We start from the raw sequence: 57,173 nt of genomic DNA, 5'->3' as shown, positions 1-57,173 counted from the left end.
CTTTGGATGCCATTCCCGATCTGTCGGATGTGCAGGTGATTATTAAAACCTCTTACCCAGGACAAGCGCCCCAAGTGGTAGAGGATCAGGTCACCTATCCCATCGCCTCTTTAATGATGTCTGTACCCAGCTCAAAAGCGGTACGCGGCTACTCTTTTTTGGGAGATTCTTATGTCTATGTCATTTTTAAAGAGGGGACGGATCCTTACTGGGCGCGCTCTCGCGTATTGGAGTATCTCAACCAGGTTAAAGGACAGTTGCCAGCCGGAGTCCAGCCAACTTTAGGTCCAGATGCGACCGGCGTGGGTTGGGTGTTTGAGTATGCATTAGTTGATCCGAGCCACCAGAACAGTTTGGCAGATTTACGCAGCTTGCAAGATTGGTTTTTAAAATATGAATTGCAAGCCATTCCCGGAGTATCAGAAGTTGCGACAGTAGGCGGTATGGTAAAGCAGTACCAAGTGGTAGTGCGTCCCAATGCATTGCGTGTCTATGGATTGACGCTGCAACAGGTGGAAAAAGCGATTCAACAAAGCAGTGCAGAAACTGGGGCTTCGGTGATAGAGCAAGCAGAAGCCGAATATATGGTGCAGGTTAAGGGTTATGTGACCCAGCTGAAAGACTTGCGCAATGTGCCAGTGAGTGTAGATCCGAAAACACAAACCCCGATTTTATTACGCCAGATTGCCGATATTCGCCTTGGACCTCAGATGCGTCGCGGCATTGCGGAGTTGAATGGTATGGGGGAAGTCGTCGGTGGTATTGTCGTTATGCGCAGTGGTGAGAATGCCTTGCATGTAATACAGGCGGTCAAACAAAAACTCGAGAGTCTTAAGGGAAGTTTGCCCAAGGGGGTCAACATCGTCGAGACCTATGATCGTTCTGGGTTGATTCAGCGCGCAGTGGACAATTTAAATCATAAGTTGATTGAAGAGATGGTGGTGGTGGCTTTGGTTACCTTGCTGTTTTTGCTGCATTTCCGTTCATCACTGGTGGCTATTATTTCCTTGCCCTTAGGCGTTTTAGGTGCCTTTATTGTGATGCAGCAGATGGGGGTTACCGCCAATATTATGAGTTTAGGGGGGATTGCCATTGCCATTGGTGCGATGGTCGATGCCACTATTGTGATGATTGAAAATGCGCATAAACACCTAGAACACTACCGTGCCGAGCACGGCCATCCACCGCAAGGACGTGCGCACTGGAAGGTGATTGAAGCGGCTTCCATTCAAGTCGCGCCTTCGTTGTTTCTATCACTGTTAATCATTGCCTTGAGCTTTGTGCCTATTTTTGCACTAGAAGGTCAAGCAGGAAAACTGTTTGCTCCTTTGGCATTAACCAAAACCTTAGCAATGGCAATTGCAGCCGGCTTATCGATTACGTTGGTACCGGTGTTAATGGGGTATTTTATTCGTGGACGATTGCCAGATGAGCATAAAAATCCGCTCAATGGCGCCTTAGTCTGGCTCTATCAACGTTTGATGCAGTGGGCATTAAAGTGGCGATGGGGCGTCATGATGCTCAGTGTATTGCTGGTAGTGTCTATGATCTACCCTTGGCAGAAGATGGGCTCCGAATTTATGCCGGAACTACAAGAAGGCGATCTGCTCTATATGCCGACAACTTTGCCGGGCTTATCAATTGGAGAAGCGCAAGCGCTTTTGCAGCAGAGTGATCGGCTCATCAAAACCTTTCCTGAAGTGAAAACGGTATTTGGCAAGATTGGACGTGCGGAAACCGCGACAGATCCAGCACCTTTGACGATGATTGAGACCACCATTCAATTGAAACCACAATCGGAATGGCGGCCAGGGATGACGCTGAATAAATTGATTGCGGAACTCAATCAAAAGGTGCGTTTCCCAGGTGTAACCAATGCTTGGGTACAGCCGATTAAGACCCGTATCGATATGCTCTCAACCGGGATTAAAACGCCAATAGGCATTAAGGTGGCGGGGGATGACCTTGAGACGATTGAAATGATTGGTCAAAAAATCGAACGAGTGGTTTCTCAAATACCAGGTACCCTGTCGGCATTTTCAGACCGTGTCACCGGTGGACGCTATATCACCATTATTCCTGATCGAGCATCAGCTGCGCGTTATGGGCTAAGCATTCAAGCGCTTAACAATCTGATCAGCGTGGCAGTTGGGGGTAAAAACTTATTACAAACGGTGGAAGGTCGTGAGCGTTACCCCATTAATTTGCGTTATCCGCAAAGTTGGCGCAATTCGGTGGCGGCGTTAAAAGCGTTGCCCATTGTCACCGATAGCGGAGCGCACATTCAATTGTCTCAAGTGGCCCAGATAAAGGTGCATTTAGGGCCCCCTATGCTCAAGTCAGAAAATGCACGGCTGAATGGTTGGGTGTTTGTCGATTTAGATCGAGACACGGACATAGCCGATTATGTCAAACGGGCGAAAGCGATTGTGGCGCAAAAGGTGTCCTTGCCAGCGGGTTACAGCGTGACTTGGAGCGGGCAATATGAAGCCTTGCTCAAGGCGCAAAAGAAAATGACGCAGATTGTGCCTTTAACCTTGCTTATTATTTTTGTATTGCTCTTTCTCATTTTCAAAAGGATGGGCGATGCCCTATTGGTCATGGCGATGTTGCCGTTTGCAGTGATTGGCAGTATTTGGCTGCTCTGGGCTTTGGATTATCGTTTTTCTGTGGCGGTGGCAGTGGGAGTTGTGGCTCTAGCAGGCGTGGCGGCAGAATTTGGTGTGATTATGTTGCTCTATTTAAAACAAGCATTGGCTGAAGCCGCCAATCAAAATCGGCTGAATACGCCACAAGAGGTAAAGGCCGCCATTATGAATGGGGCGGTCAAGCGGGTGCGTCCCATTGCAATGACTGTTGCTGTGATTTTGGTAGGGTTGTTGCCCATTATGCTGGGAAGCGGCACAGGATCAGAAGTCATGAAACGCATTGCAGCGCCGATGGTCGGTGGCATGATTACGGCCCCGATTGTTTCCATGATTTTAATACCGGTGATTGTCTATTGGCGGACTGTCAGAGCAGTTAACAAAGGAGAAAAGGTATGAAAATTCAAGGAATGATTGGTCTGCTCGCCTGGACTTTGACAGGATGGACACAGGCAGCAGAGAACACGCTGCCACAAGTACTGCTTCATTTACAACAACAGGCCATTCAGCATGCACCGAGTATGCAAGCACAGTGGCTTCAGGTGGTGCAGGCGAAACAAAAAGTGGCGTTGGTAAAAAGTTTGCGTAAGCCTAAGGTGCGTTTTAAAAGTGAACTGAGCTACGCATGGATGGAGCAAGATTTTGCGCGTACAGCCAATCAACTAGAGGTTAGCTATCCGCTCTATGCCCCCGATTTAAAATTGGGGGAGCAGGAGGCGCAAACAGCGCAACAACTCGAGCGCTGGCAAGCTTTAGCGTCGCAGCGACAGCTTAAAAAGCAAGTTGGATTGGCGCTGATTCAACTGTTGAAGCAGCAGGAGCAGGTGCGTTATGCGCAGCGGCAACTGCAAGCGATGAATCAAATCCTTAAGCAGCTACAAGGTCGCTATCAGCTGGGGATGATTCAGTTAAATGATATTGCCGATGTACAAAGCCGGATTGCCTTAATGCAAGCCAAAAAATTATTGGCACAGCAGCAGGTTCAGGAGCTGTGGCAAAAACTCTCATCCTTGAGTGGATTGTCAGTTAAGCAGTTGTTAAAAATGCCATTGCCCTTAGCGGACCAAAAGCGGATTGAGCAAACGGTGCAAACACTCAAGCGGTGGCAAAAAAGATGCCAAAATCCCCAGTCCTGCGTGCCGGAAAGCGCCATATTACAGCATCCTTTATTGCAGGCTTTACAGCAGAAACAGCAGCAATTCCGCCAGCAGGCGCAAAAAGTCAAAGCGCGTTATGGAATGAAGCTACAGGCAGTAGGCAGTTATATCTATAATGACAGTGGCCAGCATTTTTATGACGATATGCAGGGCGCGAAAGCCGCTTTGCAGCTCACGGTTCCACTTTATCTTTCTGGAGAAGAAGATTCAGCAGTCTCCGAGGTGAGAGCAAAGCAGCTGCAGAGCCAATGGCAATGGCAACAGCAAAGACGCAATTTGCAAAGCCAAGCACAAATCGCGGCTCAAGGGTTGCAGTTTTTAGCCAAACAGTTGCCCGTCTTTCAATCAGCGCTACAAGCTTCAGAGCAAGCGCTGAAGGCAACGCAAGCGGGTTTAAAAACGGGTGAGCGCAATATTTTAGATGTACTAAATGCCCAGCGTGATGTGGATTTGATGCGTAAGACGCGCAATACAGCCCTATATGAAGTGTGGCGTTATCAAGTGTTATGGCAGTTTGTCCTGTCAAATGATAAAAATGAAAGCTTTTAGGAATTTTGCGGTCTATAGGGGTGGAGGGGAAAGACTTCTCACTGAAGGATCGTAATTTTTAAGTATCGACACATAAGGAGACTCAAGTTATGAGTAAGCAAGATATCAAATCGCGTCGTCAATTTTTAATGATGACCGGTGCCGCCATGTTAGGTGCAACCGGTGCCGCGAAAGCAGCAGAAGAAGCCTTTGGCTTTAAGGAAATGGAAGGGGGCTATCAGCAGGTGGCGTCGATGGAAGGCAAATGCGGTGCTGGGAAGTGTGGCGCGAATATGAAAAAGCAAGCACCTATGGAAGGCAAGTACGGTGCTGGGAAGTGTGGCGCGAATATGAAGAAAAAAGAGATGGAAGGCAAATGCGGTTCAGGTAAATGCGGTGCCAATATGAAGAAAAAAGAGATGGAAGGTAAATGCGGCGGTAATCAATAATTTTCACCTGTAGATTAACTTTTGAGAAGGGCGGGTTCAGCGATGTAACTTGCCTTTTTTATTTTAAGAGACCTTACGGAGGCGATTAATGAGAATGCCTTGCCAAGTAGAGGGGGTGGGTCTTGGACTGCGTCGCACTTTTATTGACGAAGTGATCAACACGCCAGATCTTCCCATCGACTTTTTGGAAATAGCTCCAGAGAATTGGGTCAAAATGGGGGGCGCCAATGGCAAAAAGCTTAGGCAACTGACTGAACGCTTTCCGTTTGTTTGTCACGGATTGTCTTTAGACTTAGGGGGGATTCGCCCTTTAGATTTCGACTATTTAGCGCAACTGAAAACATTTTTTAAACAACATCAAATTCGCTGCTACACCGAGCATTTGAGTTATTGTGGGGACAGTGGTCACCTTTATGACTTACTGCCGATCCCTTTTACCGAAGAAGCGGTAAGCTATGTGGCAGATCGTATTCATCAAGTGCAAGATTTTCTAGAACAGCCAATTGGCATTGAAAATGTCTCTTTTTATGCCATGCCTAGCGATGAGATGAGTGAAATCGAATTTGTGAAAGTGATATTAGCGGAAGCCAATTGTGGTTATCTGCTTGATGTGAACAATGTTTATGTTAACGCCATCAATCATGACCAATATTCCCCTGAAGAATTTATTGCACAAATGCCGACCGAGCGCATCATGTATCTGCATATGGCAGGGCATTTCGATGAAGCAGAGGATCTTAAAATTGATACCCATGGCGAACCGGTTAAAGAAGCGGTGTGGCAATTATTGGATTTCACCTACCAACAACATGGCATGCAACCCACGCTTCTGGAAAGAGACTTTAATATTCCGCCCTTGAGTGAATTAATGGCCGAAATGGCGCGCATTCGCCAAATTCAAACACCTTATGTGGAGAATAAAGATGACTGAAATACGGCCCTTGCCTAAATTTCAGCAGTTGCAACTGCAGATGACGCAAATGATTCGTTCACCAGAAACTTCACCTTATCGTGGTGAGCGCTTAGACGGTTTACCGATAGAACCACGCCGTCAAGCGGTTTATCAGAGGCTGTTTTTGAATAATATGACTGATTTTATTGACCGTGTCTTTCCCGTTTTAGCAGAGCTTGTGGGGGAAGATCACGTCGAGCAATTAGGCCGCCGTTTTTTACAGCAGCATCGTGCCCAAACGCCCCTGTTTCATGAGTTAGGAGAAGCATTTTTACAGTTTTTAAATCAAGAAATCAGCGGGGAAAACCCTTTGGATCTGCCCGCCTGGCTCTTTGAATTGGCGCACTATGAATGGGTGGAGGTCGCCTTATATGTCGCGGACGAAGACAATACAGAATGTTTTCTGGCGGAACAAATTTCTCAAATGCCCACAGTGACCCCTCAGACGCCTTTGCAGCTCTGTCCCACGGCTTGGCCACTGGCTTATCAATGGCCAGTGGATACAATTTGCGCCGAGCATTTTGAGCAGATTCAGCCTAAAGCCACCTTTTTACTCGTTTATAGAAATGCAGAAGATGAGGTCGTATTTATTAAACTCACTCGGGCACTGTTTCAACTCTTATGGACAGTGTGGCAGGCAGAAACCCCATTATCGTTTGAGCAAATATGGCTGCAATTGATACAAGAGACAGACGCACAGGCGCATGCACAGAGCAAAGTGCAAGCGTGGCAAAGTTTGCAGGCACTGAGTGTGCATGCGGGGATTTTAAACGTATCAGGTGTTCAGGTATGATGACCCTCCAAATAGCGCTTACATAATGACGTTTTTGCTATTGGATTGAATATACTGTTTGAAAAAGGCTTCTTCCGATAAGGGGCGACTAAAGTAGAACCCTTGCCCTTCGTCACAGCCCAGTTCTTTAAGCAACTCATAGTGCTCAAAAGTTTCAATGCCTTCAGCTAAGACTTTGAGCCCTAAACTATGTGCCATTTCAATAATAGCCTTAACAATATTATAGGAAGCATTGTGTTTTTGCATATGAAGGACAAAGCTACGATCAATCTTAATACGGTCGGCATTGAGGTTTTGAATATAAGCCAAAGAAGAATAACCCGTACCAAAATCGTCAATGGAGATCTCACTGCCAAGCTGCTCGATATACTTCAGACAATTATTTTCTAGGTTTTTATAATCCATAAGGACGCTTTCTGTAATTTCAAAGTCAAGCTGCTTCGGGTGAATGGGGTAGGTTTTTAAAGCTGATTGGAGTGCCGGTCCTAAAGTTTGAGAAGAGATTTGCTTAGCGCTAACATTTATGGAAATACGAGGTAAGACTTCACAATGCGACTGCCATTTGCAGAAAATAGCAATGGATTCTTTTAAGACAAAACTGCCGAGTTTATCGATCAGGTCAAATTTTTCGGCGAGGGGGATAAACTCTGCGGGTGAAATCATGCCCTGATCAGTCGGCCAGCGTAATAGAGCTTCCGCGCCACACAGTTCAAGATTATGCAGTTTAACCTGAGGCTGGAAATAGACTTTAAAGGCTTTATTTTTGATGGCTTTTTCCATCTGTTGGCGCATTTTTGCAATGTAATCAATATTTTGGCGTAAGGTTTCATTGAAAATTTGAAAGTCATTACGCCCTTTTTTCTTGGCTTCATACATGGCAAAATCGGCAAAACGCAAGAGCTCTTCTGCATGTCGCGCATCGTCGGGATAACGTACAACACCAATGGAGCATCCAAAGCCCAGTTTATTCCAATTTTTTGAGAAATGATTGGCCTTTCCTAATATGTGATTGCAAAACGCTGAGATCTCTGTATCACTGATCTTTTGTTGTAGGCACACCACAAACTCATCGCCGCCAATTCGGTAGTGATCTGCCTTCAGGCCTTGTTGATGTGCAGTTTGCTGTAAAATCTCCCCCATTAATTTCAGAAGTCGGTCGCCTTCTTCATGGCCAAAATGGTCATTAATCGCCTTAAAGTGGTCTAAATCCAGCATCATTAAACATAAAGGAGTGTTAGGATATTTTAAGAGCTGCTGATGAAGGTCCTCATTAAAGGCGAAGCGGTTTTTAAGTTGGGTGACAGTATCGGTTTTGGCAATATTTTCCAGTTTTTGTTGAGTGGCTTTAAGTTGACTCACATCACTCAAGACGACCGAGAGAATTTCACTGTTATCGGCAAGTGAACGCAGCCGACTGAGGGTTAATTGGTAATAATGCGGATGCGCTTTTAATTTGACTTCTTGAGTCCATTCACTGGTTTGTTCAATGTCCGTCTGAATTTGACCTATATGAATATCTTCGAAAAGCTTGCTAAGCAATTGCCAAAGAGAAGGTTGATGAGCATTGGTTTGTCCCTGCTGATGTAATAGAAAAAGTTTTAGAAAAGGAGGGTTGCTTTTAATAATGGTGCCATCTAATTTTGTCAGCGCAATGGCTTCATGGATATGCTCAAAAATTGCCGCATCCAGCTGTAACTCTTTAGTTCTTTTTTGCACCATCTTTTCCAGTTCTTTTTGAAAACGGCGCTGTTTTTGCTCATGAAATTGAATTTTTCGGACGGTGAAATAGGCAATAATGAATAAGATTGCAATTGGCACCAGTCCAGCCAGTAGCGCCAATTTATCCATTAAAGCGATCAGTCGATCGGTTTCTTCTTTGAGCTGATTATAGTTTTTTAATAGATCATTTTTTAGGTGTGTTAAGGCTTGAATGACTTTGGCTTGGGTTTCAAAGGTTTGATTGATTAAAACTTTAATGGCGGCTTGAGGATGTTCATCCATTAACAGACGGTATACTTGATATTGTTGCTGTTTATTTTGTTGTAAAAGTTTGGGTGTTTGGTTAAAGAACTGCAATCTTTTGGGATCTTTTAAAAGGCGTTTAATTTGCCTACGAACCGTGCCAATTTCATGCTCTAATTGAGTCATTTTTTGTTGAAGCTGATCAATCTCAAAAGGGTCATCGGTTTCAAACATCTTGGTCAGTGTGATGGAGCGTTCGCGCGCTAAAGAGATGTGTTTGTCCACCAAAAGCACACTCTGATACAGCGTTTCTGATTGTTGGAGTGTTTGCTGTAAGCGTTCACTGTATTTCAAAAAAACAATGATAGAAAGAGAGATAATGAAAAATAGGGTGAGATACCCTAAAATCAAACTACGAGAGAAATGATCCGGAAATAAGGCTCGATGTTTGAATTTATTGAGAAGTTGAATCATAAAATCATTTAACCATGATTGTATAACCAGCTCTAATTAAAATAACTTATAGAAACCCTAGTATAAATGATGTATTGTGCTATTTAAGACAAAGATCTTTTTATAAATGAAATAATAGAGACCTTATACAGGTAAAGGCCTTAGAATGTTCTGTTTGAATGCATTACGAAAGCGCACCTTTTGGCTCGAGGTGGTAAAGGATTTTTGGGCAAAACGCGGTATGGATTCGGCGGCGATTTTGGCTTATACCAGTTTGATTGCACTGGTGCCGGCGGTGGCATTGGCGTTAAGTCTATTGTCCGTTTCGCCCTGGTTTGATCAGGTGCGCCAGCTCATTATGAAAGCGCTGGTGCATCATCTTTTGCCCAGTTCAAAACCCATTATTGAGCAATATTTTGTGCAGTTTGCACAGCAAGCTGCACATTTAAATGGCTTGGGTTCTGTGAGTTTGCTGGTGATGACGCTTATTTTATTGTGGACCATTGATGAACGTATTAACTTGATTTGGGGCTCCACCCAGCATCGTAAATGGGGAAAGGCATTGGTGCACTATGTGAGTGTTGCGATTATCGGTCCCCTTTTGTTGGGGATCAGTTGGGCATTAAGCAGCTATCTTTCTGCGTTGCCATTGATTGAACAGGGGTTGGGCTTCGTCCCGATTCAGCATTTTGGCAGCTTCTTTACCACCCAACTTTTACCGCTCATATTCAGTTTAGTTGGCTTTGCCTTTCTGTACCGCTATGTGCCTATTCAGACAGTGCACTGGTCTGCCGCTTGGGTGGGCGCCATTTTAGCAACAGTTGAAATTGAAGGGGTTAAATATGGATTCAAAGCCTATCTGCACTGGTTTCCCACTTATGATTTAATTTATGGGGCTTTTGCTGCCATTCCCATTTTTCTCCTCTGGCTCTATTTGATTTGGTGGATTGTGATTTTTAATGGGCATGTGGTTTACCAACTGATGCAAAGACTCCATGGAGAACGAGCTTCGTAATGCGCTTACTCATCTTAGGGTTGCTCATGATTGGCGTGATGTTGGCTTCGCTTTTGGCACCGCCTCTTTTACTCTCTGAGTGGTTAACCGGGTTGTCGACCGTACATGCGTGGATTTTATGGGAGTTGCGATTACCTCGCCTGTTGGCTGCACTCAGTTTGGGCGCTGGATTGGCAGTCAGTGGTGTGGCTTTACAGGCACTTTTTCGCAATCCTTTAGCCGAGCCTGGTTTAATCGGCGTTTCCAGTGGCGCCGCTTTAGGCGCGGTGATTGCGTTGCTCTGGCTGCCGGTCTCACTTGCCATGAGTGTGGGCGGGCTCATTTGGCAAGGTATGTGGGCCTTTGGTTTTGGACTGTTGACTACTTGGTTGCTCTACCGTTTGGCCACGCAACAAGGGCGCACCGATGCCGCTTTAATGCTGTTGGCAGGGGTCGCATTTAATGCAATCAATGGGGCAGGGGTCAGTCTCTTGATTACACTCTCGAATGATAGTGAATTGCGCACCATAGTGTTTTGGATGATGGGTTCTTTGTCTGGGATCAACTGGGGGCAGGCGATGCTGTTAACGGGGGTGTTTATATTCAGCTTTGCGGGCTTATGGCGCTTAAGACACGGACTGGATCTCTATTTACTGGGGGAGCGGGTCTGCCGGCAGATGGGCCATGATCCTCAGCGGATCAAATTGTGGGTGATTACTTTAACTACGCTGTTTATTGGGGTGGCTGTCTCGATGGTGGGCGTGATTGCGTTTGTTGGCTTGGTGGTGCCGCATATGATGCGCTTGTGGGTTGGCGCTCGTCATCAAGTCTTGCTGCCCGCTTCTGCTTTAGGGGGTGCGGTATTAATGGCATTCGCAGACTTTATCGCGCACCATGTAATGACGCCCTCAGAGGTGCCCATCGGCTTGTTTATGGCGCTATTGGGCGGTCCATTCTTTCTGTATCTGTTGCTGAGAGAACGCAAAAAACTGGGGATATAATTGGGGGATCTAATTGGCGGTTTGCAGCGCCAGGAGTTTTGCTTCGAGCGCTTCCCACTGTTCAAAAGCCGCTTCCAGTTCAGCTTCTTTGGCTTGTAAAGTCGCCAGCACCTGCTGTACGGTTTCTTGAGGCTGTTGATAAAATTCTGCGGCTTGGGTTTCCTCTGCGAGCTGTTCGAGTTCGGCTTCCAACTGTTCGATCTTTTCTGGCAAACTTTCGTAAGCTTTTTGCTCTTTATAGCTCAACTTTTTCGGTTTTGACTTAGGTTTGGCTTCTTTTTTAGGGGCAGGACTGGGGTTTTTAGCATTGTTTTTGCTTTTTGTGTCTTGTTTACTGCCTAACGCTTGGAAAAAACCGCTCTGCGCGTATTTTTCCGGTCTTTGCCGTAGCCAATCATCATAACCGCCCACATATTCATTGACCACACCAGGTGCATCAAACACCAAGCTACTGGTCACCACATGGTTAATAAAGGCGCGGTCATGGCTGACCAGAACGACCGTGCCGCTGTAGTCTGCGACCAGCTCTTCTAATAGCTCTAAAGTTTCCAGGTCCAAGTCGTTAGTGGGTTCATCTAATACGAGGAGATTGGAGGGTTGGGCAAAGGTGCGCGCCAAAAGCAGACGGTTTTTTTCACCGCCGGAAAGCGCTTTTACCGGCTGACGTGCGCGATCAGGCGAGAATAGAAAGTCGCTTAAATAGCCCATCACATGTTTACGCTGACCATTGATTTCGACGGTATCGGTGCCATCGATTACACTTTCAGCCACCCTTTTTTCAGGATCTAGTTGTGCTCGGTGTTGGTCAAAATAAGCGATTTGCAGGTTGGTGCCCAATTCAATTTTCCCTTTAGTGGGTGGGATTTGACCGAGTAACAGCTGTAAAAGTGTCGATTTTCCGCAGCCATTCGGCCCAATAAGGGCGACCTTATCGCCTCGCATGATGGTGGTAGAAAAGTCTTGAACAATGGGGTCACCATTGGGCCAGGCAAAACTGACCTCTTTGGCTTCAATCACCTTTTTGCCCGATAACTCCGCACTGTTTTGCTGCATTTTGGCTTTGCCTTGCTGGCTACGGCGTGCTTTGCGTTCTTCACGCAGCTTTTCTAGGGCGCGGACTCTACCCTCATTGCGGGTACGTCGCGCCTTAATGCCTTGTCGAATCCACGCCTCTTCTTGTGCCAATTTTTTATCAAAGTTGGCATTCTGTTTCGCTTCTGCTTCTAAGGCTTCTGCTTTGCGTTTGAGATAGGTGGCATAATCGCACTGCCAATTGTGCAGGTGACCTCGATCCAGCTCAACAATGCGTGTGGCTAATGCTTGTAGGAAAGCTCGGTCGTGGGTAATGAAGACTAAAGTGCAAGAGAGGGTTTTTAAAAATTGTTCCAGCCATTGAATCGAAGGGATATCGAGGTGGTTAGTGGGTTCATCGAGCAGCAGAATATCTGGCGATTGAATCAACGCTTTTGCCAGTAAAACGCGGCGTTTCATTCCGCCAGAAAGGTTGGCAAATTCCGCTTCCTGAGGGAGACCCAGTTGACTGGTCAGCGTCGTCACTCGGGTTTCCAATTGCCAGCCATCTGCCGCATCAATCTGCTGCTGCAACTGCATCAATTTGTCGAGTTGTTCTGGGGTTTCAGCATGCTGGCTCAGGGTGTGGTAATGGTCTAAGGTTTCACCTAAATTCCCCAGTCCTGAGGCAATCACATGATAGACTGAGCCCTGCAGATCTTGTGGCACCTCTTGTTGCAGCTTAGCAATTTTGACCCCTTCTTGCACAATGCGCTGTCCGCTATCCGGTTGAAGTTCGCCTTCAATCACTTTAAGCAGGGTGGATTTGCCTTCGCCATTACGTCCCAAAATACAGAGCCGCTCATGTGACTCAATCTGCAAAGAGACTTGGTCTAACAGCGGAGCCGCACCAAAACTTAAAGAGACATCCCGTAAAAACAGCAGCGCCATAATGCATTCCTAAATTGAGAAAGCGCTATTTTAACAGAATTTGTAGGATCAAATTTTGGCTTGAAGCAATGGGAAAAGTGCGCATCTGCAGTTCGGGTCTTTGACGGCTTTGTTGCTGCCAAAAGTGGAGAATGGGTTGGGTTAAGTGAGGCGTGGTTTGCCAAAGATTCATTAGCAATAGACCCGGAGAGGAGAGGTTTTGCAGAAGTAGCTGTTGAAAATGTTCATCAGTCAGCGCTTCCGGCATTCCAGTTTCATTATATAGATCTACCACAATCACTTGGTAAGGCGTTCTGTTTTCAGCTAAAAACTGACAAGCGTCTTTGGCAATACAGTGCAGATTATCCGCTTGGGGGAGATGAAAATAGGTGTGTGCAACCTCAATCACCAAAGGTCGCAATTCAATTGCGGTAAAGCGTGTTCCTGGCAGGCAGGGATGGAGTTGGGTGATCAAGCTGCCGCCGCCTAGTCCGAGCAGCAGTAAGTTTTGGATCGGTTGCTGGTCTGCATATTGCAGGACGCAGTCCAAAAGGGTTTCTTGATATTCATGCGCGAGGGTAAAAGGTGCGTGAAAATAGAGACAGCTCTGTTCCACTGGGCTGCCAAAGTGTAAGCTGTGGGTGCTGGCCGTTTCAATGACTTCGACCAATCCCCATTCATCGCGTTGGCAAAAAATCAATTTGCCGCCATAGCGTTTTAAGCTACGTTTAGCCAAAGTGTTCTAGCCACCACAGCCGAATCCAAAAACCAAAATAACTGGTAAAGCCCACTTCCACAAACTTTATACGCCCATCAGGCATGACATAAAGATCGGTTGGCACAGCGCTTACTTTAAACCGTGTCATTAAATCTCCATCTAAGTCATTCACAATAATATTTTTGGGAATAAAGTTTTCATCGGAGAATTTGCGTAATTCGTCCTCTGAAGTGGATTTGACAGCGATGGCAATGACGGTATATTTTTCAGAGAGTCTTCGAATGGCATCGTGTTGATAGTTACAAATCGGACACCAAGTGCCCCAAAAGTGAATTAAATAGGGCTTAGGTTGCGGTTTGGAAAGGTCTATGACCTCACCAGTTAAGGTCTGCAGCTGAACTGGTGGGACCTGTGTTTTAATCACATCCCCTTGTTGGAAATGGCGTAAGCTTAAATAGAGCACCACAATCACCATCGCCCAAAGCGTATTTTTAACCCACCGGCGTTTAAAAAATGGCAGCTCATCGGGTAAAGGCGTCTCTCTCTCAAGATCTTCGTATTCTTTCGTCTTTAGAGGATAACGTTTAATGGTTTTTTTGGAGCTGTCCATCCTAAGTCCCTTTGATTGAATCGTTTAGATCTTATCAAGATTTTTCAAATAGAGACCTTTGCATGAGTGGGATGCGAGCTAAAAATGAGAAAAAATTTTTCCATATCTAGGCGGAAAACGCAGGGCATAGCCAGCTCTATTGCCAAGTTTTCCAACAACGATAGGGGAAATTTTAGCCATTTTTAGCCGTAAAACCATCTCGTGCAAAGGTCTCATTTATAATAACACGCTTTATAAGAAATGGGCGTCGGGAATGGAGGCAGATTTTTGGCATAAACGCTGGCAGCAGCAGCAGATAGGTTTTCATCAACAGACAGTGAATCCTTTTTTACAGAAATACTTTGATCAGTTGTTTCTTCAGGCGAATGATCAGGTTCTGGTGCCTTTGTGTGGTAAAAGTTTGGACATGATTTGGCTTCTTGAGCAGGGGATGCAAGTGTTAGGTGTGGAGTTAAGCCCCTTAGCCATTGAACAGTTTTTGGCCGAACAGCAGTTATCGGCAGCGGAAAAAATAGTAACTGAGCACGCATGCCATTATCGCATTGAAGGCTTGGAACTGATTTGTGGGGATTTTTTTCAGTTGGCGGCAGAGCAATGTCAAACCGTGAAAGCGGTTTATGACCGAGCGGCATTGATCGCACTGCCACAGGAGATGCGTGCAGAGTATGCGAATCATCTTAAGCGGATTGTGCCTAAGGGCAGTCGAATGTTACTGATTACAATGAATTATGATCCCTCTTTATTGCCAGGCCCACCCTTTGCGGTTCCTGAGTCAGAGGTAGAGCAGCTGTTTGCACAGGTATCGTCATTACAGAAATTGGAAACCGTTGAGGCAACGCGCAAAGGCGTGTCGATTGAGGAAAGCATTTATTTAATTCAGTTTTGAAGTCTGTTAGCCTAATCGGTTAAAACCGGCTAACAGACGCCGTCAAACTATTGCGCTTCGCGAGCAATGGCTCGGTGACCGATGTCGGTACGGTAGTAAACACCTGGCCAAGAGATTTTATGAACCCCTTCATAGACGCGTTTCTGAGCATCGGAAACGGTATCGCCTAAAGCAGTCACACAGAGCACGCGTCCCCCGGCGGTAATCACTTCACCCTTCTCATTCAAAGCGGTGCCTGCATGGAAGACTTTGATATCCTCACCATGCACTTGATCCAGCCCTTGAATGACATCCCCTTTACGGTAATCGGCTGGATACCCCTCAGCGGCCATCACCACGCCTAGCGCAGCGCGTGGATCCCATTGTGCTTCAACGCTGTCGAGTTTCCCCTCAAGGGCTGCTAAACAGAGTTGAGCCAAATCTGATTGCAGACGCATCATAATCGGTTGTGTTTCGGGATCTCCAAATCGACAGTTAAATTCCAATACTTTCGGGGTGCCATCTTCTGCCACCATAATCCCCGCATACAAAAAGCCGGTATAAGGCATCCCCTCTTTTTCCATGCCTTCAATGGTGGGACGAATCACCTCATTCATAATGCGCTCATGAATTTCAGGGGTGACCACAGGCGCTGGGGTATAAGCGCCCATACCGCCGGTATTGGGTCCGGTATCACCATTATTGCGTGCTTTATGATCTTGAGAAGAGGCCATGGGTAGAATATTTTTGCCATCTGCCATCACAATAAAGCTGGCCTCTTCGCCGGTTAAAAACTCTTCAATGACCACGCGTGCGCCAGCATCTCCAAACTTATTGCCTGCCAGCATATCGTCCACAGCCGCTTTTGCTTCTTCTACCGTCTCAGCTAAGATCACCCCTTTACCAGCCGCTAAACCATCGGCCTTAATGACAATAGGGGCGCCAACTTTATCTAGGTAAGCATGCGCTTTTGCAATCTCTGTAAAGACTTCATAATCGGCGGTGGGGATATGGTGTTTGGCCAAAAAGTCTTTGGAGAAGGCTTTTGAGCCTTCCAGTTGAGCAGCGGCTGCGGTCGGCCCAAAACATTTCAGACCGGCTTGTTGAAAAGCATCCACTACACCCATGACCAAAGGCACTTCAGGACCCACAATCGTCAGCTCAATGCCTTCGTCTTTGGCAAACTTTACCAAACCTTCTAAGTCGGTGACCGCAATATCGACATTGGTTAATTTAGGTTCTTGAGCAGTGCCGGCATTGCCTGGGGCGACAAATACTTCGCTGACGGAAGCGCCCTGTGCGGCTTTCCATGCCAAAGCATGTTCACGCCCGCCACTGCCAATAATCATAACTTTCATAGGGTTTTCTCCAAAAATTTCAGCCACTTTAGGCGTGAAGTTAATTCATCTTAATGTCTAAAATGACGCATACCGGTAAAGACCATGGCAATGCCATGTTCATTGGCAGCATCAATCACTTCCTGATCTCGTACAGAACCGCCTGGATGAATCACCGCAGTAATCCCCGCTTCGGCGGCAGCGTCAATACCATCGCGGAAAGGGAAGAAGGCATCAGAAGCCATCACTGAGCCTTGTACCTCTAAGCCTTCATCAGCCGCTTTAATTCCGGCAATTTTCGCACTGTATACCCGACTCATCTGGCCGGCACCGACACCAATGGTCATCTGGTTTTTGGCATAAACAATGGCGTTGGATTTTACATATTTCGCTACTTTCCAAGCAAACATCAGATCTTTCAGTTCTGCTTCAGTCGGCGCGCGTTCGCTGACCACTTTGAGATCGTCTTCAGTCACCATCCCTAAGTCACGATCTTGCACCAGCAAGCCGCCGGTCACTTTTTTATAGTCATAAGCGGGTAATTGTTCATCCCACTGGCCAGAGACCAATAGACGCACATTTTTCTTAGCGCCGACAATGTCAGTGACGCCGTCTTCAACGCTCGGTGCAATAATGACCTCTACAAATTGACGGTCAATAATCGCTTGCGCAGTTTCTGCATCCAAGGGGCGGTTAAAGGCGATAATGCCGCCAAAGGCAGAGGTGGGATCGGTGGTGTAAGCTCGATCATAGGCTTCTAGCAGGCTGTTGCCCAGAGCAACGCCACAAGGGTTGGCGTGCTTAACAATGACGCAGGCGGTCTCATCAAAGGTTTTCACCAATTCCAAGGCTGCATCGGTATCGGCAATATTATTAAAGCTCAATGCTTTACCTTGCAGCTGAGTGGCAGTGGAGATGGAGGCTTCTTTGGGCTCACGCTCAGTATAGAAGGCCGCTTTTTGATGCGGGTTTTCACCATAACGCAACGCCTGTTTTTTCACAAACTGGGTGTTGTAAGTGCGGGGGAAAGTGTCTTCGGGGGTGTCGGCAAACATTTTGCCAAAGTAGTTGGCAATGGCACCATCATAACGCGCAGTTTGCTCAAAAGTTTTAATCGCTAAATCAAAACGCGTAGCGTGGGTAAGCTGACCTTGGTGAGCTTTCAGTTCCTCTAGAATACGATCGTAGTCTTTTGGATCAGTGACCACAGCGACATCTTTATGGTTTTTAGCGGCAGAACGCAACATGGTGGGGCCACCAATATCAATATTCTCAATCGCATCTTCTAAACTGCAGTTGGGGTTGGCCACAGTGGCTTCAAAAGGGTAGAGGTTCACCACCACCATATCAATCGGGTCAATACCATGTTCGGCCATGACCGCATCATCCTGTCCGCGACGCCCTAAAAGTCCCCCATGAATTTTAGGGTGTAGGGTTTTGACACGACCATCCATCATTTCTGGAAAACCGGTATATTCGGCCACTTCAGTGACGGGCAGTCCGGCTTCAGACAGCACTTTATAGGTGCCACCGGTGGAGAGAAGGGCAATGCCCATTTTTGAGAGTTCACTGGCAAAATCAACAATGCCGGTTTTATCTGAAACACTGAGCAGTGCTCGACGAACAGGTTTCATAGGGGAGGTTCTCCTTAAAGTAATTGATAGAGTTTCATTTTTTTGCGTAAGGTGTTGCGGTTAATGCCCAAAATTTGTGCTGCTTGGGTCTGATTATAGTCCGTGCGTTCCAGTACACAGCGAATGAGCGGGGCTTCTACTTGGGTCATCACCATCTGATAAAGATTGCTGGCCTCTTCTTCGCCTAAGGTTTCAAAATAGGTTTCAAGCGTTTGAACCACCTGTTGGCTTAATTGTGAGTTTCGGTTTATAGGCATAATGTTTGTCTTATGAATTCAAGTTGTTGCTGCGGCGTTATCAGTCGATTAAAACTTTGTCGTAGGGTAGATAGGTCGTATTGTGGTAACGACTCCGGCACATCCAAGTGCCCCGCTTGAGAGAGTGTCCACAGCTTTTCGACATACCAACCGAAATGTTTGCGTGCATGACGAACAGCGGTGATTTCACTGCCCGCTTCGGTATAGAGTTGGTGCAAGGCTTGAAAATGTTGCAAAAGGGTTTGGGTAAATTCCCGCCTATCCGGGAACTGAATCGTTTTCCCAGCGGCATGCTGTTGGCACTGTTGAAAAATCCATGGAAACCCTAAACTGCCTCGACCAATCATCACGCCATCACAATCCGTATATTTTAATACAAAATCGGCCTGTTGGGGCGTGGTAATGTCGCCATTGGCAATGACAGGAATGGTTAATGCCTGTTTGACCGCTGCGAGGGTATCATATTCCGCCGGCCCCGAAAATTTCTCTGCACGCGTCCGGCCATGGATGGTGACCGCTTGCAAACCACAGGCTTCAGCGATTTGCGCGATCTGCAGGGCATTTTTATTTTCAGCATCGGTTCCGGTGCGCATTTTTACGGTGACTGGTACCGAGACCGCCTTGACTACGGCTTCAAAAATTTGGGCAACCTTTTGCGGCTCTGCCATCAGCGCCGAGCCGGCTGCGACGCGACACACTTTTTTCGCGGGACAGCCTAAATTGAGATCAATGATTTGCGCACCGCGCGCTGCTTGCCAGGCGGCGGCTTCTGCCAAGACTTCGGGTTCTGTGCCCAGCAGCTGCACCACGCGCGGTTCTGCTTCTGCAATATCGGCCTGACGCGTGCTGGATTTGGCCGATTGCCACAACTGTTTTTGCGATGCCACCATCTCACCTACCGCGAAAGCTGCGCCTTTTTGGCGGCAAATCGTGCGAAAAGCGCGATCGGTAATGCCAGCCATCGGCGCTAAGATAAACGGGTGCGCAAATTGAAATTTTCCAATTTGAAAACCCTGTGGTGAAGGCAGGACTGGGGATTCTGGCATTTTTTGCAACCGTTCTTTGGTGTTAGCGTTGTTTTTGTCCAGCCAGCAATCCCCACTCTTCTTGACTTTCAAATGTGGTCAAAGGGATGCCGAGTGCAGCATAATGTGTTTGCAGTTCGGCGGCCTGAGTGGTGAGTAATCCTGATAGCACCAGTGTACCGCCGGGTTTCAATAAGCGATCAAATTCAGGAGCCAATTCCTTGAGGGGGCCGGCTAAAATATTGGCGATCACCAAATCCACCGGTTCAGATTCAAAATCTTTAACCAAATAAAACGCAATATCCGCCGCATTGCGTTCAGCATTTTGTTTGGAAGCGATCACCGCTTGGGGATCAATATCTACCCCCACCACGCTTTGAGCCCCCAGTTTTGAAGCCGCCAAGGCCAAAATACCGGAACCACAGCCGTAATCAATCACTGTTTTGCCCGCAGGTGGGTGTTGATCCAACCAAGTGAGACAGAGTGCAGTGGTCGGGTGGGTGCCAGTGCCAAAGGCCATGCCTGGATCAAGCATCAGATTGATGGCTTCTGGGTCCGGTGGCTGATGCCAGCTGGGGACAATCCACAGATGATCTCCAAATTGCATCGGTTCAAACTGATCCATCCACGCCCGCACCCAATCTTTGTCTTCCAGTTGCTCGACTTTAAAAGTGTGTGCGGCTAATTCAGGCAACTGCTGCTGTAAAGTTTGAATCACACCCTGCGCATCGGTTTCCGCATCAAACAATCCAATGACTTTGGTATTCGGCCAAATCGGCGTGGTGCCCATAGGGGGCTCAAAAATGGGGACATCTTTGGCGTCTTCAAAAGTCACCGAAGCGGCGCCTAATGCCATTAAGGCTTCCGACAACAGTTCAGCAAGGTTTTCACTGACAACGGTGTTTATTTGTATCCAAGCCATTTTATTAATTCCTAAAGTATCCTAAAGTAAAAACCCGCCAATGGCGGGTTTGCAGCCTGTGTATGTAGACACTTACACTAAATGTTCGAGTCGCTCTTCCAGATAATGGATATTGGCACCGCCTTGCACAAACCCTTGATCATTCATGATCTCTCGTTGCAAGGCAATATTGGTGTCGATGCCTTTAATCACCAGCTCTTTTAAAGCGCCATTCATACGCGCAATGGCTGTATCACGGCTGTCTCCGTAACAGATCAGTTTGCCAATCATTGAGTCATAGGTGGGGGGGACGGTATAGCCCGTATAAATATGCGAATCCCAGCGCACACCAATGCCACCTGGTAGGTGCAACCGCTCAATAGTGCCCGGAGAAGGCATAAAGTTGCGCGCAGGGTTTTCAGCATTAATCCGACACTCAATCGCATGACCTCGAAGCTCAATGTCTTCTTGTTTCAGCTTTAAGGGCTCGCCGCGCGCAATTTCGATTTGAGCGCGCACCAAGTCCACACCCGTTACCTGCTCGGTGACAGGATGCTCCACCTGCAAGCGGGTATTCATCTCAATAAAATAGAATTCCCCGTTTTCATAGAGAAACTCAAAAGTTCCCGCGCCGCGATAGCCAATTTCAATACAGGCTTGTACGCAAGCGGCGCCAATGCGTTGCCGCTGTTCTTCAGTTACGCCAGGTGCAGGCGCTTCTTCCACCACCTTCTGGTGACGGCGCTGCATGGAACAGTCGCGTTCCCCTAAGTGAATCGCATTGCCCTGCCCATCTGACAACACCTGAATCTCAATATGGCGTGGATTTTCTAAAAACTTCTCCATATAGACTTCAGGATTGCCAAAAAAACTGCCCGCTTCTGATTTGGTCAGTTGGATAGATTTTAGTAGGTTTGACTCGGTGTGCACCACGCGCATGCCGCGTCCGCCGCCGCCACCTGAAGCTTTGATAATGACTGGATAACCGATTTCACGCGCAATGCGTAGATTTTCTTCGTCATTATCTCCTAAAGGGCCACCAGAACCTGGAACGGTTGGCACGCCCGCGGCTTTCATCGCTTTAATGGCACAGACCTTATCACCCATCATACGAATGGTTTCAGCTTTTGGGCCAATAAAGATAAAACCGCTCTCTTCAACGCGTTCCGCAAAATCTGCGTTTTCAGATAGAAAGCCATAGCCAGGATGAATGGCTTCCGCATCGGTGACCTCTGCAGCCGCAATAATCGCGGGGATATTTAAATAGCTTTCAGAAGAAGGAGCGGGGCCTATACAGACCGATTCATCTGCCAGCAGCACATGTTTTAAGTCGGCATCGGCTTCAGAGTGTACTGCTACGGTTTTAATGCCCATCTCTTTACAAGCGCGCAAAACGCGCAGGGCAATTTCCCCACGGTTGGCAATGAGAATTTTATCGATCATCATCACCCCCAATTAGTCGGTTTCAATAATGAAAAGGGTTTGTCCGTATTCCACAGGTTCCCCGGCATTGACCAAAATTTTCTTAATGGTTCCGGAGACGTCGGACTCAATGGGATTCATAATTTTCATTGCTTCAATAATACATAAGGTATCGCCGACGTTGACATGATCCCCGACGCTGACAAAAGGCTCTGCATCTGGCGAAGGGGTGATATAGAAGGTGCCGACCATGGGAGATTTAATCTCATGACCTGAAACTGTTTCTGTAGAGGCTGCAGGCGTCGATTCTGTGGCAGATGCCTGAGCTGGCGCCGCAGTCGGCGCTGGCGCAGCGTTGGCCTGTACCACTTGCTGAGCAGGGGCTTGCATAATTACCGGCTCTTTTGAGCGCGTAATGCGAATGTTATGTTCACCTTCTTTAATCTCAATTTCGGCAATGTCTGACTGTTCAACAATTTCAATCAGTTTGCGGATGGAGCGAATATCCATAGTCTGTTCCTTCTATGATGGGTTACAGTTTTTCTAATTTTTCAATAGCGGCAAAGAGCGCCAGTTGATAACCAACAGGTCCTAAGCCAGCAATGACACCTTCGGCAATATCTGAAAAATAGGAGTGCCGACGGAAGGGTTCTCGTTTGTGAATATTGGAAAGATGTACTTCGATAAAGGGGATCTCAACTGCGGCTAAAGCATCACGAATCGCCACACTGGTGTGGGTAAAGGCGGCTGGGTTGATAATAATAAAATCGGTGCCATCCTCTATCGTTTGATGAATGCGGTTGACGATTTCATGTTCAGCATTACTTTGAAAATGCTTTAAGGTGTAACGGGACTCATCGGCATAAATTTCCAAAGCTTCAATGATGTCCGCCAAGGTTTGACGACCATAGTGTTTGGGCTCTCGTTTTCCCAGCAAATTCAGGTTGGGGCCATTAATTACAAGAATGGTTGCCATCGGTCTTATCACAGGTTTAAGAATAAAGGTTTATTATACCTGAGAAAATAGAAAAGTAAGGAAAGAAATAGCATGAATTGATGTGAAATTTCACGAACATGCATGAAATTTCACAATCCGTTTAAGTTTAGACTTAGTTTGAGTGGAAAGCCTGATTCACCACTTGCAGAAAGGCATCCGGGGATTTAAAGCCCACCACTCTTAATGATTTGATTTCTTGGCCATCTGGCGTGAAAAAGAGGATGGCAGGTGGGCCAATGATACCAAACTTTTTCATTAGCGCCTTCGCATCGGCATCATTGGCGGTGACGTCCGCTTGTAACAGGGTCACCTCAGAGAGAGCTTGCACAACCCGAGGGTCGCGAAAAGTTTGGTGTTCCATCTCTTTACAAGAGACGCACCAATCTGCATAGAAATCCAGCATCACCGGTTTACCTTGACCGAGATAAGCGCTAAGTGCGTCCACGTTTTTAATCGGTTTGAATTTGAGCCCTTGTTGAGAGGTTTGTCCTCCTGAAGCGTGTCCCATGCTCATCCCTGTAAGGGGCTGCAGCAAACTAGGTTTGCCGAGGGCCAAACTGGCTAAAGTGAAGATCCCCCAAATAAAGAGGGCAAGACCTAAACCCTTAAACAGTTTTTGCCAGCCGGATGTGGGCTGTGCAAAAGCGCCCATATAGACTGCAGAGACAATAAACAGCAGTGACCAAGCTAAAATCGTGAGCCATTCAGGTAAGATGCGGTCTGCCATCCAAATCGCCACGCCGAGCATCAATACCCCGAATACCGCTTTAATGGCATCCATCCAACTGCCCGCACGAGGCAGGAGTTTCCCAGCAGAGGTGCCGAGCAGAAGCAATGGTAAGCCCATCCCCAAGCTCATGGCAAACAGGGCAGCGCCACCTAATACCGCATCACCGGTTTGGCCAATATAGATTAAAGCGCCGGCGAGCGGAGGGGCGACACAAGGCCCAACGATTAAGGCAGAAAGGAAGCCCATCACCGCAACACCGGTGAGGGTGCCCCCTTTTTGTTCATTGGCAATGTTGTTAATTTTACTTTGGAATCGGCTGGGGAGCTGAAGTTCATAAAAGCCAAACATGGATAAGGCGAGTAAGACAAAAATCAGACTAAAGGCGCCCAATACCCACGGATTTTGGAAAGCCGCTTGAAGATTTTCGCCAAACAGCCCAGCTAAAATCCCGGCGACGGTATAAGTAATGGACATTGCCAGCACATACACTAAAGAGAGGATAAAGGCGCGCCGGGTGGTGATATGCTCCCCTTGCCCTACAATAATGCTCGACAAAATCGGAATCATAGGGAAGACACAAGGGGTAAAGGCCAGCAGCAGGCCGAATAGGAAGAAACTCCCCAGAATTAACCACAAAGAACCGTGTTTTAGCGTATCCGCAATCTGATCCGTTTCAGAAAGCGGGGCAGGTTGAGCCGTGGAAGTGTTATTCGAGCGCTCTGCGTTAGTTTGTGAGGGGGCTTTAGCCGCTAATTGGAAGTCGGCCGGATTTAAAGTAATCACTTGATGCTCGGGTGGATAACAGACACCGGAAACGTCAGAGCAGCCTTGGTAAGTGATTTCAATTTTACTTGGCGTGTTTAAGGTTAGGATGGGGAGTTCGGCTTGAAAAGGCTTTTTATAAACGGGGGTTTTGCCAAATAGGGGGTCGTCACTGATTTCAGCAGGCGGCAGATTGAGTTCACCCAGTTTAACCGAACCGCTTAAGGGTTTGACTTTAATTTTATTCTGATAAAGATGGTAACCAGGGGCGACTTGCCAGCTTAAAATAAGCTTGTTTTTTTCCGGCAGCGCTTTAAAGGCAAAGGCTTCGTCAGCCGGCAGCAGTTCATTGCCGCTGTCAGCCACAAGATATTGATTCAGCTGAGAGAGGTTTTGATTTTGTGTCGGCGCTTGCGGCATTTGCAGCTGAAAGGTTTTTTGTTGGGGAGGATAGCAAACGCCTTGGGGCCCATTACACCCCTGATAACTTACAGTGATCGAAAAGGTGTTAGGGGCGGAGAGGATGGGGACTTGCATGCTGGCTTCATGCTCGAAAATGGTGGTACGACCGAAAATGGGGTCATCCACGGTTTTCCCTTGACCAAAAGTGGCTTTTCCTAGCTTCGCCTCTTTAGAGGAAATCTGCATGCGTTCTTGATAGAGGTGATAGTCCGGCGCGATTTTCCAATGAAGTTGAATTTGATTATGCTCGATCGTTGGTGGCTCAAGCTGAAACGCCTGATCGACTTTAAGTAATGCTGAGTGGGCGGGCAGTGAGATGACCCATAGCAAGAGGATGATCCAACCAAAGGTGAGGTGATAAGTGTTCTGACCCGTTTTCATAATGCCCCCGTAGACTTATTCATATGTTTTGTTATTATATGTAAAAGACCCTAGAGAGAGAAAAATGTTTCGTATTCTATTTTTATTATTGTTATTGGTCCCTGCGATCGAGCTCTATTTTTTAATTAAAGTAGGTGGTATGATCGGCGCGCTTCCCACTATCTTATTGACCATTTTTACTGCGGTCGTGGGGGCAACTTTAATGCGATCTCAAGGGTTGATGACTCTGCAGCGGGCACAGCAAGCGATGATGATGGGGCAATTGCCACAAACAGCAGTGATTGAAGGGGGGCTTATTTTTCTCGGCGGTCTACTTTTATTGATTCCGGGGTTGATCACCGATTTTATCGGGTTTTTACTGTTAATCCCACCCCTTCGCCAAGCGATCGCTGCACGCGTATTAAATAATGGTTTGAATAATGGTAGACAGCCCCAAACGTATGATGGCACGTTTGAATCGAATTCAACACAATCGTCACAACCGCCGGGAAAAATTGAAATCATTGAGGCCGAGTGGACTGAGATTAAATCTGATAAAAAAGAGCCGTAAAAAAAGGGGCGCACCCCTTAATCGACCTTAATCAGTGTGAGCTATTGGATTAGCGTTGACTTTGAGGTTTTACATCCTCAGCCAAGCCTCGAGTCTGAACGCCTAATAGGGTGTAAAGTGGACACCAGCCTATCAAACCTGTAAACAGAGGGATTAGACCGATATATGCCCATGAGCCTAAGATGCCCGCATAGGCGAGATAAGTTAAAACTGCTCCGATAATGACTCGAATGATTCTATCCAGATTGCCAATATTCATCAATTTTCTCCAAATTAAACGTTAAAATTCTTGGTAAACGTGCCTATCTAATAATATATAGAAACCCTGTCAAATAAGTCAAATCCATAAGGAGTTTTTAATAACCATGCGTAAATTGCCGGGTGAACACTATTCAGAGCAAATTAATGCGCGATTTTGGCTACTTGGTAAACCAGGTGAAGCGCAAACCTATGTCGGGATTGGCCGGATTGAGCTTTTAGAAAAGATTGGGCAATATGGTTCAATGAATCGGGCGGCAAAAGAGATGGGGATGTCCTATAAAAAAGCCTGGAAGTTAATTGAAGAGCTGAATACCTTTAGCGACCAGCCGCTTGTGATTAAGACGCATGGCGGGGTTTCAGGGGGCGGCACCCAACTGACTCAACAGGGGCAAAAAGTCATTGCGCAATTTAGAGCCTTTGAGAAAAGGTTTCAAACTTTTTTGCAGCAAGAGAGTCAACAGATGCAAAGTATTTTAAATGCGTCAGAGTCTCCTTCTGATGATGCGTAAAAAATCATGAAGCGCTTTTACTTGCACCTGGGATGTGGTTTCTCTATAATACGCGTTTTTAATCCTTCCCCTTATTGCCCGTTAAACAGTAAGTGATGATTTGAAGGCGCATTAGCCTCAAACATTGGAAGTTGATTATTATAGATAGGATAGAATTATGAGCACATTTGTTGCAAAGCCAGCTGAAGTTAAGCGTGATTGGTATATCATTGATGCTGAAGGCAAAACTTTAGGTCGCATGGCCTCTGAGATTGCCGCTCGCTTACGCGGAAAGCATAAGCCAGAATACACCCCTCATGTGGATTGCGGGGACTATATTGTCGTCATTAATGCCGACAAAATTAAAGTGACTGGGAACAAGATGAGAAACAAAAAGTATCATCATGTGACTGGTTATGTCGGTAATTTAAAAACGACAGACTTGCAAACCTTATTGCGTGAAAAGCCCACGCGTCCTGTTGAGTTTGCTGTAAAAGGTATGTTGCCTCGAGGTCCTTTAGGCCGTGCAATGTTTAAAAAACTAAAAGTGTATGCTGGTGCTGAGCACCCACATGCAGCACAACAACCTAAAGCACTAGAGATTTAAGAGGAATTAGAAAATGGCAACAGAACAGTATTATGGAACAGGTCGTCGTAAAAGCTCAGTGGCTCGCGTCTTTTTGAAAGCGGGTACGGGTAAAATGACGGTGAATGGTCGTGACATTAAAGAGTTTTTTGCGCGTGAAACGGATTTAATGGTGATTAACCAACCCTTAGAAGCGACTGAAAGTGTCGGTAAATTTGATGCTTACATCACCGTGTCTGGGGGTGGAACCACAGGTCAAGCTGGCGCGGTGCGTCACGGTTTGGCGCGTGCCTTGGTCGCTTATGATGAAGGGAATCGCCCAGCGCTTCGTCAACGCGGTCTACTGACGCGTGATGCACGTGAAGTCGAGCGTAAAAAGGTCGGTCTGCGCAAAGCGCGTCGTCGTCCACAGTTCTCCAAGCGTTAATCGTTATTTTTCGCAAGTTTCAAAAAAACCCGCTTCGGCGGGTTTTTTGTTTTTATCGCGTTTTAAGATTTTTAATTTAATGGGCGCCAACCACGACTCCGACTTTATTGCCAAATTTTTGCACCGCCGAGGAAGCGGCCTTAATGGCGCGGTCTCTGGGGAGATCCAGCACTTCTAAAGCGCGGTCACGAAACTGTTTAGATTCTTGGGTAATATACTGCTCACCGGTGGTGGCACTGACCACATAGTTGGCTAAAATAACCAAAGAGACTAAATTTTTAACCTTTGCATGGCCAGCTGTTTCGTTTGCAAAGTCAATATCATGGTGCAGTAAAATAGCCTTATAGATATCACTCTCTAGATGCCAGCGTTTGGCGACAATGATGCCGACAAAGGTGTGGGCGGTTTCAAAATGTTCCAGCTCTTTTTGATAGGCCGTAAGCGGTGCGGCCAGTTGTTGGTTAAACAGGTGTGCATAATATTCAGGCTCTAAACGCGACAGATAAACGGCACCGATATTTTGCATTAGCCCAGCCATATAGGCTTCACTGCGACTGACATTCTGTACCCAATAACTCAGTTCTGCAGCCGCAATCCCCGCTTTGGCGCCATGATTAAGAATCATTCTCTCTACATCTGATTCGCTGATAATATTGGTGAGCACACTGGACAAAAAAAGGTTATAAAGGTCTTCTAATCCCAATATATTCACCGCTGCGCGCGCATCCTTAATCTCTTGTTTTTCATCGGTTAGATTGGTTTTGACCAAGTCTAAAAAATTTGCCAGCAGTTCTGGATGATGGCTAATTAAATTGGCAATCGTGACCGTGTTGGGATATTTTTTATTGATTTCCTCTTTTAAGCGAATCACCTCTTCAGGAATGATGGGTAGATTTACTTTTTGCAGAATTTGATTCGCATTTTGAATAGATTGCTGCATGGGTCACTCTTTTTAAATGGCCGGGTTTAAGAAGGACAGAATGTTTGTTGCATTGCATTCATTAAATTGAGTAGATCGGGATTTTTTATTTTACATAAAATTCGACTGCCTTCTCGGCGCGAAGAGATAATGCCTTTCTCTCTTAAAATGTCAAGATGTTGAGAGACATTACTTTGGGAGGTGCCAACTTGCTCAACAATATCCATTACCGGAAGTTCTCGATCGCCAATAACGCAGAGAATTTTGAGTCTTAAAGGGTGGCCCATCGCTTTTAACGCTTTAGAAGCGCGCTCAATATTCTCTTCTCGCATGGAAAAAAATTCGCTCTCTGGCATAAGTGATTCCTATTTCCTTAAAAAATATAAGATTTGCAATTTTAAACAAAAGCGTGTCCGCTGTCACTTAAAGATAATTTATAATGTCAAAATTAGAGCTTTATCAGTTTGGAGAATATAGATGAAAACCAATGGCATGAAAAAAGGATTGTGGTTATTGACGGGTGCCGTTTTAGGTGGTGCCTTAGCGGTGGGGACAACAGTTTTTGCGGATAGAGATGCGCCCTCTACAGCACAATCAGAATCTCACCAAGTGACTTTACCGCTGGAACAATTGCGTTCATTTGCCCAAGTGTTTGAATTAATTAAACGTGACTATGTTGAGCCTGTTTCTGACGACAAAATCTTAGAGGGTGCCATTAGTGGCATGTTGTCTCATCTAGATCCACATTCTGCCTATTTGCCTCCTAAGAGCTTTAAAGAGATGGAAGAGCACACCATGGGAGAATTTGGTGGTTTAGGGATGGAAGTCGGCATGGAAGATGGTTTTGTCAAAGTCATCGCACCGATAGATGATACACCGGCACAGCGGGCAGGTGTGCAGGCAGGCGATTTAATTATTAAAATCGACGATAAACCTGTTAAAGGGATGACACTGACTGATGCGGTCAAGCTGATGCGCGGCAAGCCAGGCACTCAAGTCACGCTGACCATTGTACGCAAAGGTGAAGATAAGCCGCTGGTACTCACGCTGACGCGCGCCGTGATTAAGGTGAAAAGTGTTAAGCAGCATTTGTTACCAGATGGTATAGGCTATGTTCGCATCAGCCAGTTCCAAATCCGCACGGGTAAAGACCTCGTCAACGCCATTGAGAAACTAAAAGCAGAGAATGGTGGCAAGCTTAAGGGACTGATTTTAGATTTAAGAAATAACCCCGGTGGTGTGCTACAGGCTGCGGTACAAGTCTCTGATGCTTTCTTAGATAAGGGGTTGATTGTTTATACGAAAGGACGCATCAAAAAATCGAAAATGCGTTTTGAAGCACAACCGGGGGATGTTTTAGAAGGTAAACCCATTGTTGTATTGATTAATGAAGGTTCTGCATCCGCTTCAGAGATCGTCTCTGGCGCCTTGCAAGATCAGCATCGTGCTTTAATCGCCGGTCGTACCAGTTTTGGTAAAGGGTCTGTGCAAACGCTGATGCCACTGAACAATGGGGGGGCGATAAAACTCACCACAGCGCGTTATTACACGCCTTCAGGACGCTCCATTCAAAATGAAGGGATTGTGCCAGATATTCAAATTGAGCGTGTGAAACTGGAAAAGTTGAAAAAGCCGATTTTTGATGTCAAAGAGAAAGACTTGAGTGGTCATCTTGCGCATAAAGATGATAAGAAAGTCAAGCCGCAAACTGCGAAGCAGAAAGCGGACCAAAAAGCCAAACAGATGTTAAGTAAAGATTTTGAATTGCATGAAGCTTATAGCTTGGTTAAAGGTATGGCATTTGTGCAACAAAAAGCTAAATATTACCAGTAGGAGGACATTATGAAGACGGCATTAGTGCCCTTAGCGCAAGGGTGTGAAGAGTTGGAAGCAGTGACTATTATGGATGTTTTAACGCGCGGCGGTGTTAAGGTGGTGCGTGCTTCACTGGGAGACGAATTACAGATTCAAGCCAGCCGAGGCACCCAATTGTTGGCGGAGACCTCTTTGCAAGCGGTGGAAGAAGAAAATTTTGATCTTATCGCCCTCCCCGGCGGGCTGCCAGGTGCGGATTATCTCAATCAAGACCTGAGATTGCGTAAAATGCTGCAAAAGCAAGCGCAAGCAGGACGCCTGGTCGCCGCCATCTGTGCCGCGCCAATGGTGTTGGTTTCTGCGGGTTTGCTCGACGGCAAGCGCGCCACTTCATATCCAGGGGTGATCGACCAGCACCCTGCGCCCGGCATGCAATACCTAAATCAACCTGTGGTGCAGGATGGAAATATCATCACCTCCCAAGGTCCAGCAACCGCCATGGCGTTCGCCTTAACCTTGGTAGAAGCGCTGCAAGGTAAAGCGATGCGAGAGGAAGTGGCTCAAGGGTTGTTGTTTGCCTAAATGTTGCAAAAAAACAACAGGTGAAAAAAATGTGGTAAAACAGCAAAAAAAAGTTGCAACCCATTTAAAATTTGAATATAGTCATCAACATGTTCACAGAGGTGGACGGATTTTAAACATTTCGTTTAAATAACTAAAAGGAAGAAACCAATGAAAAAGAATATTATTGCATTAGCAATCGCTTCATCAGTTGTTGCTGCACCATCTGCAATGGCTGCGCCAACTGTTTATGGTAGTGTACATATGGCTGTTGAAAGCATCAGTGTTAAAGATGTAAACGGTGATAAAGATAAGCAAGATTCAGGTATTCAGGTGAATAACCATGACTCTCGCTTTGGTTTGAAAGGGGATTCAGATCTAGGTAATGGTCTAAAAGCGATCTATAAATTAGAATTTGGTGTTCAAATCGATAATGCTTCTAAAACAAAAACCTATACAGATAGCAATGGCGATACTGTGGAAGTAAAAAGTCTTGAGAAACAGGTAATTACAAACCGTAATCAGTATGTTGGTTTGGCCGGCGGCTTTGGTGCTGTGCTTTTAGGTCGTCATGACACACCTTTTAAAATGGCGCAAGCTAAGGATTTCTTTGGTGATACTGCCGGGGACATTAAATATTTAGCAGGTGGTTTAGGCGCCTTCGGGAAAGGTGGTGAAAATCGTGTGTCTAACGTTTTAGCTTATGTCTCTCCTTCTTTTAATGGCGTAAAAGTGGTTGCAGCATTTGTACCTAAAGAAACAGGTGGAGATACAACCAAAGAATCTTCTTTGACAGATTTAATGTCTGCTGCAGTCATGTATGGTTCTAAGAAAAAAGGCCTTTATTTAGCCGCTGCAATGGACAGTGCTTCTAAAGAAGTTCTTGGTGGTACAGATTCAGCTTCTCATCTGCGTTTAGTGGCTCAATATACTGTTTCAGGTTTGACTGCGAACGTTATGTATCAAGACTTCTCTGGAAAAGCACTTGATAATACAAACCAAAAAGGGACAACTCTTTCTGCTGGTGTAGGCTACAAAATCGGTAAATTTATGCCTAAGGCACAAATCATGTCAGTTGATCGTGATAAAAATGCTAGTGGCGATAAGTATAATGACTCCACTAACTATGGCTTAGGTCTAGACTATGCGCTAGGTAAAAAGACTACAGCATATGTAAACTATGTTGCTGTTGAAAATACCGCAGGTGTTACAACAACTGATAAGTCTGAAAAAACTACCTTTGCAATTGGTGTAAACCACAAGTTCTAATTTGATTGCTTGCATTCGCAAGTCGTTAAGTTAAACGAAAGCCCCGCATTTGCGGGGTTTTTTGTTTTTAAAACTAACAAAATTTAAAATAAAAATAGACACCTGTCTTTGATTTGAGGGTAAACGAGGTATGTAAGGCACGGCTATGGCGAAACGGATTTTCACTTAAAAATTTAGAATATTTTTTCATAAATTTTATATTTAATGTTACATTTTTAATCAATTATGTTTCATAATGGTGCACAAGGGAAGGTGGTGGCGTTAATGGTTTTGTATAAATCCAAAGTAACTATTTGATATATATAGTTATTTAAAAGTTGGCAATATATTCGCTTTAATATTAGTGATTTTTGTCAACTTAATAATTGGAGCTTTATATGAAAAAGACAACGCAACTTACCTCTCTTATGTCCGCTATGTTGGTGGCTGGATCCATTTCAATGGCGCCTACTGTTGCTCAGGCTGGGATTTCTGCAAATATTGGGGCCGTGACCCAATATATTTTCCGAGGTGCTTCTCAAGGTGATGGTGCCGCTGCACAAGGTGGCGTTGATTATGAACACGACTCCGGTCTTTACGCCGGGGTTTGGGGTTCGAGTATGAATAGTGATACAACGCCAGGATTTGAATACGATTTATATGCTGGCTGGTCAGGATCCTTTAGTCAAGTAGATTTAGGGATTGGCTATACCTCTTATAACTATGGTGGGAAAGCGGGTGGTTTCGCTGATTATAAAGAAGTGAACCTTTCAGCAGGCTATAAGTTTCTTTCTATCAACTATGATATAGGAACGGATTCTACTGGAACCCGTGATGAAGATTATAAACATTATGCGATTTCCGCTGAGTACAATAACTTTTCTGCGACTTATGGTGCTACAAAATATGACGCTTCAGGCTCAGATACGCTAGATTACATGAGTCTAGGTTATTCACATGAGTTGGCAAAAGGACTGGATGGTAATATTGAGTTGATTAACAGTGGTAAAGATAATGATGATACGGTCTATATGGTTTTAGGTCTGACAAAATCCTTCTAAGAAACCGATGCCTAAGTGAGATGCGAGCGATAAAATGGGATAAGATTTTCCTAGTCTAGGCGGGAAATACAAGTCTTAACTCGTTTCCGTTATCGCAAAGGCGCTATCTTTCTAACTTGAATCAATCATTAAAAAGCGAGGCTAAGGCCTCGCTTTTTGTTTTTATGAGTTTCATTATCTCTTCAAAGTTTGAGCGGTATAATAACGCTTTAAACATTTTGGGAGCGCGTTATGTCGGAAACATCTTCTTTTAAACCTACCATGCAGCCGGAAGAGAAGCGGGCAGCTATTGCTGTCGCGGGGGTTTTCTCTACGCGGATGTTGGGTCTGTTTATGATTTTCCCGGTATTTGCGTTGTTTGCTCAAAATGAATTTAAAGGGGTGACCGCGACGCAAATTGGGATTGCAATGGGGATTTATGGGTTGACGCAAGCCTTTTTGCAGATTCCTTATGGCATGCTGTCCGATAAATATGGTCGTAAGCCTTTAATTGTGGCAGGGATGTTGATTTTTGCCATAGGTTCTATGATCTGTGCTACAGCGGACTCAATCGAGATGATGATTGTGGGGCGCGCCATTCAAGGGATGGGTGCTGTTGCGGCGGTGCTGATGGCGACGGTGGCTGACTTGGTCTCTGAGCAATTTCGTTTGCGCGCCATGTCCATTGTCGGCATGACCATTGGTTTATCATTTACAGTCTCTCTTGTGGCTGGCCCAGTTTTGGCTGAATGGGTCGGTGTACGAGGCATTTTCTGGGTGATTGCACTGCTTGCGCTTATTGGAATTCTGCTCACGATTTTTGCCATTCCAGAAATTAAGCATCAGCATTTTCAACGTGAAGCAGAAGCAGATCCTAAACAGTTTAAGGATGTATTAAAAGATCGAGAGTTGTTGCGTTTGGATTATGGGGTGTTTACTTTGCACGCCACCTTAACGGCAATGTTTGTGGCCTTGCCAATTATGATTCGGGATCATGCGCATTTAGATTCTCTACATCACTGGGAGTTATATTTGCCAGTGATGTTGCTCTCTTTCGCATTAATGGTGCCTTTTATTATTCAGGCAGAAAGTAAAGGGCGGATGAAGCAAATTTATTTAGGCGCCATTGCGACCATTGTCGTGACCCAGTTGCTGTTTATGGGTTTCCATAATGGATTTTGGTCTTTCTTTATAGTGCTGTTAATTTTCTTTACCGCTTTTAATTTGTTAGAAGCCACCCTGCCAAGTTTGGTGGTTAAGGTCGCACCAGCAGACAAAAAGGGCACTGCCAGTGGGGTTTATTCGACCAGTCAATTTTTGGGGGCTGCGATAGGTGGTGCATTGGGTGGTTATTTCTATCAACATTATGGGTATAATGGACTCTTCATGATGACCGCCGTGATGGGGTTGCTCTGGTTACTGTTTGCTAAGGGCATGCAGAATCCGCTGCCTTTAAGTATTGCCTCTGTGCCTTTGCATTATGCAAAGCATATTCAGGATCAGGCGCGACTGGAGCAGGCGTTGTTACAGATTGAAGGTGTCCATCAGGTGGTGATTGTGCCAGAAGATGAACGAATCTATTTGAAGATTGACCGCAAAAAAATTGATGAAGCGGGTTTAATTGAATTTTTAGAAAAAATGGCTTAATAAGAAGTGAGAAAAGAATGCGCGGAGTAAATAAGGTTATTTTGGTGGGAACATTGGGACGCGATCCAGATACAAAGTACACGGCCAATGGGAGTGCGGTTGTGAACTTAAGTGTCGCGACCTCAGAACAGTGGACAGATAAAAATAGTGGTCAAAAACAAGAGAAGACCGAATGGCACCGTGTGGTCATTTTTGGCAAATTAGCGGAAATAGCAGGCCAGTATTTGCGTAAGGGTTCGCAGGTTTATTTGGAAGGCAAGTTACAAACGCGGAAATGGCAAGATCAAAACACGGGTCAAGATCGTTATTCGACAGAAATTGTGATTGACAGCTTTAATGGTCAGATGCAGATGCTAGGGGGCAACCGTCAAGGGGGCGATGTGGCTTTTGATGAGGGCGTTAATAATGCACCCGCCATGGGCATGAATGGTGGGCAAAATATGGGACAGGCTCCCGCTCAAAATGCGGCAGGCGGTTTGGGTGGACAAGCGTCTATGCCTAACCAAACGAATCCGCAGTCCCAGCAATTTGCTTCGCCACAGCCTTCATCACAAAATTCACCACAACCGGCTCCGGCTTTTGTGGCCAACGATTTTGATGATGACGATGTCCCCTTCTAGGGCTCTTTGGCTTGGCTGAAATTAATCTAACCCCCCACGCAATGGGGGGTTTGTTTTTAAAGGATTAAAAATGAATACAGCAAATTATGTTCAGCAAAAATTGTTGCGAATTGGTGTGTTTTATGATGGCAATTATTTTTCACATGTAAGCAATTATTATCTCTATCAGCACGAACGTCATGCGCGTATTAGCCTTTCTGGGTTGCATCAATTTATTATCAATCAAGTTGCCCTTAAGGAATCCCGTCAAGTCGAGCACTGTCGAGTTGTGGATGCGCATTATTTTCGTGGACGTTTGAGTGCTAAAGAAGCCAGCAATCGTAATTCACTCTATCGCGAGCGGCAGTTTGATGAAGTTTTGATGCGAGAAGGGGTGGTCTCTCATTTTTTACCGGTAGGTGCACAAGGTGAAAAAGGGATTGATGTTTGGTTAGCGCTGGAAGCTTTTGAACTGGCATTTCATAAAAACTTTGATGTGATTGTATTGGTGGCAGGGGATGGGGATTATCTTCCATTAATTCGTAAGATCAATACCATTGGTACACGCGTCATGGTGCTCGGCTGGGATTTTTCTTTTACGGATGAGGACGGTCATTTGCGCACAACACGCACAGCGCAGTCAATTATGAGAGAAGCCACTTACCCTATGCAGATGGATCAATTGATTGGAAATAATCAAGCAAATGTGGATGAGATTTTCTTACAAAGCCGAGAAGATGTCGTACAAGAAAAAATGGAAGAGGCCGTTGAAAATAGAGAGTATGGCTCTATCGTGACTTTAAAGAAAGATGAAGGTTATGGCTTTATTAAACCTGAATCTGGTCAGGAAAACCTATTTTTCCATTATTCGGATGTAAAGGATGAGTTTTTAGACTTGAATCAAGGTGATACAGTCCAGTACCAAGCAGGACATAATCCCAAAGGGCCTTGTGCTAAGCAGGTTGAACTTAAATCAAAAATCCTTTAAGCAACAGCGGCCGCTGGGGTTGCGGCTTTCGCAAGCGCATAGATGGGATTTGGTTTGTTGGACGACATATTCTTTCACTTCGGGTTGGCTGCGGGCTGTTTTTCTGTCCACGCCAAAGCAGTAGCAAATTAAGGCGTCGTCTGCAATCGATTTATGCCCAACAGGCGTACGAATGTCTTGTTGGGTGAAGATTTGGCCTTTAGCATTAAAGTAGATCACTTCACATTCGGGGTTTTCACAAAAGGCAAAAGGTTCATCCAGTAATTCTGGTGTCAGGCGCCATGGGGCTTTTAGGTGGTGAAGTAGAGTCTGCTTGGGCACGGTGCGATAGGCTTTACCATTGAGTGGGCAAGTGAGTTTGCTGGGGGCTGTTTGCGAACGGGTACAGCCATTTGATGAGCAGCAGGACATTATTTCTCCTTAATTTGAGGTCTCTTATAAAAGGTTGTGCTCTATGACAGCCTGTTCTCTGTTGATACTCGGTTTATTTATCATCAAAATGCAATTCAAATCCAGCAGATTGCAAGCGTTTGGCTTCAATATTGAGATCCATGGCGGTCAGTGGATGCTGCTGGAGCCAATTATCTTCAAAAGTCAGGTGTAGCTTATGGTCTTCGATATCTAATATGGGTTCGGGTTGCTCATAGTCTCTACCACGGTGAATGCGCACGGCAAGGCGAAGTAAGACGGTGAGCAGCAGCATTTTTTCATTATGCGGCTCGGTTAAGTTGTCATAAACAGCTTTATTGAGCTTACCGCGATGATTGAGCAACATGGCTGCCAGCATTTGCGTCTCTTGTTGAGAAAATCCAGGCATATCCGCATTGCCGACAATATAGGCAGAGTGATGTCGATAGCGTTTATAGCTAATGGCGATTCCCACTTCATGCAGGTCGGCTGCCCATTGCAGCAGTTTGCTGTAGTCATAATCTTCATCGCGCAGTTTCCAGATATTACGCGCCTGCTTGTAGAGTTTACGCGCGGTTTGTGCGACATGTGTGGCTTGGACCTTATCAACTTTCATCCACTCTTGCATGCTATTGACACTGCTTTCGCGCACATCTTCGGCAAACAGTCGACCGATGGTGTCAAAAACCAGGCCTTCTCGTAGCGCATTGGGGGAAACCTGCATCTGTTTAATTTTCAGCGTTTGAAAGGTGGCGATTAAGATGGCCAAGCCTCCGGCCAACACGGGTCGCCGCTCTTCTTTAAATCCGGCAAGCGCGACTTGGTCCATATTGCCCGCTTCAATCAAAGCAGATTTTAGTTTGAGTAGACCCTCTAGGGTGAGGGTTTCTCCCCAGCCGTTCTCTTGTAAAATGGTGCCCACGGATTTAATGGTGCCTGAAGCGCCATAGGCAACATCCCAGCCCAACTGCTGGAGGATATTTTTGTGGGGGCGTAAAATTTGACGACAAGCCTCAATGGCTCGGTTGAAGTGTTTTTCACTGGTGCAGCCATTTTGAAAGAATTTTTGGCTGATGCTGACACATCCCATCTCAGTAGAGGTGAGGTGCTGATATTGAAAATGCTTGCCAATAATGTATTCGGTACTGCCGCCGCCAATGTCCATGACGAGGCGTTGATCATCACTTTGAGGTAGGCCGTGGGCAACGCCTAAATAGATTAATCGCGCCTCTTCTTGACCGGTAATGATCTGGATCTCATGTCCAAGTGCTTGACGGGCTGCTTTTAAAAATTCACGACTATTTTTAGCATTACGCAGGGTATTGGTGCCAACAGCGCGCACATTTTGCGAAGGAATATTGGCGATCAGTTGTCCAAAACGGGTTAAGCACTCAATGGCCGATTGAAAAGCGGATTCCGTTAAATAGCCGTTTTCATCTAATCCTGCTCGTAAGCGCACCATCTCTTTATGCTTATCGATCACTTGCATTTGCCCATGCACTTCTCGAGCAATAATCATATGAAAACTGTTGGAGCCCAGATCAATGGCGGCATAGAGGTCTGCAGTTTGGCTATCTGTGGTCATAGGGAGATTAATCCTGGCACTGGCTATGGTATTTATCAATGAGTGTCTGTTGTGCACTGAAAGGCGGTTCATCGCCTTGTGGCATGCGGCGAATATAGTGACCATCGGGCTGTAAAATCCAGGCACCTTGGTTATCTTCTAAATAGAGCGCTAAGCCTTCAGTATAGGCTTTTTGGAAAATATCTGGATCGAGCAGGGGGAAGCAAGTCTCCACTCGACTCAATAAATTACGTCGCATCCAGTCGGCACTGGAAGCAAACAGCTCGGGTTTGGCGCCATGATTTTCAAAATAGAAGACGCGATGGTGCTCTAAGAAGCGGCCGACAATACTGGTGACGGTAATATTTTCTGAGAGACCTTCAATGCCGGGTCTTAGGCAGCAAATACCGCGTACGATCAGATCGATTTTGACCCCAGCTTGAGACGCTTCATACAGGGCATCAATAATGCCTTGCTCTTGTAAACCATTCATTTTAGCAATAATGCGTGCGGGTTTGCCTTGCTTGGCATTTTCGGCTTCACGTTGAATGCGTGCAATCATACCGGGCTGTAAGGTGAAAGGGGATTGTAAAATAAGCTCAAGGTTTTTGGTATCACCCAAGCTGGTCAGCTGTTGGAAAACTTTAAATACATCTTGTCCCAGCGTTTGATTATAGGTGAGTAGTCCAAAATCGGTGTAGAAACGGGTGGTAATATGATGATAATTACCGGTACCGAGATGCGTGTAAAAACGCAGTTGGTTGTTTTCTCGGCGAATAATAGAGATCATTTTGGCATGGGTTTTATAGCCGACCACGCCGTACACCACATTCACCCCAGCTTCTTGCAGGCGATTCGCTTGTAAGATATTGTTGTCTTCATCGAATCGCGCTCTGAGCTCAACCACAGCGGTGACCTCTTTACCATTGTGAGCGGCTAATTCTAAGGCATCAATAATGGGGGAGTTCTCACCGGTGCGGTAAAGGGTCATGCGAATGGCCAGCACATCTGGGTCTTTAGCCGCTTCTTGCAAAAATTGAACGACTGGCGTAAAGGCTTCATAAGGGTGATGCAGCAGGATATCTTTCTGTTTAATGCGCTCAAACAGTGTGGCGTTTACCTTTTTCGGTTTAAAGAAACGGAAGCTGTTTTTCAATTCCTTTTTCGGATTAAGCTGACAAGGCGTGAATTTGGGGAACAGTAAGTCGGGACGATTTGCCATATCAGGCACTGCGCTGAGACGATGCAGATTGACCGGCCCATTGACGATATAGAGCTTACTTTCATCAATCTGAAAACGATCCAGCAGGTAATCAATCAGATGTTTCGGGCAGCGGTCGGAGACTTCCAAGCGGATGGCGCGTCCATAATCGCGGCTGCTGAGCTCGCCTTGCAGGGCGCTCATTAAGTCGTCCACCTCTTCTTCATCAATAAACAGGTTCGTATTACGCGTCACGCGGAATTGATGACAGGCGGTGACAGTCATGCCTGGGAAGAGCGAGGCAACATTCGCGTGCAAAATTGAAGAGAGGAATACAAAATCATTTTCCCCGTCGGTCGCTTCTGCGGGCAGCTTGATGATGCGAGGTAGTGAGCGCGGTACCTGTACAATGGCTAAACCATTGGTGCGCCCAAAAGCATCTTTGCCTTCAAGGGAGACAATAAAGTTTAAGCTTTTATTGAGCACGCGAGGAAAAGGGTGGCTGGGGTCCAGACCCATGGGGCTGAGCACTGGCTGCAGCTGGGTTTCAAAGAAACGACGAATCCATTCGCGTTGACGATCATTCCAGTGGGTACGGCGTAAAAAACGGATATTTTCTCGTTCCAGTGCTGGAATGAGAATGTGATTGAGTGTGTGATACTGCTCCTTAATCACTTTCCGCGCTTCTGTGGTCACCAGTTCAATCGCCTCTTTGGGGGTGCGTTGGTCAGGGACGGTCCGCGCTAAAGGATCATTTTCCATCTCATACAGGCTGGCAAGACGTACCTCAAAAAATTCATCCATATTGGTGCTGGAAATGCAGAGGAATTTTAAGCGCTCCAGTAAGGGGACATCATCACGCATTGCCTGAGCTAAAACCCGACGATTAAATTCTAATAGACTTTTTTCACGGTTGAAATAGCGCTGCTTGGGTTGCGAGAGGTCTTGCGTTGATTCTGTATATGTTGTTATCATGGCGGCCACTTAAGTATTGATTGTGAGATAGAGACCTTTGCACGAGATGGTTCTACGGCTAAAAATGGCTAAAATTTCCCCTATCGTTGTTGGAAAACTTGGCAATAGCTGGCTATTGCCTGCGTTTCCCGCCTAGATATAGAAAATTTTTTCTCATTTTTAGCTCGCACCCCACTCATGCAAAGGTCTCAGAGAATATTTTAGTCAAAAATAGAGGAAAAATGCGAAAATCCCCAGCCCTGAGCTTAAAAAAAGCTTAATTTTTTGGTTTTGCAGATTTACAACCGCAAGGAGGGACAGGGTCAACACCGCCAGGGTTTTTGGGATGACAGCGTAAAATGCGTTTAATGGCTAGCCAGCTGCCACAGAGAACCCCATGTTGTTGCAGGGCTTGCAAAGTATAGCTGGAGCAGCTTGGATAAAAACGGCAACGCGGCCCTAATAATGGACTGATGAAAAGTTGATAAAAGCGCACCAGGCCAATAAGCAGCCATTTAATCGGGTTGTATTGTGACCATGGATTTTTCATTTATGGCAACGATTCTCGGGATTGTCGATATATTGCTTTTTGTGTTGTTGAAACCAATTCTCAATTTCCTCAACTTTGAGGGGCTTACTGAAAAGATAGCCTTGAATGGTTTCGCACCCCGCTTTGCATAAGCATTCAAATTGTGCCATCGTTTCGACCCCTTCTGCGACTGTGTGGAGTTTGAGTGTCTGCGCTAGTTTGAGAATCGTTAAAGAGATGGCTTTATCATGTTCATTGTCAGGTAGGCCATCGACAAAAGATTTATCGACTTTTAGCGTATGAATGGGAAGTCGTTTGAGGTAACTGAGCGAAGAGTAACCTGTGCCGAAATCATCAATGGCGAGTTTAAACCCAAGTGCTGTCATTGTATTGAGGTGTTGCAGATTGCTCTCTACATTGGTCATCACTGTGCGTTCGGTGAGCTCAAGCTCTAACAGCTCTGGGGTGAGTTGATATTTGGAGACCTTTTTAGCAAGATCTTCAAAAAAGTTAGGGATAATCATTTCGTTACCACTTAGGTTTATCGCGACAGGGATGTTTTTTAAGTTAGGATGCTGTTGCCACTGTTGAAGCTGCTTTAAAGCAGTCTCGATGACCCAGTCGCCAATTTGATGGATGAGATTGGACTCTTCAGCCACCGGAATAAATTTATCGGGCGGCACAAAGCCCAATTCAGGATGAATCCATCGAATCAAAGCTTCAAAACCTTGAAGTTGGTAGTTTTCGCTATTAATTTTAGGCTGATAGACCAAAAAGAGTTCATTATTTGGAATCGCTGTTTTTAAGGCTTGCTCAATTTTCATCTGTTCATCGAGCTGTTCTTCCATAGATGGATGGTAGAAACAAAAACTGTTTTTGCCTTTATTTTTAGCCGCATACATTGCGCTGTCTGCTCGGCGGATCAGCGTGTCATAGTCATCCCCGTCTTTTGGGTAGAGTGCAATGCCAATACTGGCAGAAATGGTTACCGTACCAAATGAAAGGTGAATGGGACGCTGCAAGGGCTTGAGAAGGTCTTGTGCAAATTTTTCTATGGCGTGTTGGTTCCGAAAAGGGAGAGAGAGAATAAATTCATCCCCGCCAAAGCGACAAAGATGATGATAACGATCAACAATGTGAACATAACGTCGCAGGCGTAAGGCAACAACTTTTAGGAGTTCGTCGCCTGCGTCATGGCCGAGTGTGTCATTAACCTGTTTAAAACCATCCAAATCTAAAAAGAGAATGGCTAGCTGTGTTTCCGGTTCTTGTTGGATCAGCTGCTTGAGATTTTCTTTAAATAGGATTCGGTTTTCTAAGCCAGTGAGTGAATCATAGTAGGCGAGCTGTTCAATACGTTTGGCTTGCTTGAGTTCGTGGGTAATATCGTGGATTTCAAAGAAATATTCAAACTTTCCTTCTATTTCAATAGGGATAACCTTTATTTGTGCTTGAATAAATTTAGATTTGTTCGCCTTTAATTTACGGGGCGTATCCGGGTCGTTCAGGAGTTGTTTTAACCTTGCTGAAAAAGGTTTTTCAGGATCAGAGAGACAAATTAAGGAGAAAATCTCTTTGCCCTTGACTTCCGTTTCTGGATAGTCAAAAAGTGCTTGGGCAGCAGGCGACCAGGTACGAATTTTCCCCGTATCATCCGTAATGATAATTGCATCATGCGTATTTTGGATGAGCTGTTTTAAACGCTGTTTGTAGCCGTTTAAGGTTTCATAATGCAGAATGATCTCTCGTGTTAAAGCAAATAGCAAGAGGTAAATGAGCGTAGCCACCATCAGGCTTAGACTCAGGGAAAAATAGTCGATTTGGCGAAGGGTATAAGGCTGAAAATATTTCAGTGTCGTGGATTGGTCTAAAAACTGAAAAGAGTCGTCCTGCAGTTGAAGGGTGTGCAGTGCGATATTAGAGAAATGTGCTGGCTCGATATGATTAATATCGGCTATCAGGTGACCATTCGCGTAGAGTTGAACCTGTCCTCCATCTTTGCCTGAATAGATGTCTTCGAGGAGTTGCTGTGGATCAATAATGTTGACAAGGACACTTTGCAAGTGATTGTATAAATAAAAAGGGGCGATCTGAAGGATGACAGGATTAGGCTTATATTTATGCTGTACAATTAGGCTATAGGTTGATTGCCTGTCAGGCTTTATAAATGGGGATAGATCTTCACAAAAGTGTACTGCTTCTTCAGGTGTATAAGGAAAGACAAAGATAATGGGGAGCGGATAAGGGAGGGGAGTCGTTGCCTCTTTTTCTGAATTTAAGGAGAGGATATGGTGGTGAATTTGGCACGACTCAAAGCCTTTTTCTTGCATCTCGCGGACGAAATTCTGTGGATGCTTCTCGACAACAGCATAAGCTAAGGTTTTAAAGCCAGAGGTGAGTACCTCAGCTTCCATTAGGTTTTCAAAAGTACGTAAGTTGAAATTCGCACTGTTATGATAGTCTTGTAGATGAGAGAAGCTTTGATTTAATTGTGTGAGCGTTTTGACCAATCGCTGTTTGGTCGACTCAAAGACGGTTTGCGTATTGCTCTGAAAAGCTTGGTATTGGAGGGAAAGGTTCCAAGATGTCGTGGCCGTTAGCACAATCAGCAATAGCGGAAAAAACAGCCTTAAAGGATGGTTTTTAAAAGTGTTGATAAGTATTTGATTGATTCGTTGAGACCACTTCATTGGAGACGATTTTTATTGATATAGGCGAGTATGGCGGTTTTTAAATCAGTTGGCAGTGCTTCAATCATTTTTTGATTATAGAGTAACTTAAAAAGGCGATTGGGCACAATTTGAATATCTGATGGTTGGTAGCCTTTTTGCAAAATGAGTTTAGCCGTCTTGCCTGCCCATAAGCCCTGCTCAGTCGCGGATTTTAAAAAGCTAAGGTGACTATAGGGTTGCATAGACTTTAAGTAAGAAAAAATAGGTTTTTTTGCATATTTTAAGTGCAAATGCTGCTCTTTTTGAGGATTCCATTGTTGAGCAAGCGGGTGGTAATTGCCGAGAAAAATAAAATCGTGGGTTTTGTCTTGATTGAGTTGAATAAACATTTGATTCCACTCTTGCACAGAGCGAACTTGAATGACCTCAAAGTTTACTTGATACTCTTGAAATTTTTGTTTTAAGAAACGAATATTTTGATTTTCTGAGGTCGATGGAAAGTTTAAATATGCTAAAGAAAATTTTTCTTTATGAAGGGTGTTTAAAGAGAATTCTTTAGCAAATCGAAACAGCTCTGACTCAATGGCCTGTTTTTCAATCATGCCCGTGGTGTTGTGATAAGGCAGGCCATAGGGTTTCCCACTGTTATTGATGCCGCAAAACACTACTGGAATGGCGCTGTTTTTAAAATAGGGTTGAATGACATATTTCATAGCATTGTCATCACTCGAGATGATGATGTCGGGTGGATTTTGCTCTATAAAGTCTCTCGCTTGTTGCCCTATTTGTTGTAAATGTTTAGGGTCGTGGATGGCTTTGGAATTCATATAGAAGATATTGAGCTGACAAACATCACGTAAAGTTTTTTGAATAGCGGCAGTCTCTTCAGCTTGCCAAAAGTAACTTGGACTGTAGGAGGCAATATAGTTACAAACGGGTAAAGAGTCGGTTTTTGTTTGGGAACCGGTGTCAGTGGGATCTTCAGAAGCAATAACCTGCGACGCCACCATCAGCATGGGAAATGCGATTAAAAACAAAAAATAGGTGTGGAGTCTTTTCACAGATCACCTATATCCCCTTATAATGAAAGGGCAATGATTAACTAAAGGATGAATAATGAATTCCATTTTAATTAAGCAGGCGACCTTGGTCAATGAAAACCAAAGCCAAATTGCGGATATTTTAATTCGCCATGGACGGATTGAGAAAATTGCGCCGACCATTGATGCGACTGCGGATCAAGTGATCGATGCGTTAGGGTTGCATTGTCTGCCAGGCATGATTGATGATCAGGTGCATTTTCGTGATCCTGGGTTGAGCGCGAAAGGGGATATTGCGACTGAATCGAAAGCAGCCATCGCTGGGGGAACCACCAGCTTTATGGATATGCCCAATGTGAAGCCGCCGACTGTGACCTTGCAAGCGTTGGAAGAGAAGTTTGCGATGGCGGCTGAAAAAGCGTGGGCGAATTACAGCTTTTATTTAGGAGCAACCAATGATAATTTGGAAGAAGTCAAAGCACTTGATCCGAATCAAGCATGCGGCGTGAAAATTTTTATGGGTGCTTCCACTGGGAATATGCTGGTGGATAGAGAGCAGGCTTTACGCGATATTTTTACCCATTCGCCGGTGCTTATCACCACCCACTGTGAAGATACGCCGATGATCCAAGCGCAAGAAGCGGCCTATCGTCAGCAATATGGCGAAGCAGTGCCGATGAAATATCATCCTGAGATTCGTTGTCGTGAAGCTTGCTATAAATCGTCCTCTTTTGCCGTGCAATTAGCCAAAGAGACAGGGGCGGATTTGCATGTGTTACATTTGACGACGGCTGAAGAGATGGCGCTGTTTGAGCCGGGTCCAGTGGAAGGCAAGCAGATTACGGCAGAAGCCTGTGTGCATCATCTGTGGTTTAGCGATGCAGATTATGAAACGCAAGGCAGTTTGATTAAGTGTAATCCTGCAGTGAAGAAGCAGTCGGACCGCGATGCGATTCGGCAAGCCGTAAAAGAGGGACGCATCGATATTATCGCTACCGATCATGCACCCCATACGTGGGAAGAGAAACAAAATCCTTATTTTTCTGCGCCTTCTGGCTTACCTCAAGTGCAGCAGTCATTAAGCGCCTTGTTAGACCTGGTCCATGAAGGGGTATTTGATCTCTATACCGTTGTGCAAAAGGTCGCGCACAATGTGGCGATTCGTTATCAAATTCAAGACCGGGGTTTTATTCGCGAAGGCTACTGGGCAGATTTAGTGTTGGTGGATATGAATCAGCCGCACACAGATGATCAGGCACACAACTTATATAAATGTCAGTGGTCTCCCTGGGAAGGGTATACGTTTAAATCTACGGTGCACAGTACCCTTGTGAATGGCAAACTGATGTATCATCAAGGGCAGTTTGCTAAGTTTGAACCAGGTATGCGACTGGCATTTACCCGTAAATAAGGCAGAAAATGACAAAATCCCCAGTCCTGCTGAGGATTTTGCTTTAATTGGGCTGTAAGAGAAAAGGCTTAGAGGCGCCCCATTAGGTTAGGGTCGTCTATAAAACCATTTTCCACGCCTTTGGTAATTACCGCAACGGCATCATGGGGGTGCAAGCTTTCTAGGTGATTGATGCGCGCCCAATAATCAGGATAACCTTCCGTTTCCAGTTTGGCTTGTAGTCGGCGCGCGGCATCTTCACAGAACATCAGGTTGCTGGCATTTAACCGGGCAAACTCTTGTTCATCTTCGCGCTTTACGGCCGCTTGCACAGGCGTTTGCAAGGTGTCTTCAATCTGATTGATGAGTGTAGAGAGGTCAAATGTCTTTTCTGGCGCCAGCTTCACTTTGACTTGGGCATATGAGCGTTGACTATGCGGCGTAGCGCAAATCCCTTCTGGGGAGCCTAACCATTCAAGAACGGCCTGATAGTCCAGTTTATCCTCTTTAAATTGGGTGGCAAAGGCTTCTTGAATCAACTGACGCGATAGAGCCGCGGAGCAGGGGCAGGTGGAGGAGTATGGGATGGTAATACCGACTTCACAATGAAATTGTCCTTTGCGTAACACACCACGAAAAATCGCCGGGTAATGTTTCCACCCGCTGTTGTCCGATTTTAAGGATTGACGACGTTCATAGTAGTCAAAGCTAAATTCGACAAAGGCATTTTCACTCAACGGTTGGTGAGAGGTGATAAAGGCTTGCAAAATACTTTCGAGCCTTGAAGGCGAAAGCGGCTCCGCGGTCGCCATCTCATCTAAAATGAGGTAAAGACGAGACATATGAATGCCCTTGCTTTTAGGATCATCAAGACTGACATAGGCTTGCGCCTGACTAGAGAGACGAATCGTCTCCTGGTTTGAAGATTGAATCAAGATTGGCAATTCAATACCACTCATTCCGACCCAGTTAAGGGTGCCTTGTGGGCCTTGATGAGGCTGACAAGCGATATCGGGCATGTGTTTACTCATGCAATTTCCTTCGACTTTATTTAATAAGAGGAGCAATTATAGCATAGTCCTTCGGTCAATAACCTAGTGAAAAAGTCGGGAATTGAATTAGGGAGTGGATTGTAGGCGATGAATACAGGCAAGCAAGGCCGTTTCTAAGGTTTCGGGGGTATCGGCAGAAAAAGATTCAGTGTTAAAAATGCATGTTATCCGAGAGTCTTGCCGCCAAGCTATTTCCTGAAACGCAATTTCCGTTTCAGTGGCTTGCAGTAGCTGCCAGCTATGGATGCCTGTACGCACTAACCCTTTGGCACGTTGTAATCCCGCTGCTTGAAGGGCTTTTAGCCAATTTTTGAGGTGATTGCGATTAAATTGCGCATGGGATGACAGTTGCCAGCCAATGACAAACTGTTCAGAATTCTGTTGAATCTGTCTTTGCCAGATGGCGGGATGAGGGTTTGTATCGCGGTGTGGTTCACAAAGAGATTGTTGGGATGCTAAATGCTTGTCGATTCCGGCTAATAGGAGAAAAGGGGGAGTGGTGTGTTCCGCTTGCAATCGGTCTATGGGCACCTGTCCCTGCTGGGTTTCAAGAATGTTATTTTTCGGGGGGTAGAGCGTTTGCAGATGCGTTTTGGCTTGTGTCACTTCTTGTGGCGTACAGAGGTCAGTCTTGTTGAGCACAATGAGGTCTGCCAAAGTCACTAGGTCCCTCATTACTGTCGATTTTTGCCAACGCTCGGGCGTCAGATGTCTGGGGTCTAAAATGCACAGCTGAGTTTGCAGTTGCAGAGAGCGTGGTAAAGGGGTTTGTTGGAGCGTGTCTAAAATTTGCGCTGGATGGCCAATACCAGTGGGCTCAATGAGTAAACGGTCTAAATTAGGTGTGTTTTTCAGCAGTGTCTGTAAGCCTTGAACCAGTCCTAATTGAGCCGTGCAGCAGATGCAGCCGCCATGCACTTCCGCTAGAGGGACTTGTGGGTTACGCATCTGGATCAGAGAGGCATCAATCTCGATTTCACCAAACTCATTGATTAACACGCCCCAAGTTTCATTTTCTGGTTTGTGTTGCAAAAGGTGATGTAAGGTTGTGGTTTTGCCGCTCCCCAGTAGGCCAGTAATGAGATTGGTGGCAAGCGTGGACATCCGCTTAGGAGGCTAAATCTTCACCACCGAGCAGTTCATCAATAATTTTCTGCTGATTGAGTTCAATACCGAGTCGATCACAGATAATTTTTGCGTCTCGATAGGCATTTCCCAAACAGGTGGTGGCGCCTGGAGAGGGCGTCATATTAAAAATCAAGCAGTCATTGTCAGGCACAATGCTGGCTTCGCCAAGTTGTAGTTCTTTGGTGGTTTTATTGATGACTTGTGGGCGTACGCCACCAATTCCTTCTGCATAGGAGACCATTTCTGGCGTGACATCCGGCAAGATTTTTTGCGCATCTTTGGCAAACAGACGTTCACGTAATTTGGGAACTTCAAATAGAAAGTTGCGGAAAATATAGTTGCGAATGGTGCTGTCGCGCATCAAGTCCCAAAATACTTTGAGGACTTTGGTGTCTAATTTTAAGCTTTTCCAAAAATCCCAGTAGGTGCCACCGGTGTAGCGCTCCAATTTGGGAATGGCCAGAGCAGTGGGACCGAGGCGTGTCTTATTGGGTTCGACCAGGTCGGGATCCCCATGAATGGCGGCAAAGGGCAGTTTATCATTTTGCAAGGTATAGACTTTGCCATTGAGCATTTTGGGGACATAGTAGAAGCTGCCTGCCATCGGCAGAATGGAGAGGTCAAGTCCATAACCCAGTTGATTGGCCAGTAGCAAACTGTGAGCCCCCGCAGACACCACGACAAATTTGGCCATAAAAGTGCCTTGTGGGGTGGTCAGTTCATAGTGGTCATCATATTTTTTAATGTTTTTGACTTCAGTGCTAAGGTTGATGCTGATTTCACAGTTGCCTTTACGCGCTTCTTGAATAAAGGATTTGGAGAGGTTGCCATAGTTGACCGCACAATACTCATCCCTACAGCCCGAGGCCAGAATTTTTTCTGGACGAGGCTGGCCGTTTTTGGTGGCGACCTTAGGCTCGACTTCTGCAATCTTTTTCGCATCCCATAGCTCCATATAGGGGAAAGCCTCTTTAAAGGTTTCGTGCCTTTCTGCTAAGCGCTGACACTCTTCCTCCCCTACAGCTAAAATCATTTTGGGAAATTTAAAGAGGAAGTCATTGTGCTCTACCAGATTTTTGTAGTGCACAATCATATTCGCGGTGTGCTTAACCTGCTTGGCTTTTTCCAGCGTGTAGTTGGTCTCAATATCGCCGCAATGCAGCGTTTGGCTATTGCTGCGTGCGCTGGAGTTAAGAGGGGCTAAAGAACCGTATTTTTCCAAGACCGCGATGGATTTGATTTGACTGTAGCGCGACATCAGAAAGGTAAGCGCACAGCCAGTAATGCCGCCGCCCACAATGATTAAATCAAAAGTACGATTCTTCATGAAATTCCTTAAAATTAAATTAGCATTTCATTATAAACGATTTTGATGGAAAGTTTTTAAGGGAATTTCTAATTTGAAAGACAGTCTTTTCGATAGAATAAGGTCTGAAAAATTCTATTTTAGGGGCAATATGAAGTTTCAACAAGCGATTTTGATTACAGGTGCAGGGCAACGCATCGGGTTTTATCTGGCAGAGCAGTTTTTACAGCAGACGCCTTACCCAGTGGTTTTTACTTATCGCACTTTACGGCCAGGGGTGCAGGCGTTAATTGATCAAGGTGCATTGGGCATTCAGGTTGATTTTCAGCAGGCTGATGCGGTTGACACCCTTATGACCACCTTGCGGGAACGCGTGCAGAGCTTACGGGCAGTGATTCATAATGCGTCTTTATGGGAACCTGATGCTGAGGTTTTGCAGCAGCCAGCACTGTTTCACGCCTTAATGGCCGTGCATGTTCAGCTCCCTTTTTGGCTCAATCAGCAGTGTGCGCCACTCCTAAAGGCGTCTAAACAGGCGGATATTATCCATATTACGGATTGTAAAGTGAAAACTGGAGCCGCAGACTATGCAGCTTATTTAGCCTCAAAGGCGGCTTTAAGCTCAATGACGCAATCCTTTGCCAAAGCCTATGCGCCAGACATTAAGGTGAATGAAATTGCACCGGGTCTGATTCTGTTTAATGAAAAAGACAGCGAAGCTTACCGTCAGCAGCGGTTGGCTAAAAACGTCATTCCGATTGAACCCGGTCCTGAGGTGATCTGGCAGACGGTGGAATATTTAATGAACAATCCCTATGCAACCGGTACCGTCATTGAGTTGGGGCAGTTGAAGAAATAAACAGCAATGAAACTCTACTGCAGGGTATTTAAAGATTGCATAAAAGTTTCAAGGTGGCCGACGGTTTGTGCATATTTCATTAAAAGACTCATCACGGCTTGATCTTCTTGTTTTGCGGCAATGCGAGTGGTCAGTTGAAACTCCTTGTCGGTTAAGCTGCCTTGAAACCCTTTGGCTTCTAATAGGGCGGCTACGACGCCGACATTGCCGAGTAGCGCCGCAGCTTGCAAGGCTTTGACCGGCTCTCCAGCGGCGTCCTTGGCCACGACCATCTGTGCAGGCACAAAGTGCTCTTGTAGGAGGACTTTGCTGATCCAGTAGTTCATTTCCGGCGCTTCTTCGCTCTCAAGCGCATTAAGGAAAATCTCTTTAGGGTCAATCCCTTTCTCTTGAACCAAGCCTGCGACCAGGCGAGAAAAAGGGGCTCTTTGGGCTTCATCTAAATCCAGTAAGTTCATAAATATAAAGTATTCCTATCCTTTTAAAAATTTTTGTGCAATCGCTTGGCCGCAGGCGACACCGCTGCTCCAAGCCCATTGAAAATTATAGCCGCCGAGCTGTCCGGTGACATCTAACACTTCACCAATAAAATAGAGACCCGGCTGAGATTTGGCTTCAAAAGTTTTGGATGAGACAGCGTCGGTGTCCACACCGCCTAATGTGACTTCGGCTTTATCATAGCCTGCGGTCTCTTTGGGAAACAGTTGCCATTGGGTGAGTTGCTGTGCATAGCGTTGCAGCTCGGCATCTTTAATTTCTGCTAAGGCTTGTCCCTTTTGCAGCAAGGGATAATGGCTTAACCAAGTTTCTACAAAGCGTTTAGGCCAAAACTGGGCAAGCCAGCGTTTGAGTTGACCATTTTGCGCCTTCAGTCGTTGAAGTTGTTCGAGTACATTGATTTGGGGCAGTAAATCAATGGTCAACGGCGCGCCTTTTTGCCAGTAGTTGGAGGCCTGGAGAACGGCAGGGCCGCTAATGCCTTGATGGGTAAAGAGCAGCGCTTCGGTAAAAGTTTGCTGGCCTATTTGTATGCGCACCTCTAAGCTGATCCCCGCTAAGGCGGGACACTGTTCTGCCCAGCTGCCTTGCAGGATGAGCGGGACGAGTCCCGGTCTTTGTGGGCGCACCGGGAGGTGGAATTGTTGTGCGATTTGATAGCCCAAACCGGTGGCTTTAAGTTTAGGGAAAGAGCGCCCACCCGTGGCAATGACCAGATGTTGGCAAGTGAACGTGCCTTGCGACGTGTGCAGGTGGTAGCCTTTGGTATGCGGTTGGATGGATTCAATCGGTGTGTTTAACTGAAATTGAACGCCAGCCCAGTCGCACTCGGTGCGCAGCATCTGAATCAGATCCGAGGCGCGGTGTTTACAGAATAGTTTACCCTTTTCTCGCTCTTCATAGTCTATGCCGTGGCGCTCTACCAGTTCAATAAAATCAAATTGTGTGTAGCGGCTTAAGGCGGATTTGACAAAGTGAGGGTTTTGGCAAATGTAGTGCTCAGGGGTGATATTGAGGTTGGTGAAATTGGCCTTGCCGCCACCTGAAATTCGAATTTTCGCACCCGCTTTGGGGGCATGGTCAATCACCAGGATAGAAGCGCCGCCATAGCCAGCAGTGGCAGCACACATCATGCCGGCCGCGCCAGCGCCAATAATGATGCAGTCCCAATGTTGTGCGTCGTTGGGGGTCATTGTGCTTTGGCTTGGCGGTCGGGGATTGCTTCATAGGCGTGCTGGCGCTTTTCAGCCTCTGCACAGAGGGTTTGCAATCCTTTTTCAGCGGCTTCAGGGGGGCCTTCCACGCCCAGTTCAATGGTGCGCTGTCCCGTTTTAGCGTCAATTTTGGGTAGGCTAAATAGACGTAGGTCGGGGTGGTTCGCTTCAAACCAGTTCATAAAATCAATCCAGTCAGACTCCTGTCCATCGATCAGGCGAATCGCTTTTTCTACCGTAGGCGGCTTTTGTAAAGCACGGTAGTAAGTATCCAGTACCCACTCCATCATCGGTTTTGCCATTTGCGGAAAGCCGGGCATAAAGTGGTGGCTGCCACAATAATCTTCACCATATTTGGGTTCAAGCGGCATTTCAGATTCGGGTATGAAATCATCAATCAGTTTGGCCTGGTTTCCAGGGGGCAGACATTTAAAAAAGAGGGAAAAACCGGGAACGCGATTAAATGGATTGGGAATGATTTTGGCGCCTTGGGGGTATTCCGCCATTAGCACCCGTTTAGGGTAAGCCTCTTTGCCATACTGGGCTTCAATTTCTTTTACTGCTTCGGGATGACGCGCTAAAGGTTGGCCAAGCGCTTGTGCAGCGGATTGACGCGTGCGGTCATCGGGGGTGGCGCCAATACCGCCAAAGCAAAATACAATCTCACCACGCTGTGCGCTCCAAGTGAGGGTCTGTTGTAAATTTTCCACTAAAAACGGACCTTCATCGCCGAGTATGCGCACCCAATCGACTTTCATTCCTCGAGGATGCAGCAGCATATTGGCATTTTTTAAGTGCTGGTCTTCGCGTTTACCTGATAAAATTTCATCACCAATAATGACTAAACCGATTCTAGCTGTGTGCATGGCATCCTCTCATCACCTCATTGCATAAAGGATATATTTTAAATGAAAACAGTACTCACCATTGCAGGTTCTGATCCATCCGCTGGGGCAGGGCTGCAAGCGGATTTAAAAACCATCCATGCATGCGGCGGTTATGGGCTAAGTGTGGTGACCGCAATTACCGCACAAAGCACTTTGGGCGTGGATGCGGTTTATCCTCTACCGCCAGAGCAGGTGCGTCATCAGTTGCAGATGTTGATCAAAGATATCCGACCCGATGCGATTAAAATTGGCATGCTGGGCAGTGCAGAAATTGTGCAGGAGGTGGCCACATTTTTACAGCAACTACCAGAAGTGCCTGTGGTATGTGATACGGTGCTGTTGAGCTCCAGCGGAGCCGTGCTCTTGCCGGAGGCCGCATTGAATGCATTTAAGCAGCATTTGTTGCCTTTATGTGATTGGTTTACGCCTAACTTACCGGAAGCGCAACATCTTTTGGGGAAAAAGGGATTCTCAGAAAATGCCTTGCAAGTTTCTTTGCAAGCCTGGGTGACAGAGATGGGAAATGGTGCAATTTTAAAAGGGGGGCATGGAGCGGATCAGAAGGTTTGCTGTGATACGTTGATCACAGCGGAAACGTGCACATCATTGTGCAGCCCTAAAATTCAAACGCCAAACTTACACGGCACCGGATGCACCTTTGCCAGTGCTTTTGCGACCTATTTAGCCCAAGGTTTTGCGCCGATAACTGCATTTGAGCAAACGAAAGCCTATCTCTCTTGTGCCATTGAGGCGGGACAGACCTTGAAGGTTGGACAAGGTAATGGACCTTTACAGCATTTTTGCCAAAAAAGCTAAATTCCCCAGTCCTGCGATCATTTTCAGGCAGGCAGGCAGGCAGGACTGGGAAAATTGGGTTTTTTGACTGCAATTTATTGGTAAAGAAAAAGAAATTGCCCCGATACAGAAACGCTTATTTTACTCTGCCCAGCTTTAATGCTAGGCGCGCTATTTTTAGTCGTTATTGTGCGGTAAATCGGCATATATGAATTAGGATGTGTTTGAATATTGGTGGTCAGCGGTAAAGCTTGTTTAGCACCAAAGCTTTTCATGGCCAATCGGGCGCGTTCTTTTATGTTTTGAATGGCTTTGGTAATGAGGGTGTTGATGATTTGCTGCTGTTTGGTTTGAGAAACCGTAAATAGGATGGATTGATAAGGCAAAATCTCTTGCACTTCTGCCAGTATATCTGGCAGTTCTTTGATGTTCTGCGTTTGCAGGCTCAGAGTCTGGCGGCCACGCCACATGATCAAGCGATTTTTTTCATAGACAGGATAAACCGAATAGGTGCCCGTTTGCAGTTGAATCTGTTTATTGTCTTCTAAAGCCTCCAGGGCTTGCTGCATTTGCTGATTAATGATGGCAATCACCTCAGCAGGTGTCTGGCCTTGAGCTTGAGCGGCAAAGTGAATAATGGCGGTATCATTTTTGATCGATTGCGAAGCAGTGGCAGAAAGGGTGACGGTGTGTTGATGACCAGGTTCAGCCCAAAGGGTTAAAGGCAGGGTGCAGAGCAAAAAGGTGAGCAGCATATTTTTCATGAGGGGTCTCCTAAAGGACAAAAATCTAATTGCCGCCAAGCTTCATAAGTCATAATAGAGACGGCATTGGCGAGATTCAAACTGCGGGAACCGGGTTTCATTGGCAGCGTTAAACGCTGATTTTCCGGTAAGCTTTCAATGATTTCCATGGGGAGGCCCCGTGATTCGGGCCCAAAAATAAAGGCATCGCCCTTTTCAAATTTCGGTTTGCAGTAGGGTTGAGTGGTTTTCGTCGTAAGGGCAAAAAGTCGGTTGGGCTGAATTTTTTCTAAACACTGTTGCAGGTTTTCATGTTCAAACACCCGAGCCAGTTCGGTATAATCCAGTCCTGCACGGCGCACTTTTTTCTCACTCAAATCGAAAGGGTAGGGTTGGATTAAATGCAGGCAGACGCCGGTATTGGCGCTGAGACGGATCAATGCCCCTGTATTTTGTGGGATTTCAGGCTCATATAAAATGATATGCAACATGGAGTGTTCAACTTTTGCTAGATTTGTCGGTTAATTTAAAAGGGATTCAGTTTCAAAACCCAGTGGCCATGGCGTCAGGCAACGCAGGTTACGGTATAGAATACCAAGCTATTAATGGTTTTTCCAATCGAGATGTGGGGGCGGTCTTTTTAAAAGGAACCACCTTAGAACCTAAATTGGGCAATCGACCCGAACGGGTGATGGAAACCCCATGTGGTTTGATGAATTCAGTGGGTCTGCAAAACCCAGGGGTGGATGCGGTGATTCGCGACTATCTGCCGCAGTTGGATATGGAAGAAACCCGCTTTATTGCCAATATTTCTGGGTCAACAATTGAGGAGTATCGGGAAGTAACGCGTCGATTTAATGAGACGGCGTTGCCCGCACTTGAGATCAATATCTCTTGCCCAAATGTGAAAAAAGGCGGGGCAGCCTTTGGCAATGATCCCGAGATGGCGGCTCGTGTGGTCGAGGCGTGCCGTGCAGAAACCCAAAAGCCTTTAATTGTTAAACTCTCCCCGAATCAAACCGATATTGCCGAAGGGGCAAGACGAGTGATTGATGCGGGGGCGGATATGTTGTCGGCTATTAATACCCTAATGGGGATGCAGATTGATATCCATAGCCACAAGCCAACGTTGGGTAATAATCAAGGAGGGCTTTCTGGACCCGCGATTAAACCCATTGCGGTGCTAAAAGTGCACCAAGTGTACCAAGTGGCCAAACAGTATGATATTCCCATTATTGGATTAGGTGGGATTGCCTCGGCAGAAGATGCGATTGAATTTTTTCTGGCGGGCGCGTCAATGGTCGCTATTGGAACGGCATTGGCCAAGGATCCTTTATTAGTGAAAAAAGTGGTCAAAGGCATCGAAAAATATATGCGCCGACATCAAGTCACAAATATTAGCGACTTGACAGGCAAGTTAGAATTAAACACCGATACGGTTCTGTGTGGATAAAAAAGAGACAAAAATGAAAAGCGTAGAAGAGCAGTTAGCGATAATTAAACGAGGGGCCGAAGAGATTCTGGTCGAAAAAGAGTTGGTCGAAAAGTTGGAAAGTGGCAAGCCCTTGCGCGTTAAAGCCGGTTTTGACCCCACAGCGCCCGATTTGCATCTTGGGCATACGGTGCTGATTAATAAACTCAAACAGTTTCAAGACCTAGGGCATGAAGTGCTGTTTTTGATCGGGGACTTCACCGCTATGATTGGAGATCCAACTGGAAAAAGTGCCACGCGACCTCCGCTCTCTCCTGAACAAATTGCTAAAAATGCGGAGACATATAAAGAACAAGTGTTTAAAATTCTGGATCCAGAAAAAACCCAAGTGGTCTTTAATTCGGAATGGATGGGGGAGATGAGCGCGGCGGATATGATTCGTTTAGCTTCAACGCAAACCGTGGCTCGCATGTTGGAGCGCAATGACTTTTCTGAACGTTATCAATCTGGAACGCCGATAGCAATTCATGAATTTCTCTATCCGTTGGTGCAAGGTTACGATTCTGTCGCTTTGGAAGCGGATATCGAGCTGGGTGGAACAGATCAGAAGTTTAATCTATTAATGGGGCGAACCCTGCAACAACATTATGGTAAAGAGCCGCAATGCACCTTAACCATGCCGATTCTCGAAGGGCTGGATGGTGTGCAAAAAATGTCCAAATCTTTGGGCAACTATATTGGTATTCAAGATGCGCCTAATGAGATGTTTGGTAAAGTCATGTCCATTTCCGATGAGTTGATGTGGCGTTATTACGAGTTACTCTCATTTGAGTCATTAGAAAGCATTGCTGCTATGAAACAAGCGGTGGCAGAAGGGGAGAATCCACGTAATATTAAAATAAGACTGGCGATGGAATTGATTGAACGTTTCCATGATAAAGCCGCAGCTGATGCTGCCTTAAAAGATTTTGAAACGCGTTTTTCAAAAAATGCCATTCCCGATGAAATGCCAGAAGTGACCCTTGAAGCCCCGATGCCATTAGCGAATGTCCTCAAAGAGGCCGGCTTGGTGGGCTCCACTTCGGAAGGTCACCGCATGGTGAAACAAAATGCCGTTAAAATGAATGGTAAACCCTTGACGGATAGTCGAGCCATAATCGGGCCATTTGACAAAGAAGTGCTACAGGTCGGTAAGCGGAAATTCGCACGCGTAACCATTCAACCCGAATAACTCCTTGGATAACCTTGTGGATAACTACGGTAAAACTCGGTATAATGCAAAAGTGTCAAATTTTTGTTAAAAAAGTCGAGTTTAGGACTTGAACTTCTCCCGAATGCCCCTATAATACGCATCTCCTTCAAGGGCGCAGCACTAAAAGTCGCGCTCATGAAGGAC

General features: G+C 45.9%; 54 protein-coding genes (1 of these 54 only partly in view). 24 read left to right on the top strand and 30 right to left on the bottom strand.

The genetic code is table 11. The features are described from left to right. From ACYQ05_RS05570 to ACYQ05_RS05550, 5 genes are all read left to right on the top strand, one after another. Positions 1 to 3,044: the 3' portion of an efflux RND transporter permease subunit gene (locus tag ACYQ05_RS05570; RefSeq protein WP_459819142.1), read on the top strand. 103 nt of this gene lie to the left of the window's left edge; the window shows 3,044 of its 3,147 coding nt (coding positions 104–3,147); its start codon lies off the left edge, out of view; the stop codon is at positions 3,042 to 3,044. Continuing rightward, the gene (locus ACYQ05_RS05565) at positions 3,041 to 4,351 is read left to right on the top strand and encodes a TolC family protein (RefSeq protein WP_459819140.1); all 1,311 of its coding nucleotides are present in this window, start codon (positions 3,041 to 3,043) and stop codon (positions 4,349 to 4,351) included. Before ACYQ05_RS05570 ends, ACYQ05_RS05565 begins: the two co-directional genes overlap by 4 nt. 89 nt (positions 4,352 to 4,440) lie before the next feature. Beyond that, entirely contained in the window at positions 4,441 to 4,779 is a 339-nt protein-coding gene (locus ACYQ05_RS05560) for an HvfA family oxazolone/thioamide-modified RiPP metallophore (RefSeq protein WP_459819139.1), read from the top strand. An 88-nt stretch (positions 4,780 to 4,867) separates the two neighbouring features. Next, positions 4,868 to 5,710 carry an HvfB family MNIO-type RiPP peptide maturase gene (locus tag ACYQ05_RS05555; protein WP_459819137.1) on the top strand — a complete coding sequence of 281 codons (843 nt, stop codon included), beginning with the start codon at positions 4,868 to 4,870 and terminating at the stop codon, positions 5,708 to 5,710. After that, positions 5,703 to 6,524: an HvfC family RiPP maturation protein gene (locus tag ACYQ05_RS05550; RefSeq protein ID WP_459819135.1), complete on the top strand. Its 822-nt coding sequence runs from the start codon at positions 5,703 to 5,705 to the stop codon at positions 6,522 to 6,524. Before ACYQ05_RS05555 ends, ACYQ05_RS05550 begins: the two co-directional genes overlap by 8 nt. Before the next feature lie 18 nt (positions 6,525 to 6,542). Here the strand turns inward: ACYQ05_RS05550 and ACYQ05_RS05545 are convergent, their stop codons facing one another. Beyond that, a complete protein-coding gene (locus ACYQ05_RS05545; protein ID WP_459819133.1) occupies positions 6,543 to 8,960 on the bottom strand; it encodes a putative bifunctional diguanylate cyclase/phosphodiesterase in 2,418 nt (805 codons plus the stop codon). Between the two features lie 145 nt (positions 8,961 to 9,105). On the opposite strand from ACYQ05_RS05545, the gene ACYQ05_RS05540 reads away from it, so the two are divergent. Further along, a complete protein-coding gene (locus ACYQ05_RS05540; RefSeq protein WP_459819131.1) occupies positions 9,106 to 9,954 on the top strand; it encodes a YhjD/YihY/BrkB family envelope integrity protein in 849 nt (282 codons plus the stop codon). Next, positions 9,954 to 10,934 (top strand): FecCD family ABC transporter permease, encoded by a 981-nt coding sequence (locus tag ACYQ05_RS05535; protein ID WP_459819129.1) that lies wholly within the window; start codon positions 9,954 to 9,956, stop codon positions 10,932 to 10,934. Before ACYQ05_RS05540 ends, ACYQ05_RS05535 begins: the two co-directional genes overlap by 1 nt. A gap of 9 nt (positions 10,935 to 10,943) precedes the next feature. Here the strand turns inward: ACYQ05_RS05535 and ACYQ05_RS05530 are convergent, their stop codons facing one another. Genes ACYQ05_RS05530 through ACYQ05_RS05520 form a run of 3 tightly spaced genes read right to left on the bottom strand, consistent with a single transcriptional unit; the run spans position 10,944 to position 14,203 of the window. After that, a complete protein-coding gene (locus tag ACYQ05_RS05530) occupies positions 10,944 to 12,896 on the bottom strand; it encodes an ATP-binding cassette domain-containing protein (protein ID WP_459819127.1) in 1,953 nt (650 codons plus the stop codon). A gap of 25 nt (positions 12,897 to 12,921) precedes the next feature. Further along, entirely contained in the window at positions 12,922 to 13,611 is a 690-nt protein-coding gene (locus ACYQ05_RS05525) for a spermidine synthase (protein ID WP_459819125.1), read from the bottom strand. Further along, complete coding sequence (locus ACYQ05_RS05520; protein WP_459819124.1) at positions 13,604 to 14,203, bottom strand: redoxin domain-containing protein; 600 nt, start codon at positions 14,201 to 14,203, stop codon at positions 13,604 to 13,606. Before ACYQ05_RS05520 ends, ACYQ05_RS05525 begins: the two co-directional genes overlap by 8 nt. A 253-nt stretch (positions 14,204 to 14,456) precedes the next feature. Here ACYQ05_RS05520 and ACYQ05_RS05515 point away from each other — a divergent pair, with 253 nt between their 5' ends. Beyond that, entirely contained in the window at positions 14,457 to 15,089 is a 633-nt protein-coding gene (locus ACYQ05_RS05515) for a thiopurine S-methyltransferase (RefSeq protein ID WP_459819122.1), read from the top strand. Between the two features lie 47 nt (positions 15,090 to 15,136). Here ACYQ05_RS05515 and purD read toward each other — a convergent pair whose 3' ends face one another. From purD to ACYQ05_RS05470, 9 genes are all read right to left on the bottom strand, one after another. Next, complete coding sequence (purD, locus tag ACYQ05_RS05510) at positions 15,137 to 16,426, bottom strand: phosphoribosylamine--glycine ligase (RefSeq protein WP_459819120.1); 1,290 nt, start codon at positions 16,424 to 16,426, stop codon at positions 15,137 to 15,139. A 50-nt stretch (positions 16,427 to 16,476) separates the two neighbouring features. After that, positions 16,477 to 18,039 carry a bifunctional phosphoribosylaminoimidazolecarboxamide formyltransferase/IMP cyclohydrolase gene (gene purH, locus ACYQ05_RS05505; protein WP_459819118.1) on the bottom strand — a complete coding sequence of 521 codons (1,563 nt, stop codon included), beginning with the start codon at positions 18,037 to 18,039 and terminating at the stop codon, positions 16,477 to 16,479. A 14-nt stretch (positions 18,040 to 18,053) separates the two neighbouring features. Beyond that, positions 18,054 to 18,296 carry a helix-turn-helix domain-containing protein gene (locus tag ACYQ05_RS05500; protein ID WP_459819116.1) on the bottom strand — a complete coding sequence of 81 codons (243 nt, stop codon included), beginning with the start codon at positions 18,294 to 18,296 and terminating at the stop codon, positions 18,054 to 18,056. Then, positions 18,287 to 19,342 carry a tRNA dihydrouridine synthase DusB gene (gene dusB, locus ACYQ05_RS05495; RefSeq protein WP_459819114.1) on the bottom strand — a complete coding sequence of 352 codons (1,056 nt, stop codon included), beginning with the start codon at positions 19,340 to 19,342 and terminating at the stop codon, positions 18,287 to 18,289. Before dusB ends, ACYQ05_RS05500 begins: the two co-directional genes overlap by 10 nt. Before the next feature lie 22 nt (positions 19,343 to 19,364). Continuing rightward, positions 19,365 to 20,243, bottom strand: a complete 879-nt coding sequence (prmA, locus tag ACYQ05_RS05490; RefSeq protein WP_459819112.1) for a 50S ribosomal protein L11 methyltransferase — start codon at positions 20,241 to 20,243, stop codon at positions 19,365 to 19,367. 72 nt (positions 20,244 to 20,315) lie between these two features. Beyond that, the gene (gene accC, locus ACYQ05_RS05485) at positions 20,316 to 21,665 is read right to left on the bottom strand and encodes an acetyl-CoA carboxylase biotin carboxylase subunit (protein ID WP_459819110.1); all 1,350 of its coding nucleotides are present in this window, start codon (positions 21,663 to 21,665) and stop codon (positions 20,316 to 20,318) included. 12 nt (positions 21,666 to 21,677) lie between these two features. Beyond that, positions 21,678 to 22,154 carry an acetyl-CoA carboxylase biotin carboxyl carrier protein gene (accB, locus tag ACYQ05_RS05480; protein ID WP_459819108.1) on the bottom strand — a complete coding sequence of 159 codons (477 nt, stop codon included), beginning with the start codon at positions 22,152 to 22,154 and terminating at the stop codon, positions 21,678 to 21,680. A gap of 22 nt (positions 22,155 to 22,176) precedes the next feature. Next, positions 22,177 to 22,620, bottom strand: coding sequence for a type II 3-dehydroquinate dehydratase (aroQ, locus tag ACYQ05_RS05475; RefSeq protein ID WP_459819106.1), 444 nt, complete (start codon positions 22,618 to 22,620; stop codon positions 22,177 to 22,179). A 133-nt stretch (positions 22,621 to 22,753) separates the two neighbouring features. After that, a complete protein-coding gene (locus ACYQ05_RS05470; RefSeq protein ID WP_459819104.1) occupies positions 22,754 to 24,976 on the bottom strand; it encodes a protein-disulfide reductase DsbD in 2,223 nt (740 codons plus the stop codon). Between the two features lie 64 nt (positions 24,977 to 25,040). Here ACYQ05_RS05470 and ACYQ05_RS05465 point away from each other — a divergent pair, with 64 nt between their 5' ends. Beyond that, positions 25,041 to 25,526, top strand: coding sequence for an FxsA family protein (locus ACYQ05_RS05465; RefSeq protein ID WP_459819103.1), 486 nt, complete (start codon positions 25,041 to 25,043; stop codon positions 25,524 to 25,526). A 49-nt stretch (positions 25,527 to 25,575) separates the two neighbouring features. On the opposite strand, the gene ACYQ05_RS05460 is transcribed toward ACYQ05_RS05465, so the two are convergent. Next, positions 25,576 to 25,785, bottom strand: coding sequence for a YgaP family membrane protein (locus ACYQ05_RS05460; RefSeq protein ID WP_459819101.1), 210 nt, complete (start codon positions 25,783 to 25,785; stop codon positions 25,576 to 25,578). A gap of 106 nt (positions 25,786 to 25,891) precedes the next feature. Between ACYQ05_RS05460 and ACYQ05_RS05455 the strand changes: the two genes are divergently transcribed. The 3 genes from ACYQ05_RS05455 (at position 25,892) to rpsI (ending at position 27,288) form a co-directional block, all read left to right on the top strand. Next, positions 25,892 to 26,296, top strand: coding sequence for a winged helix-turn-helix domain-containing protein (locus tag ACYQ05_RS05455; RefSeq protein WP_459819099.1), 405 nt, complete (start codon positions 25,892 to 25,894; stop codon positions 26,294 to 26,296). A 157-nt stretch (positions 26,297 to 26,453) separates the two neighbouring features. Next, positions 26,454 to 26,882, top strand: coding sequence for a 50S ribosomal protein L13 (rplM, locus tag ACYQ05_RS05450; protein WP_459819097.1), 429 nt, complete (start codon positions 26,454 to 26,456; stop codon positions 26,880 to 26,882). Positions 26,883 to 26,895: 13 nt separating this feature from the next. Continuing rightward, positions 26,896 to 27,288: a 30S ribosomal protein S9 gene (gene rpsI, locus ACYQ05_RS05445; protein WP_459819095.1), complete on the top strand. Its 393-nt coding sequence runs from the start codon at positions 26,896 to 26,898 to the stop codon at positions 27,286 to 27,288. A gap of 76 nt (positions 27,289 to 27,364) precedes the next feature. Here the strand turns inward: rpsI and ACYQ05_RS05440 are convergent, their stop codons facing one another. Then, positions 27,365 to 28,228, bottom strand: coding sequence for an HDOD domain-containing protein (locus ACYQ05_RS05440; protein ID WP_459819093.1), 864 nt, complete (start codon positions 28,226 to 28,228; stop codon positions 27,365 to 27,367). Between the two features lie 26 nt (positions 28,229 to 28,254). Next, complete coding sequence (locus ACYQ05_RS05435) at positions 28,255 to 28,563, bottom strand: ArsR/SmtB family transcription factor (RefSeq protein ID WP_459819091.1); 309 nt, start codon at positions 28,561 to 28,563, stop codon at positions 28,255 to 28,257. 121 nt (positions 28,564 to 28,684) lie between these two features. On the opposite strand from ACYQ05_RS05435, the gene ACYQ05_RS05430 reads away from it, so the two are divergent. The 7 genes from ACYQ05_RS05430 (at position 28,685) to ACYQ05_RS05400 (ending at position 36,105) form a co-directional block, all read left to right on the top strand. After that, a complete protein-coding gene (locus ACYQ05_RS05430; protein ID WP_459819089.1) occupies positions 28,685 to 30,040 on the top strand; it encodes a S41 family peptidase in 1,356 nt (451 codons plus the stop codon). A 9-nt stretch (positions 30,041 to 30,049) separates the two neighbouring features. Next, a complete protein-coding gene (locus tag ACYQ05_RS05425) occupies positions 30,050 to 30,604 on the top strand; it encodes a DJ-1 family glyoxalase III (protein WP_459819087.1) in 555 nt (184 codons plus the stop codon). A 150-nt stretch (positions 30,605 to 30,754) separates the two neighbouring features. Then, on the top strand, positions 30,755 to 31,852 hold the full coding sequence (locus ACYQ05_RS05420) for a porin (protein WP_459819085.1): 1,098 nt from the start codon (positions 30,755 to 30,757) through the stop codon (positions 31,850 to 31,852). 377 nt (positions 31,853 to 32,229) lie between these two features. After that, complete coding sequence (locus tag ACYQ05_RS05415; protein WP_459819083.1) at positions 32,230 to 32,892, top strand: TorF family putative porin; 663 nt, start codon at positions 32,230 to 32,232, stop codon at positions 32,890 to 32,892. Positions 32,893 to 33,123: 231 nt separating this feature from the next. Then, a complete protein-coding gene (locus ACYQ05_RS05410) occupies positions 33,124 to 34,518 on the top strand; it encodes an MFS transporter (RefSeq protein WP_459819081.1) in 1,395 nt (464 codons plus the stop codon). A gap of 17 nt (positions 34,519 to 34,535) precedes the next feature. Continuing rightward, positions 34,536 to 35,138, top strand: coding sequence for a single-stranded DNA-binding protein (ssb, locus tag ACYQ05_RS05405; RefSeq protein ID WP_459819079.1), 603 nt, complete (start codon positions 34,536 to 34,538; stop codon positions 35,136 to 35,138). Positions 35,139 to 35,208: 70 nt separating this feature from the next. Further along, entirely contained in the window at positions 35,209 to 36,105 is an 897-nt protein-coding gene (locus ACYQ05_RS05400) for an NYN domain-containing protein (RefSeq protein ID WP_459819077.1), read from the top strand. Here the strand turns inward: ACYQ05_RS05400 and ACYQ05_RS05395 are convergent. The 6 genes from ACYQ05_RS05395 to ACYQ05_RS05370 form a co-directional block, all read right to left on the bottom strand. After that, positions 36,091 to 36,516, bottom strand: a complete 426-nt coding sequence (locus tag ACYQ05_RS05395) for a putative iron-sulfur cluster-binding metallochaperone (RefSeq protein WP_459819076.1) — start codon at positions 36,514 to 36,516, stop codon at positions 36,091 to 36,093. The genes ACYQ05_RS05400 and ACYQ05_RS05395 overlap by 15 nt on opposite strands. Positions 36,517 to 36,589: 73 nt before the next feature. Further along, entirely contained in the window at positions 36,590 to 38,098 is a 1,509-nt protein-coding gene (gene ppx / locus ACYQ05_RS05390; protein WP_459819075.1) for an exopolyphosphatase, read from the bottom strand. A gap of 7 nt (positions 38,099 to 38,105) precedes the next feature. Further along, the gene (gene ppk1 / locus ACYQ05_RS05385; RefSeq protein ID WP_459819073.1) at positions 38,106 to 40,253 is read right to left on the bottom strand and encodes a polyphosphate kinase 1; all 2,148 of its coding nucleotides are present in this window, start codon (positions 40,251 to 40,253) and stop codon (positions 38,106 to 38,108) included. A 256-nt stretch (positions 40,254 to 40,509) separates the two neighbouring features. Beyond that, a complete protein-coding gene (gene yidD, locus ACYQ05_RS05380; protein ID WP_459819071.1) occupies positions 40,510 to 40,782 on the bottom strand; it encodes a membrane protein insertion efficiency factor YidD in 273 nt (90 codons plus the stop codon). Further along, complete coding sequence (locus ACYQ05_RS05375) at positions 40,779 to 43,451, bottom strand: sensor domain-containing protein (protein ID WP_459819069.1); 2,673 nt, start codon at positions 43,449 to 43,451, stop codon at positions 40,779 to 40,781. The genes yidD and ACYQ05_RS05375 overlap by 4 nt, the downstream gene beginning before the upstream one ends. After that, a complete protein-coding gene (locus tag ACYQ05_RS05370) occupies positions 43,448 to 44,494 on the bottom strand; it encodes an ABC transporter substrate-binding protein (protein ID WP_459819067.1) in 1,047 nt (348 codons plus the stop codon). Before ACYQ05_RS05370 ends, ACYQ05_RS05375 begins: the two co-directional genes overlap by 4 nt. A 55-nt stretch (positions 44,495 to 44,549) precedes the next feature. Between ACYQ05_RS05370 and ACYQ05_RS05365 the strand changes: the two genes are divergently transcribed. Next, positions 44,550 to 45,884, top strand: a complete 1,335-nt coding sequence (locus tag ACYQ05_RS05365; RefSeq protein ID WP_459819065.1) for a dihydroorotase — start codon at positions 44,550 to 44,552, stop codon at positions 45,882 to 45,884. 68 nt (positions 45,885 to 45,952) lie between these two features. On the opposite strand, the gene folE2 is transcribed toward ACYQ05_RS05365, so the two are convergent. The 3 genes from folE2 to ACYQ05_RS05350 form a co-directional block, all read right to left on the bottom strand. Then, positions 45,953 to 46,894, bottom strand: a complete 942-nt coding sequence (folE2, locus tag ACYQ05_RS05360) for a GTP cyclohydrolase FolE2 (RefSeq protein ID WP_459819063.1) — start codon at positions 46,892 to 46,894, stop codon at positions 45,953 to 45,955. A gap of 87 nt (positions 46,895 to 46,981) precedes the next feature. Next, the gene (locus ACYQ05_RS05355) at positions 46,982 to 48,019 is read right to left on the bottom strand and encodes a CobW family GTP-binding protein (protein ID WP_459819062.1); all 1,038 of its coding nucleotides are present in this window, start codon (positions 48,017 to 48,019) and stop codon (positions 46,982 to 46,984) included. A gap of 4 nt (positions 48,020 to 48,023) precedes the next feature. Further along, a complete protein-coding gene (locus ACYQ05_RS05350; protein WP_459819060.1) occupies positions 48,024 to 49,370 on the bottom strand; it encodes an FAD-dependent oxidoreductase in 1,347 nt (448 codons plus the stop codon). A gap of 130 nt (positions 49,371 to 49,500) precedes the next feature. Between ACYQ05_RS05350 and folM the strand changes: the two genes are divergently transcribed. After that, entirely contained in the window at positions 49,501 to 50,208 is a 708-nt protein-coding gene (gene folM / locus ACYQ05_RS05345) for a dihydromonapterin reductase (protein ID WP_459819058.1), read from the top strand. 14 nt (positions 50,209 to 50,222) lie between these two features. Here the strand turns inward: folM and ACYQ05_RS05340 are convergent, their stop codons facing one another. Genes ACYQ05_RS05340 through ACYQ05_RS05330 form a run of 3 tightly spaced genes read right to left on the bottom strand, consistent with a single transcriptional unit; the run spans position 50,223 to position 52,786 of the window. Then, on the bottom strand, positions 50,223 to 50,666 hold the full coding sequence (locus tag ACYQ05_RS05340) for a hypothetical protein (protein WP_459819057.1): 444 nt from the start codon (positions 50,664 to 50,666) through the stop codon (positions 50,223 to 50,225). A 15-nt stretch (positions 50,667 to 50,681) separates the two neighbouring features. Next, entirely contained in the window at positions 50,682 to 51,899 is a 1,218-nt protein-coding gene (locus tag ACYQ05_RS05335) for a BaiN/RdsA family NAD(P)/FAD-dependent oxidoreductase (RefSeq protein WP_459819055.1), read from the bottom strand. Beyond that, complete coding sequence (locus ACYQ05_RS05330) at positions 51,896 to 52,786, bottom strand: competence/damage-inducible protein A (protein ID WP_459819054.1); 891 nt, start codon at positions 52,784 to 52,786, stop codon at positions 51,896 to 51,898. Before ACYQ05_RS05330 ends, ACYQ05_RS05335 begins: the two co-directional genes overlap by 4 nt. A 42-nt stretch (positions 52,787 to 52,828) precedes the next feature. On the opposite strand from ACYQ05_RS05330, the gene thiD reads away from it, so the two are divergent. After that, positions 52,829 to 53,623: a bifunctional hydroxymethylpyrimidine kinase/phosphomethylpyrimidine kinase gene (gene thiD, locus ACYQ05_RS05325; RefSeq protein WP_459819052.1), complete on the top strand. Its 795-nt coding sequence runs from the start codon at positions 52,829 to 52,831 to the stop codon at positions 53,621 to 53,623. Positions 53,624 to 53,697: 74 nt separating this feature from the next. On the opposite strand, the gene ACYQ05_RS05320 is transcribed toward thiD, so the two are convergent. Continuing rightward, a complete protein-coding gene (locus tag ACYQ05_RS05320; protein WP_459819050.1) occupies positions 53,698 to 54,366 on the bottom strand; it encodes an SIMPL domain-containing protein in 669 nt (222 codons plus the stop codon). Beyond that, positions 54,363 to 54,836: a tRNA (cytidine(34)-2'-O)-methyltransferase gene (locus ACYQ05_RS05315; RefSeq protein ID WP_459819048.1), complete on the bottom strand. Its 474-nt coding sequence runs from the start codon at positions 54,834 to 54,836 to the stop codon at positions 54,363 to 54,365. The genes ACYQ05_RS05320 and ACYQ05_RS05315 overlap by 4 nt, the downstream gene beginning before the upstream one ends. Before the next feature lie 14 nt (positions 54,837 to 54,850). Here ACYQ05_RS05315 and ACYQ05_RS05310 point away from each other — a divergent pair, with 14 nt between their 5' ends. Both ACYQ05_RS05310 and tyrS read left to right on the top strand, forming a co-directional pair. Continuing rightward, the gene (locus ACYQ05_RS05310) at positions 54,851 to 55,798 is read left to right on the top strand and encodes a dihydroorotate dehydrogenase (RefSeq protein WP_459819046.1); all 948 of its coding nucleotides are present in this window, start codon (positions 54,851 to 54,853) and stop codon (positions 55,796 to 55,798) included. 13 nt (positions 55,799 to 55,811) lie between these two features. Next, a complete protein-coding gene (gene tyrS, locus ACYQ05_RS05305; RefSeq protein WP_459819044.1) occupies positions 55,812 to 57,008 on the top strand; it encodes a tyrosine--tRNA ligase in 1,197 nt (398 codons plus the stop codon). The last annotated feature ends 165 nt before the right edge of the window (positions 57,009 to 57,173 follow it).

It is taken from the genome of Galenea microaerophila, assembly GCF_054657255.1.
Note: the sequence above shows the minus strand (reverse complement) of the source record. Positions and strands in the feature narration are given on the sequence as shown.

Coding starts and splice junctions, on each gene's coding strand:
- ACYQ05_RS05425 (WP_459819087.1), top strand. CDS start 30,050: ATGAAGACGGCATTAGTGCCCTTAGCGCAAGGGTGTGAAGAGTTGGAA.
- accC (WP_459819110.1), bottom strand. CDS start 21,665: ATGATCGATAAAATTCTCATTGCCAACCGTGGGGAAATTGCCCTGCGC.
- ACYQ05_RS05560 (WP_459819139.1), top strand. CDS start 4,441: ATGAGTAAGCAAGATATCAAATCGCGTCGTCAATTTTTAATGATGACC.
- ACYQ05_RS05550 (WP_459819135.1), top strand. CDS start 5,703: ATGACTGAAATACGGCCCTTGCCTAAATTTCAGCAGTTGCAACTGCAG.
- tyrS (WP_459819044.1), top strand. CDS start 55,812: ATGAAAAGCGTAGAAGAGCAGTTAGCGATAATTAAACGAGGGGCCGAA.
- ssb (WP_459819079.1), top strand. CDS start 34,536: ATGCGCGGAGTAAATAAGGTTATTTTGGTGGGAACATTGGGACGCGAT.
- ppx (WP_459819075.1), bottom strand. CDS start 38,098: ATGACCACAGATAGCCAAACTGCAGACCTCTATGCCGCCATTGATCTG.
- ACYQ05_RS05415 (WP_459819083.1), top strand. CDS start 32,230: ATGAAAAAGACAACGCAACTTACCTCTCTTATGTCCGCTATGTTGGTG.
- ACYQ05_RS05440 (WP_459819093.1), bottom strand. CDS start 28,228: ATGCAGCAATCTATTCAAAATGCGAATCAAATTCTGCAAAAAGTAAAT.
- purH (WP_459819118.1), bottom strand. CDS start 18,039: ATGAAACCTGTTCGTCGAGCACTGCTCAGTGTTTCAGATAAAACCGGC.
- ACYQ05_RS05330 (WP_459819054.1), bottom strand. CDS start 52,786: ATGCACACAGCTAGAATCGGTTTAGTCATTATTGGTGATGAAATTTTA.
- ACYQ05_RS05350 (WP_459819060.1), bottom strand. CDS start 49,370: ATGAAGAATCGTACTTTTGATTTAATCATTGTGGGCGGCGGCATTACT.
- yidD (WP_459819071.1), bottom strand. CDS start 40,782: ATGAAAAATCCATGGTCACAATACAACCCGATTAAATGGCTGCTTATT.
- ACYQ05_RS05545 (WP_459819133.1), bottom strand. CDS start 8,960: ATGATTCAACTTCTCAATAAATTCAAACATCGAGCCTTATTTCCGGAT.
- ACYQ05_RS05420 (WP_459819085.1), top strand. CDS start 30,755: ATGAAAAAGAATATTATTGCATTAGCAATCGCTTCATCAGTTGTTGCT.
- ACYQ05_RS05555 (WP_459819137.1), top strand. CDS start 4,868: ATGAGAATGCCTTGCCAAGTAGAGGGGGTGGGTCTTGGACTGCGTCGC.
- ACYQ05_RS05355 (WP_459819062.1), bottom strand. CDS start 48,019: ATGTCCACGCTTGCCACCAATCTCATTACTGGCCTACTGGGGAGCGGC.
- ACYQ05_RS05530 (WP_459819127.1), bottom strand. CDS start 12,896: ATGGCGCTGCTGTTTTTACGGGATGTCTCTTTAAGTTTTGGTGCGGCT.
- rpsI (WP_459819095.1), top strand. CDS start 26,896: ATGGCAACAGAACAGTATTATGGAACAGGTCGTCGTAAAAGCTCAGTG.
- ACYQ05_RS05335 (WP_459819055.1), bottom strand. CDS start 51,899: ATGACCCCCAACGACGCACAACATTGGGACTGCATCATTATTGGCGCT.
- ACYQ05_RS05340 (WP_459819057.1), bottom strand. CDS start 50,666: ATGAACTTACTGGATTTAGATGAAGCCCAAAGAGCCCCTTTTTCTCGC.
- ACYQ05_RS05430 (WP_459819089.1), top strand. CDS start 28,685: ATGAAAACCAATGGCATGAAAAAAGGATTGTGGTTATTGACGGGTGCC.
- ACYQ05_RS05455 (WP_459819099.1), top strand. CDS start 25,892: ATGCGTAAATTGCCGGGTGAACACTATTCAGAGCAAATTAATGCGCGA.
- ACYQ05_RS05565 (WP_459819140.1), top strand. CDS start 3,041: ATGAAAATTCAAGGAATGATTGGTCTGCTCGCCTGGACTTTGACAGGA.
- ACYQ05_RS05465 (WP_459819103.1), top strand. CDS start 25,041: ATGTTTCGTATTCTATTTTTATTATTGTTATTGGTCCCTGCGATCGAG.
- ACYQ05_RS05365 (WP_459819065.1), top strand. CDS start 44,550: ATGAATTCCATTTTAATTAAGCAGGCGACCTTGGTCAATGAAAACCAA.
- ACYQ05_RS05520 (WP_459819124.1), bottom strand. CDS start 14,203: ATGGACAGCTCCAAAAAAACCATTAAACGTTATCCTCTAAAGACGAAA.
- ACYQ05_RS05410 (WP_459819081.1), top strand. CDS start 33,124: ATGTCGGAAACATCTTCTTTTAAACCTACCATGCAGCCGGAAGAGAAG.
- ACYQ05_RS05395 (WP_459819076.1), bottom strand. CDS start 36,516: ATGTCCTGCTGCTCATCAAATGGCTGTACCCGTTCGCAAACAGCCCCC.
- ACYQ05_RS05460 (WP_459819101.1), bottom strand. CDS start 25,785: ATGAATATTGGCAATCTGGATAGAATCATTCGAGTCATTATCGGAGCA.
- ACYQ05_RS05540 (WP_459819131.1), top strand. CDS start 9,106: ATGTTCTGTTTGAATGCATTACGAAAGCGCACCTTTTGGCTCGAGGTG.
- ACYQ05_RS05515 (WP_459819122.1), top strand. CDS start 14,457: ATGGAGGCAGATTTTTGGCATAAACGCTGGCAGCAGCAGCAGATAGGT.
- folE2 (WP_459819063.1), bottom strand. CDS start 46,894: ATGAGTAAACACATGCCCGATATCGCTTGTCAGCCTCATCAAGGCCCA.
- ACYQ05_RS05320 (WP_459819050.1), bottom strand. CDS start 54,366: ATGAAAAATATGCTGCTCACCTTTTTGCTCTGCACCCTGCCTTTAACC.
- rplM (WP_459819097.1), top strand. CDS start 26,454: ATGAGCACATTTGTTGCAAAGCCAGCTGAAGTTAAGCGTGATTGGTAT.
- ppk1 (WP_459819073.1), bottom strand. CDS start 40,253: ATGATAACAACATATACAGAATCAACGCAAGACCTCTCGCAACCCAAG.
- ACYQ05_RS05500 (WP_459819116.1), bottom strand. CDS start 18,296: ATGCCTATAAACCGAAACTCACAATTAAGCCAACAGGTGGTTCAAACG.
- purD (WP_459819120.1), bottom strand. CDS start 16,426: ATGAAAGTTATGATTATTGGCAGTGGCGGGCGTGAACATGCTTTGGCA.
- folM (WP_459819058.1), top strand. CDS start 49,501: ATGAAGTTTCAACAAGCGATTTTGATTACAGGTGCAGGGCAACGCATC.
- ACYQ05_RS05470 (WP_459819104.1), bottom strand. CDS start 24,976: ATGAAAACGGGTCAGAACACTTATCACCTCACCTTTGGTTGGATCATC.
- ACYQ05_RS05535 (WP_459819129.1), top strand. CDS start 9,954: ATGCGCTTACTCATCTTAGGGTTGCTCATGATTGGCGTGATGTTGGCT.
- ACYQ05_RS05375 (WP_459819069.1), bottom strand. CDS start 43,451: ATGAAGTGGTCTCAACGAATCAATCAAATACTTATCAACACTTTTAAA.
- accB (WP_459819108.1), bottom strand. CDS start 22,154: ATGGATATTCGCTCCATCCGCAAACTGATTGAAATTGTTGAACAGTCA.
- ACYQ05_RS05315 (WP_459819048.1), bottom strand. CDS start 54,836: ATGTTGCATATCATTTTATATGAGCCTGAAATCCCACAAAATACAGGG.
- thiD (WP_459819052.1), top strand. CDS start 52,829: ATGAAAACAGTACTCACCATTGCAGGTTCTGATCCATCCGCTGGGGCA.
- ACYQ05_RS05400 (WP_459819077.1), top strand. CDS start 35,209: ATGAATACAGCAAATTATGTTCAGCAAAAATTGTTGCGAATTGGTGTG.
- prmA (WP_459819112.1), bottom strand. CDS start 20,243: ATGGCTTGGATACAAATAAACACCGTTGTCAGTGAAAACCTTGCTGAA.
- ACYQ05_RS05435 (WP_459819091.1), bottom strand. CDS start 28,563: ATGCCAGAGAGCGAATTTTTTTCCATGCGAGAAGAGAATATTGAGCGC.
- dusB (WP_459819114.1), bottom strand. CDS start 19,342: ATGCCAGAATCCCCAGTCCTGCCTTCACCACAGGGTTTTCAAATTGGA.
- aroQ (WP_459819106.1), bottom strand. CDS start 22,620: ATGGCAACCATTCTTGTAATTAATGGCCCCAACCTGAATTTGCTGGGA.